At 71.8% G+C, this 56,423-nt stretch carries 50 protein-coding genes and 1 pseudogene (2 of these 51 cut by a window edge); 24 read left to right on the top strand and 27 right to left on the bottom strand.

Going from position 1 to position 56,423, the window contains the following annotated elements:
- A protein-coding gene (locus tag CGL27_RS03780) for a S1 family peptidase (protein ID WP_240450935.1) crosses the window boundary here: on the top strand, positions 1-691 show its 3' portion. It extends 632 nt beyond the left edge of the window; only the last 691 of its 1,323 coding nucleotides appear in the window; the start codon falls outside the window, past its left edge; it ends in the stop codon at positions 689-691.
- A gap of 72 nt (positions 692-763) precedes the next feature.
- Here CGL27_RS03780 and CGL27_RS03775 read toward each other — a convergent pair whose 3' ends face one another.
- The 4 genes from CGL27_RS03775 to CGL27_RS03760 form a co-directional block, all read right to left on the bottom strand.
- The gene (locus CGL27_RS03775; RefSeq protein WP_119984511.1) at positions 764-3,874 is read right to left on the bottom strand and encodes a glycoside hydrolase family 2 TIM barrel-domain containing protein; all 3,111 of its coding nucleotides are present in this window, start codon (positions 3,872-3,874) and stop codon (positions 764-766) included.
- A 213-nt stretch (positions 3,875-4,087) separates the two neighbouring features.
- On the bottom strand, positions 4,088-4,324 hold the full coding sequence (locus CGL27_RS03770; RefSeq protein WP_078638455.1) for a hypothetical protein: 237 nt from the start codon (positions 4,322-4,324) through the stop codon (positions 4,088-4,090).
- A 75-nt stretch (positions 4,325-4,399) separates the two neighbouring features.
- Positions 4,400-5,563 (bottom strand): cation diffusion facilitator family transporter, encoded by a 1,164-nt coding sequence (locus tag CGL27_RS03765; RefSeq protein ID WP_119984509.1) that lies wholly within the window; start codon positions 5,561-5,563, stop codon positions 4,400-4,402.
- 193 nt (positions 5,564-5,756) lie between these two features.
- Positions 5,757-6,347, bottom strand: a complete 591-nt coding sequence (locus CGL27_RS03760) for a hypothetical protein (RefSeq protein ID WP_078638453.1) — start codon at positions 6,345-6,347, stop codon at positions 5,757-5,759.
- A gap of 159 nt (positions 6,348-6,506) precedes the next feature.
- On the opposite strand from CGL27_RS03760, the gene CGL27_RS03755 reads away from it, so the two are divergent.
- Positions 6,507-8,477, top strand: coding sequence for an APC family permease (locus tag CGL27_RS03755; RefSeq protein WP_119984507.1), 1,971 nt, complete (start codon positions 6,507-6,509; stop codon positions 8,475-8,477).
- 33 nt (positions 8,478-8,510) lie between these two features.
- Here CGL27_RS03755 and CGL27_RS03750 read toward each other — a convergent pair whose 3' ends face one another.
- Entirely contained in the window at positions 8,511-9,848 is a 1,338-nt protein-coding gene (locus tag CGL27_RS03750) for a radical SAM protein (protein WP_119994229.1), read from the bottom strand.
- A 198-nt stretch (positions 9,849-10,046) separates the two neighbouring features.
- On the opposite strand from CGL27_RS03750, the gene CGL27_RS03745 reads away from it, so the two are divergent.
- Genes CGL27_RS03745 through CGL27_RS03730 form a run of 4 tightly spaced genes read left to right on the top strand, consistent with a single transcriptional unit; the run spans position 10,047 to position 14,852 of the window.
- Complete coding sequence (locus CGL27_RS03745; RefSeq protein ID WP_078638451.1) at positions 10,047-11,123, top strand: NAD(+)/NADH kinase; 1,077 nt, start codon at positions 10,047-10,049, stop codon at positions 11,121-11,123.
- Between the two features lie 8 nt (positions 11,124-11,131).
- Positions 11,132-11,758 (top strand): 2Fe-2S iron-sulfur cluster-binding protein, encoded by a 627-nt coding sequence (locus CGL27_RS03740; RefSeq protein WP_107438931.1) that lies wholly within the window; start codon positions 11,132-11,134, stop codon positions 11,756-11,758.
- Complete coding sequence (locus CGL27_RS03735; RefSeq protein ID WP_119984506.1) at positions 11,755-12,753, top strand: xanthine dehydrogenase family protein subunit M; 999 nt, start codon at positions 11,755-11,757, stop codon at positions 12,751-12,753. The genes CGL27_RS03740 and CGL27_RS03735 overlap by 4 nt, the downstream gene beginning before the upstream one ends.
- Positions 12,750-14,852, top strand: coding sequence for a xanthine dehydrogenase family protein molybdopterin-binding subunit (locus CGL27_RS03730; RefSeq protein WP_119984504.1), 2,103 nt, complete (start codon positions 12,750-12,752; stop codon positions 14,850-14,852). The genes CGL27_RS03735 and CGL27_RS03730 overlap by 4 nt, the downstream gene beginning before the upstream one ends.
- 236 nt (positions 14,853-15,088) lie before the next feature.
- Here the strand turns inward: CGL27_RS03730 and CGL27_RS03725 are convergent, their stop codons facing one another.
- The 9 genes from CGL27_RS03725 to CGL27_RS03685 all read right to left on the bottom strand — a co-directional run bounded on the left by CGL27_RS03725 (position 15,089) and on the right by CGL27_RS03685 (position 24,920).
- Positions 15,089-16,306 carry a S1 family peptidase gene (locus tag CGL27_RS03725; protein ID WP_119984502.1) on the bottom strand — a complete coding sequence of 406 codons (1,218 nt, stop codon included), beginning with the start codon at positions 16,304-16,306 and terminating at the stop codon, positions 15,089-15,091.
- A gap of 110 nt (positions 16,307-16,416) precedes the next feature.
- Positions 16,417-17,547 (bottom strand): LLM class flavin-dependent oxidoreductase, encoded by a 1,131-nt coding sequence (locus tag CGL27_RS03720; RefSeq protein ID WP_119984501.1) that lies wholly within the window; start codon positions 17,545-17,547, stop codon positions 16,417-16,419.
- 42 nt (positions 17,548-17,589) lie between these two features.
- Positions 17,590-18,642, bottom strand: a complete 1,053-nt coding sequence (locus tag CGL27_RS03715; RefSeq protein WP_119984499.1) for an ABC transporter ATP-binding protein — start codon at positions 18,640-18,642, stop codon at positions 17,590-17,592.
- Positions 18,639-19,706 carry an ABC transporter ATP-binding protein gene (locus CGL27_RS03710; protein WP_119984497.1) on the bottom strand — a complete coding sequence of 356 codons (1,068 nt, stop codon included), beginning with the start codon at positions 19,704-19,706 and terminating at the stop codon, positions 18,639-18,641. The genes CGL27_RS03715 and CGL27_RS03710 overlap by 4 nt, the downstream gene beginning before the upstream one ends.
- The gene (locus tag CGL27_RS03705; RefSeq protein ID WP_119984495.1) at positions 19,684-20,607 is read right to left on the bottom strand and encodes an ABC transporter permease; all 924 of its coding nucleotides are present in this window, start codon (positions 20,605-20,607) and stop codon (positions 19,684-19,686) included. Before CGL27_RS03705 ends, CGL27_RS03710 begins: the two co-directional genes overlap by 23 nt.
- The gene (locus CGL27_RS03700) at positions 20,604-21,623 is read right to left on the bottom strand and encodes an ABC transporter permease (RefSeq protein ID WP_119984493.1); all 1,020 of its coding nucleotides are present in this window, start codon (positions 21,621-21,623) and stop codon (positions 20,604-20,606) included. The genes CGL27_RS03705 and CGL27_RS03700 overlap by 4 nt, the downstream gene beginning before the upstream one ends.
- A complete protein-coding gene (locus CGL27_RS03695; protein ID WP_119984491.1) occupies positions 21,620-23,197 on the bottom strand; it encodes an ABC transporter substrate-binding protein in 1,578 nt (525 codons plus the stop codon). The genes CGL27_RS03700 and CGL27_RS03695 overlap by 4 nt, the downstream gene beginning before the upstream one ends.
- A 362-nt stretch (positions 23,198-23,559) precedes the next feature.
- A complete protein-coding gene (locus CGL27_RS03690; RefSeq protein WP_119984488.1) occupies positions 23,560-24,513 on the bottom strand; it encodes a DsbA family protein in 954 nt (317 codons plus the stop codon).
- On the bottom strand, positions 24,510-24,920 hold the full coding sequence (locus tag CGL27_RS03685) for an Rrf2 family transcriptional regulator (RefSeq protein ID WP_119984486.1): 411 nt from the start codon (positions 24,918-24,920) through the stop codon (positions 24,510-24,512). The genes CGL27_RS03690 and CGL27_RS03685 overlap by 4 nt, the downstream gene beginning before the upstream one ends.
- 96 nt (positions 24,921-25,016) lie before the next feature.
- On the opposite strand from CGL27_RS03685, the gene CGL27_RS03680 reads away from it, so the two are divergent.
- Complete coding sequence (locus tag CGL27_RS03680; protein ID WP_078638439.1) at positions 25,017-25,532, top strand: cupin domain-containing protein; 516 nt, start codon at positions 25,017-25,019, stop codon at positions 25,530-25,532.
- Positions 25,533-25,663: 131 nt separating this feature from the next.
- On the top strand, positions 25,664-25,909 hold the full coding sequence (locus tag CGL27_RS03675) for a hypothetical protein (RefSeq protein ID WP_119984484.1): 246 nt from the start codon (positions 25,664-25,666) through the stop codon (positions 25,907-25,909).
- A gap of 26 nt (positions 25,910-25,935) precedes the next feature.
- Here the strand turns inward: CGL27_RS03675 and CGL27_RS03670 are convergent, their stop codons facing one another.
- Positions 25,936-26,532: an XRE family transcriptional regulator gene (locus CGL27_RS03670; protein WP_119984483.1), complete on the bottom strand. Its 597-nt coding sequence runs from the start codon at positions 26,530-26,532 to the stop codon at positions 25,936-25,938.
- Between the two features lie 90 nt (positions 26,533-26,622).
- Here CGL27_RS03670 and CGL27_RS03665 point away from each other — a divergent pair, with 90 nt between their 5' ends.
- Positions 26,623-27,270 (top strand): class I SAM-dependent methyltransferase, encoded by a 648-nt coding sequence (locus tag CGL27_RS03665; RefSeq protein ID WP_205587615.1) that lies wholly within the window; start codon positions 26,623-26,625, stop codon positions 27,268-27,270.
- An 88-nt stretch (positions 27,271-27,358) separates the two neighbouring features.
- On the opposite strand, the gene CGL27_RS03660 is transcribed toward CGL27_RS03665, so the two are convergent.
- The 3 genes from CGL27_RS03660 to CGL27_RS03650 form a co-directional block, all read right to left on the bottom strand.
- The gene (locus CGL27_RS03660; protein ID WP_162952862.1) at positions 27,359-28,420 is read right to left on the bottom strand and encodes an acyltransferase family protein; all 1,062 of its coding nucleotides are present in this window, start codon (positions 28,418-28,420) and stop codon (positions 27,359-27,361) included.
- 194 nt (positions 28,421-28,614) lie between these two features.
- Positions 28,615-29,316, bottom strand: coding sequence for a DAK2 domain-containing protein (locus tag CGL27_RS03655; RefSeq protein WP_119984479.1), 702 nt, complete (start codon positions 29,314-29,316; stop codon positions 28,615-28,617).
- Between the two features lie 62 nt (positions 29,317-29,378).
- The gene (locus tag CGL27_RS03650; protein ID WP_119984477.1) at positions 29,379-30,377 is read right to left on the bottom strand and encodes a dihydroxyacetone kinase subunit DhaK; all 999 of its coding nucleotides are present in this window, start codon (positions 30,375-30,377) and stop codon (positions 29,379-29,381) included.
- 295 nt (positions 30,378-30,672) lie between these two features.
- Here CGL27_RS03650 and CGL27_RS51455 point away from each other — a divergent pair.
- The 3 genes and pseudogenes from CGL27_RS51455 to CGL27_RS03635 form a co-directional block, all read left to right on the top strand.
- A pseudogene (locus CGL27_RS51455) lies at positions 30,673-30,905 on the top strand (aminocyclopropane-1-carboxylate deaminase/D-cysteine desulfhydrase family protein); the annotation flags it as partial.
- Positions 30,906-31,087: 182 nt separating this feature from the next.
- Positions 31,088-31,885, top strand: coding sequence for an SDR family NAD(P)-dependent oxidoreductase (locus CGL27_RS03640; RefSeq protein WP_119994227.1), 798 nt, complete (start codon positions 31,088-31,090; stop codon positions 31,883-31,885).
- Between the two features lie 219 nt (positions 31,886-32,104).
- Entirely contained in the window at positions 32,105-33,277 is a 1,173-nt protein-coding gene (locus CGL27_RS03635) for a sialidase family protein (RefSeq protein WP_119984475.1), read from the top strand.
- Between the two features lie 58 nt (positions 33,278-33,335).
- Here CGL27_RS03635 and CGL27_RS03630 read toward each other — a convergent pair whose 3' ends face one another.
- The gene (locus tag CGL27_RS03630; protein ID WP_162952861.1) at positions 33,336-33,938 is read right to left on the bottom strand and encodes a TetR/AcrR family transcriptional regulator; all 603 of its coding nucleotides are present in this window, start codon (positions 33,936-33,938) and stop codon (positions 33,336-33,338) included.
- A gap of 80 nt (positions 33,939-34,018) precedes the next feature.
- Here CGL27_RS03630 and CGL27_RS03625 point away from each other — a divergent pair, with 80 nt between their 5' ends.
- Both CGL27_RS03625 and CGL27_RS03620 read left to right on the top strand, forming a co-directional pair.
- A complete protein-coding gene (locus CGL27_RS03625; RefSeq protein ID WP_119984471.1) occupies positions 34,019-34,708 on the top strand; it encodes a hypothetical protein in 690 nt (229 codons plus the stop codon).
- Between the two features lie 178 nt (positions 34,709-34,886).
- Positions 34,887-36,905 (top strand): spermidine synthase, encoded by a 2,019-nt coding sequence (locus CGL27_RS03620; protein ID WP_240450337.1) that lies wholly within the window; start codon positions 34,887-34,889, stop codon positions 36,903-36,905.
- A gap of 73 nt (positions 36,906-36,978) precedes the next feature.
- Here the strand turns inward: CGL27_RS03620 and CGL27_RS03615 are convergent, their stop codons facing one another.
- Both CGL27_RS03615 and CGL27_RS03610 read right to left on the bottom strand, forming a co-directional pair.
- Positions 36,979-38,046, bottom strand: coding sequence for a hypothetical protein (locus CGL27_RS03615; protein WP_119984469.1), 1,068 nt, complete (start codon positions 38,044-38,046; stop codon positions 36,979-36,981).
- 302 nt (positions 38,047-38,348) lie between these two features.
- Positions 38,349-39,317 (bottom strand): D-2-hydroxyacid dehydrogenase family protein, encoded by a 969-nt coding sequence (locus tag CGL27_RS03610; RefSeq protein WP_119984467.1) that lies wholly within the window; start codon positions 39,315-39,317, stop codon positions 38,349-38,351.
- 297 nt (positions 39,318-39,614) lie between these two features.
- Here CGL27_RS03610 and CGL27_RS03605 point away from each other — a divergent pair, with 297 nt between their 5' ends.
- On the top strand, positions 39,615-40,439 hold the full coding sequence (locus CGL27_RS03605) for a prephenate dehydrogenase (RefSeq protein WP_119984465.1): 825 nt from the start codon (positions 39,615-39,617) through the stop codon (positions 40,437-40,439).
- A gap of 8 nt (positions 40,440-40,447) precedes the next feature.
- Here CGL27_RS03605 and CGL27_RS03600 read toward each other — a convergent pair whose 3' ends face one another.
- Positions 40,448-41,140 carry a response regulator gene (locus CGL27_RS03600; protein WP_119984463.1) on the bottom strand — a complete coding sequence of 231 codons (693 nt, stop codon included), beginning with the start codon at positions 41,138-41,140 and terminating at the stop codon, positions 40,448-40,450.
- The gene (locus tag CGL27_RS03595; RefSeq protein ID WP_119994225.1) at positions 41,137-42,825 is read right to left on the bottom strand and encodes a sensor histidine kinase; all 1,689 of its coding nucleotides are present in this window, start codon (positions 42,823-42,825) and stop codon (positions 41,137-41,139) included. Before CGL27_RS03595 ends, CGL27_RS03600 begins: the two co-directional genes overlap by 4 nt.
- Positions 42,826-43,066: 241 nt before the next feature.
- Here CGL27_RS03595 and CGL27_RS03590 point away from each other — a divergent pair, with 241 nt between their 5' ends.
- Genes CGL27_RS03590 through CGL27_RS03580 form a run of 3 tightly spaced genes read left to right on the top strand, consistent with a single transcriptional unit; the run spans position 43,067 to position 45,826 of the window.
- Entirely contained in the window at positions 43,067-43,879 is an 813-nt protein-coding gene (locus tag CGL27_RS03590; RefSeq protein ID WP_119984461.1) for an ABC transporter ATP-binding protein, read from the top strand.
- Positions 43,872-44,744, top strand: a complete 873-nt coding sequence (locus tag CGL27_RS03585; protein WP_119984459.1) for an ABC transporter permease — start codon at positions 43,872-43,874, stop codon at positions 44,742-44,744. The genes CGL27_RS03590 and CGL27_RS03585 overlap by 8 nt, the downstream gene beginning before the upstream one ends.
- Before the next feature lie 50 nt (positions 44,745-44,794).
- Complete coding sequence (locus tag CGL27_RS03580) at positions 44,795-45,826, top strand: ABC transporter substrate-binding protein (RefSeq protein ID WP_119984457.1); 1,032 nt, start codon at positions 44,795-44,797, stop codon at positions 45,824-45,826.
- A 107-nt stretch (positions 45,827-45,933) separates the two neighbouring features.
- On the opposite strand, the gene CGL27_RS03575 is transcribed toward CGL27_RS03580, so the two are convergent.
- On the bottom strand, positions 45,934-47,046 hold the full coding sequence (locus CGL27_RS03575) for a galactosyldiacylglycerol synthase (protein WP_119984455.1): 1,113 nt from the start codon (positions 47,044-47,046) through the stop codon (positions 45,934-45,936).
- 135 nt (positions 47,047-47,181) lie between these two features.
- Between CGL27_RS03575 and CGL27_RS03570 the strand changes: the two genes are divergently transcribed.
- The 3 genes from CGL27_RS03570 to CGL27_RS03560 are packed head-to-tail and all read left to right on the top strand — an operon-like array spanning position 47,182 to position 49,694.
- The gene (locus tag CGL27_RS03570; protein WP_119984453.1) at positions 47,182-48,000 is read left to right on the top strand and encodes an SDR family NAD(P)-dependent oxidoreductase; all 819 of its coding nucleotides are present in this window, start codon (positions 47,182-47,184) and stop codon (positions 47,998-48,000) included.
- A gap of 6 nt (positions 48,001-48,006) precedes the next feature.
- Positions 48,007-48,966, top strand: coding sequence for a DMT family transporter (locus CGL27_RS03565; RefSeq protein WP_205587614.1), 960 nt, complete (start codon positions 48,007-48,009; stop codon positions 48,964-48,966).
- Entirely contained in the window at positions 48,963-49,694 is a 732-nt protein-coding gene (locus CGL27_RS03560) for a polysaccharide deacetylase family protein (protein WP_119984451.1), read from the top strand. Before CGL27_RS03565 ends, CGL27_RS03560 begins: the two co-directional genes overlap by 4 nt.
- A 2-nt stretch (positions 49,695-49,696) precedes the next feature.
- Here the strand turns inward: CGL27_RS03560 and CGL27_RS03555 are convergent, their stop codons facing one another.
- Both CGL27_RS03555 and CGL27_RS03550 read right to left on the bottom strand, forming a co-directional pair.
- Entirely contained in the window at positions 49,697-51,166 is a 1,470-nt protein-coding gene (locus CGL27_RS03555; protein ID WP_119984449.1) for a class II fumarate hydratase, read from the bottom strand.
- A gap of 247 nt (positions 51,167-51,413) precedes the next feature.
- Positions 51,414-52,364, bottom strand: a complete 951-nt coding sequence (locus CGL27_RS03550; protein WP_119984447.1) for a sensor histidine kinase — start codon at positions 52,362-52,364, stop codon at positions 51,414-51,416.
- A gap of 154 nt (positions 52,365-52,518) precedes the next feature.
- Here CGL27_RS03550 and CGL27_RS03545 point away from each other — a divergent pair, with 154 nt between their 5' ends.
- From CGL27_RS03545 to CGL27_RS03535, 3 genes are all read left to right on the top strand, one after another.
- Entirely contained in the window at positions 52,519-53,400 is an 882-nt protein-coding gene (locus CGL27_RS03545) for an alpha/beta hydrolase (RefSeq protein ID WP_078638416.1), read from the top strand.
- Between the two features lie 221 nt (positions 53,401-53,621).
- Complete coding sequence (locus CGL27_RS03540; protein ID WP_078638415.1) at positions 53,622-53,945, top strand: hypothetical protein; 324 nt, start codon at positions 53,622-53,624, stop codon at positions 53,943-53,945.
- Between the two features lie 52 nt (positions 53,946-53,997).
- Positions 53,998-54,834 (top strand): SAM-dependent methyltransferase, encoded by an 837-nt coding sequence (locus CGL27_RS03535; protein ID WP_119984445.1) that lies wholly within the window; start codon positions 53,998-54,000, stop codon positions 54,832-54,834.
- Positions 54,835-54,947: 113 nt separating this feature from the next.
- Here the strand turns inward: CGL27_RS03535 and CGL27_RS03530 are convergent, their stop codons facing one another.
- A protein-coding gene (locus CGL27_RS03530; protein ID WP_119984444.1) for an AfsR/SARP family transcriptional regulator crosses the window boundary here: on the bottom strand, positions 54,948-56,423 show its 3' portion. It continues 1,296 nt past the right edge of the window; the window shows 1,476 of its 2,772 coding nt (coding positions 1,297-2,772); its start codon lies off the right edge, out of view; it ends in the stop codon at positions 54,948-54,950.

The raw sequence follows: 56,423 nt of genomic DNA, 5'->3' as shown, positions 1-56,423 counted from the left end.
CACCCCCTGGTTCACCGACGCCACCGGCCGCACCAAAATCGGCACTACGGTCCAGACCAGCTTCCCCGGCAATGACTTCTCGCTGGTGCGGTACGACAACACCTCGCTGGACCAGAGCAGCGTGCTCAATGTCGGTGGCGGCCAGGTGGTGCGGGTCACCGGAGTGGCCGACCCCGTCGTGGGCCAGGAGGTGTTCCGCAGCGGCAGCACCACCGGACTGCGCTCGGGCAAGGTGACCGGCCTCAACGCGACGGTCAACTACCCCGAAGGCACGGTCACCGGGCTGGTCCAGGCCACCGTGTGCGCCGAGCCCGGCGACAGCGGCGGACCGCTCTTCGCCCAGGGCGTGGCGCTCGGCGTCACCTCCGGCGGCAGCGGCGACTGCACCAAGGGCGGAGTGACCTTCTTCCAGCCCGTGACCAAGGCGCTGACCGCGCTCGGGGTGAGCATCCCGGGCGCCAAGGCCCAGAGCGCCAACCCGTCCATCGCGTCCGGCGGTCAGACGGGCGCCGCGCCCGGCACCTCCGGGGTCGACGACGGCGTCTCGACGCTCGACGACGTCGTGGCGTACGCCCAGAGCTTCGGCCCCGGCCTGGTGGTCATCGTGGTGGGGTTCGCCGGCCTGCTGTCCACGCTGGCCATCCGGCCCCGGAGCCGCCGCTACCGCCGCTACCCCGCCGGCTGGGGATGAGCCGGCGAGGTGGCGGCCCCGCTCGTGGCCCCTTCGGCGTGGCGCCGTCGGATTCAGCCGCTCACCCGGCCGTCACCGGGCCTCGAAGGCGACGATGCGCTGGGCGCCGTCGGCCGCGCCCGGATGACGGCTGGTGAGGTCCAGCCGGAGCCGGGAGGTGCGGACCGGGTCGAAGGTGATGACCGTCGGGGTGCCGGAGGCGGTGGCCCAGTCGACGGACGCCCCGCGCACCGGGACGTAGGCGTGGCCGTCCCATGCGGAGACCTCGATCGAGGCGGGCAGGGTGTGCGTGGCGTCGACGGTGAAGGACACCTCGACGCGGCGCAGCCGCCGCCTCCCGCTCCAGGTCACCGAGACCCAGTCGGTCTTCCGGGCGCCGTCGAAGACGGGAAGCAGCGCCGTGGCCGGCTTGTGGAAGGCGTTGGACCAGCCGGTGGCCGGATCGCCGTCCAGCATGGCCGCGGGCAGGGTCGTCGGCGCACCCGAATAGCTCGCGTCGGCGCGTGGCTCGTCCGGGGCGCCGGGGCCGGGGTCTGGTGCGAAGGACACCGGTCGGGTGACCGGTTCCGATGTCCCGCCGGTGGCGCGGACGGTGGCGGTCGCGGTGCGCAGCCCCGCCGAGCGGGCGGTGATGGTCAGCGGCCCGGCCTTGGTGCCGGAGCGGACGATGGCCAGGGCCTTGCCGTGGAAGGCGGTGCGGGTGCTCGACTGGTAGCGCTCGGCGCTCTCCTGGCGGCCGTTGTCGACCCCGGCCAGGGAACCTCCGGTGACCTTGAAGGCGATCGGATGGCCGGCGTCGGGCACCACCACACCGTGGGCGTCGACGACTTCGGCGGTCACGAAGCACAGTGAGCGGCCGTCTGCGTCGACGGTCTCGCGGTCGGGGGTGAGCCGTATGGCGTGCGGGCGTCCCGCCGTGCGCAGCACATCGGTGGCCACGACCCGGCCGCCGCGCCGGGCCACGGCCTTCAGCTCACCCGGTGCGAACGGCACCTTCCAGGTGAGGTGGAGCTTTCCGGCGCTGCCGCCCGGACTGGTGTAGCTGCCGGGGTAGGGGCCGGAGGTGACGGTCTTGTCGTCGCCGGTGGGCTCGGTGGTCTCCAGGTAGGCGCGGCCGTCAATGGTCTTCTTGGCGTCGAACTCGCGGACCCCCAGCGACCGGCCGTCCAGGAACAGCTCCACCGTGCCGACGTTGGAGTAGGCCCACACCTCCACGGTCTCGCCCGGCCGGTGGCCGGTCCAGTCCATGGGGACCAGATGGACCATCGGTTCGCTGGTCCACTGGCTCTTGAACAGGTAGTACATGTCCTTGGGGAAGCCCGCGGTGTCCACCGCGCCGAAGAACGACGCCTTCACCGGGAACACGTCGTACGGCGTGGGCTCGCCGATGTAGTCGATGCCCGACCACAGGAACTGCCCGGCGAAGAACCTCCGGTCCCGGTCCTTCTTCAGCCCGTACTCGCCGCTCATCGTCCAGGAGGCGAGGTTGTTGTCGTAGCTGGAGGTCTCGCGCCTGCCGGGGGTGTGGTTCTCGCCCGTGTTGAGGTGCTCGGGCTCCTGGTAGGCCCCGCGGGTGGAGGTCTCCGAGGAGGACTCGGACTCGAAGAGGAACAGCCGCGGGTAGCGGGCGTGCACGGCGTCCACCGAGGCGGCCGTGTTGTAGTTGAGGCCGAGCCCGTCCAGCTTGGCGAGCATCAGGTCGGCCGGGGAGCCCTCGGCGGGCAGACCGCGGTACTTGTCCGAGCCGATCACGACGGGTCTGGTGTCATCGGCCGCGCGGACGGCGTCGATGAGCCGCTGGGCCATGCCCAGCCCCGCGGCGCTGGTGGAGTCGGGGATCTCGTTGCCGATGGACCACATGACGACGGCGGGGGAGTTGCGGGCGGCGCGCACCATCTCGGTGATGTCCGCCTCGCAGTGCTCGTCGAAGAAGCGCCCGTAGTCGTACGTGTTCTTGCCGGTGCGCCAGCAGTCGAACGCCTCCACCAGCATCACGATGCCGAGCCGCTCGCAGACCTCGATCAGCTCCGGTGAGGGCGGATTGTGCGAGGTGCGCAGGGCGTTGACGCCCATGCTCTTCATGATGGTCATCTGGCGCAGCACGGCGTCGGTGTTGACGGCGGCGCCGAGCGCGCCCAGGTCATGGTGGAGATCGACGCCCTGGAGCTTGGCGTACTCGCCGTTCAGCGAGAATCCGCGGTCGGGGTCGAGAGTGACATGGCGGAGCCCGAAGGGGGTGCGGTACCGGTCGGTGGTGTCCTGGCCGACCCGCAGTTCGGTCTCCAGGACATAGCGCTCCGGGGTCTCGAACGACCATAGCCGCGGCCGGTCGATTCTGAGCTCCTGGGTGGCGGTACGGGTGTCACCCGCCCCGACGGTGACGGTGGAGTGCGCCTGGACCACCATGCGCCCGTCGGGGTCCTTGACGGTGGAGACCACGGTCACCGGCTTCCGGACGTCCGACTCATTGACGACGAGGGTCCGCGCCCGCACCGTGGCATGTCCGGCGCGCAGGTCGGTGGCCAGGCCGGGGGTGGTGAGGTACGTGCCCCACCGGGCCACATGGACCGGATCGGTGACGACGAGCTGGGCGTGGCGGTAGATGCCGCTGCCCGAGTACCAGCGGCTGCTGGGAAGGCGGTTGCGCACCTTGACGGCGAGGACGTTGGGGGTGGCGCCGTCGGTGTGGGCCACCTCGGTGAGGTCGAGGGCGAAGCCGGTGTATCCGTAGGGGTGTTCACCGATGAGCCGTCCGTTGCAGTACACGGACGAGTCCATGTAGACGCCGTCGAATTCGACGGAGATCCGCTTGCCTTCGAGGGTGCGCGGCAGGGTGAAGGCGGTGCGGTACCAGCCGAGGCCGCCGGGCAGGAATCCGGTGCCGCCGCTGGTGCCGTGGTCGGTGGTGGGGGAGAGCTCGATGCTCCAGTCGTGCGGGACGGCGACTTCGCGCCAGGCCGAGTCGTCGTAGGCCGGGTCATGGGCGGTCTCGTACGCACCGGTCGGGTCCGTGATCCCACCGGGGTTGACGAGGGCGAAGCGCCAGCCGTTCGTGAGCGGGATCGTCCGTCCTCCCATGGCGCGGGACGCGGTGGCTGCCTGCGCGGGACTGGCCGTGACAAGTGCCCCGGCCATCGGGGCGGCGGTGCCTGCGATCAATATCGATCTGCGCGTGACCGCCATCGCGATCCCCTTATCTTCGATTGTGTGGTGGTGAAGGGCACGTGACCGACCACAACGGCCCTTCGCGCAACAGATTCTGACAGTTTTAAACAGGGAACTGTCAAGGGTCCCGCAGCGGGCTCAACGCCCAACCGCGCCCGGGGAGTCGTACGACGACGAGGTGACCACCGCCCACGGCGGTGGTCACCTCGTCGGAAAGGGGCTGACCGGTACTCAGTAGTGGTGGTGCCGGTGGTGGTCGGACTCCTCGACCACGGGAGGCGCCACTGCGGTCGGTTCGACGACGCGCCGGCGCTTGTACACACTCACATACGCCGACGTGCCGATGATGCCGACGGCCATCAGGATCAGGCCGACCAAGTGGACGTTGAAGCCGCTGGCGTTCCAGTCGGTGGCGAAGGTGAGAATCCCTCCCACCGCGATCATCAATATGCAACCGCCGAGGCCCATCAGTTCTGCCTCCGTACATGAGTCGCTGTTGTGGGCTGGTCTTCGCCCGGGTACCCAGGCCCGCCGGGGCCAATCTCACGCCCCGCGGTCCTCCCGCTCCACGGCCGCCACCGTCTCATCGAGCGCCTGGCGGTCCTCGTTCGCCTTCGCCCGGTCCCTGGCCGAGGCGTCGGTGACATCGAGAAAGATCTGGTCGGCGTGCGGCCAGATCTCCGCCATCGCCGTCTTGACGCGTACCAGGACCTCCTCGACCTCCTCGCTGTCGAGACCGGGGAAGAGATCGACGCGGGCCGCCACCAGTGTCGAATCGTTGCCCAGACGCATCGTCAGCAGACTGGTCACGGTGTCGATCTCCGGCTGTCCCTCGAGGAACCGGCGGAGCTCCCGGCGCTGGACCGGGTCGATCGCCTCACCGATGAGCTGTGCGCGCGACTCCCTGGCCAGCCGGTAGGCCACATAGACCAGCAGCGCCCCGATCAGGATGGAGGCCGTGGCCTCGTAGGCCACCTCGCCGGTGACCATGTGCAGCCACATGCCGAGCAGGGCGAACACCACACCGAGACAGGCGGTGGAATCCTCGGCCAGGACGGTGCGCAGCGTGGGGTCGTCGCCCCTGCGCAGTTCGGCCGCCATGCCACGGCCCGCTTCCCGGGCGTGCCCGCGGGCCTGGAACAGCGCCCGGACCAGCGAGGAGCCCTCGGCGATGAGCGCCAGGCCCAGGACCGCGAGGCCCACCAGATAGCCGCTGTGGTCCTCGGAACTGCCCGCGCTCAGCGCCTCGGCGCCCTGGAAGAAGGAGAAGCAGCCGCCCATGACGAAGATGCCGACGGCGGCCAGCAGCGCCCAGAAGTAGCGCTCCTTGCCGTAGCCGAAGGGGTGCTGGTCGTCGGGCGCCCGCTTGCTGCGTTTGAGGGAGGCGAGCAGAAACACCTCGTTGAGGCTGTCCGCGACGGAGTGGGCGGCCTCGGACAGCAGCGCGGGGGAACCGGCGAAGACCCCGCCGATGGCTTTGGCCAGCGCGATGACCAGATTGGCGCCGAGCGCGACGAAGACGGTGACTGCGGTCCGGGCGTCCTTGTCCCCCTGTGCGTTGGGCCCGTCCGGCTGTGCCTTGGGCCCGTCCGGCTCGGGTCGGCTGTCCGGTGCCTCCGGTGCGCGCGAGGGCTCCGGTGGGTTCGGCGTATGCGGTGTGCGCGGTGTCCCGTGCCGGTCGGAGGGGGACGTTGAGGAACGGCTCATCGGCGGGAAACTCCGTAGGCGGAAGTCCGTGCCGTCCTGGTGGCGCTCTCCGCCGGGGGCGGCCGGACGGCCTGTCCCCCTCGCGGGTGTCCCGATGCCGGGACCTCAATCGTGACATGCACATCGTGTCACGCCCCGCCGACGGAGCGCGCCCGCGTGAGCCATCCGGACCACGGGGCGCGCTCGGATCGGGTCAGCCGGCCGGAGCGTTCGGGGAGGCGGGCACCTTCGGCAGCTCGCTGAAGATGTCCAGCCCCATGGCGGCGGCGATCAGCAGACCGATCACGCCGAGCGCCACCGCTCCCCAGGCCACCGCGGTCACCCAGGGTGCCCCGGTCGTGACGGGCCGCCGCTGCCGCAGCAGCACCACACCGGCGATCACCACGGCGGCCAGGGCGAAGAACCCGTTGACGAAGGCCGTGGTGTGCCACGGAGTGCCGTACACCGTGGCGATCTGATCGGCGGCCGACCCGGACTGGGCCTTGATCTGGCCGGTCAGCTGCTTGCGCTCCTGCAGCATGGTGCCGAGCCAGGTGCCGGAGAGCGAGGCGAGCCCGAGGCCGGCGGCGACGACCGAGGCGGCGCCGGGGACGACGCTCGGCGTGGTGGCCGGGGAGGGGGTTCCGATGTCGTCGGAATCTTCCTCGAGGTCCGCTTCGTGCGGGTCCGAAGTTTCCTGCGGGTCCGGAACAGCGTTCGGGGCACCCTCCGCCGTGGCTTCTTCCTCGCCTTCTGCGGGCTGCACAGCGGTGTCGGTCGGTTGGTCGGTCTTGGTGGTGTCCATGTGCCGCAACCGTACGGACCGAAGATGAAAACCCACTGAGAAAGCGATGTCCTTCGGCCGGCGGCACCGGCCGGGTGGTGGCCGGCCGGCCCGCATACGCTGACCGAAGGGTCTCACCGATGGCCGGGGACCTCTTCGCTGTACGACGGGAGTACCCCCGTGGTCTCGTCCACCTCTGGCGACGGCGCCTCCGACGGCGGGGCACGGCACCGGTTGCGCGGATGGCTGCTGGCGGGCCTGACCGACATCGCCAAGCGCCAGCCCGGCCCGTACGCCGAGCCGGAAAGCGCACACCACGGCCGGCCGTGGTGGCGGGTCATGTGCCTGACCGGTCTGGACTACTTCTCCACCCTCGGTTACCAGCCCGGTATCGCCGCCCTGGCGGCCGGGCTGCTCTCCCCGGTGGCCACCGTCGTGCTGGTGGTGGTGACCCTGGTGGGCGCGCTGCCGGTGTACCGCAGGGTGGCCGAGGAGAGCCCGCACGGCCAGGGCTCGATCGCGATGCTGGAGCGGCTGCTGACCTTCTGGAAGGGCAAGCTGTTCGTCCTCACCCTGCTGGGCTTCGCGGCCACCGACTTCCTCATCACCATCACCCTCTCCGCCGCCGACGCCACCGCCCACCTGGTGGAGAATCCGCATCTCACCTCGACCCTGCACGGTCATGAGGTGGCCGTCACCCTGATCCTGGTGGGGCTGCTCGGCGCGGTGTTCCTCAGGGGGTTCACCGAGGCCATCGGGATCGCCATGGTGCTGGTCGCGGTCTATCTGCTGCTCAACGCCGTCGTGGTGGCGGTCGGACTGTGGCATATCCGCACCGCGCCGCATGTGATCCCCGACTGGTCCCAGGCGCTGGTCGCCGAGCGCGGCAGTCCCCTGGTGATGATCGGCGTGGCGCTGGTGATCTTCCCGAAGCTGGCCCTCGGCCTGTCCGGGTTCGAGACGGGCGTGGCCGTCATACCGCTTATCGAGGGCAAGCCGGGCGACACCCCAGAGCGCCCCGCCGGACGCATCCAGGGCGCCAGGAAGCTGCTGACCACCGCCGCGGTGATCATGAGCATCTTCCTCATCACCTCCAGCTTCATCACGACCCTGCTGATCCCGCAGCGGGAGTTCGAACCGGGCGGCGAGGCCAATGGGCGCGCCCTGGCCTATCTCGCGCATGAGTACCTGGGCTCGGCGTTCGGCAGCGTCTATGACGCCTCCACCATCGCCATCCTCTGGTTCGCCGGCGCCTCGGCCATGGCCGGACTGCTCAACCTGATGCCCCGCTATCTGCCGCGCTACGGCATGGCACCCCACTGGGCGCGCGCGGTCCGCCCGATGGTGCTGGTGTTCATCGCCGTCGCGTTCCTGGTGACCTGGCTCTTCAAGGCGGATGTGGACGCCCAGGGCGGCGCCTACGCCACCGGTGTGCTCGTGCTCATCACCTCCGCCGCCATCGCCGTGACCATCGCCGCCCGGCGCGCCCGGCAGCGCGGCTGGACCATCGGCTTCGGCGTCATCGCGGTGATCTTCCTGTACACCACCGCGGTCAACGTCGTCGAACGACCCGACGGCGTCAAGATCGGCGCCTGCTTCATCGCGGGCATCCTGGCCGTATCGCTGCTGTCCCGGGTCGCCAGGGCGTTCGAGCTACGGGTCACCAGCGTGACGTTCGACCCCCTGGCCGAGCGGTTCCTCCGCGACACCGCCCACCGCAGGATCCGCTTCATCGCCAATAAGCCGGAACGCCGCGACCTGGCCGAATACCGGGAGAAGCAGCACCAGATCCGCGCGGACAATGACATCCCGCCCGAGGACGACATCATCTTCGTCGAGGTCACCGTCGCCGACCCGTCCGAGTTCGAAAGCGAGCTGCAGGTGTGCGGAGAGGTGGTGCACGGCCGCTACCGGGTGCTGACCCTGCAGAGCGCCACCATCCCCAACGCGCTGGCGGCGCTGTTGCTGTGGGTGCGGGACGCCACCGGGCAGCGCCCGCACATCTACTTCGAGTGGACGGAGGGTCATCCGCTGGCCCACTTCCTGCGCTTCTTCCTCTTCGGCCAGGGAGAGGTCGCCCCCGTCACCCGTGAGGTGCTCCGCGAGGCCGAACCCGACCGTGGCCGCCGCCCCCACGTCCACGTCGGCTGACGAGGTTCCCCGAACCGGGGGCGGACGTCGGCGTCAGGGCGCCACCGGCTCCTGCTCCGGCTCCGCGGCGGGCAGGCTGTCCATGAACGAACTCACCGAGAACACCGCCCGCCCCGGCCCCGGCGGGCCGTACCCGGGCGGCGAGGCCAGCCCGAAGTCCTCGAGCGTCGCCCGGTAGGTCTCCAGCAGCCGGATGTGGTACTCCAGCGGGGCGCCCTGCGGATTGGCCTTGCCCAGCGGTGTCGTCGGCTCGGGACACCACGTGGTGAACCGGGGCACGACACCGTGCGACATGAAGAACCGCAGCCCCTCGGCGGTGGAGTCGATCGCCTCGGCCACGGAGGAGAAGCCGAACGGCTCGGCCATCTCCACGCCCGCGACGAAGTTGGGAATCACATTCCGCGCGCCGAACACCTCGGTCGAGTCCAGGGTCCGGCGGTGCCACTCGTCGCGGCCGACGTAGCGTTCCTTTCCCGGGCAGTACAGCTCGAACAGCCGCCGGTCCCACACCTCGAAGTTGGGGTGGTAGATCCGCACCCCGTAGTCGTGGAACCGCTGGACGTCGTCCTTGGGCAGCGCCTGCGCCACCACCTTGCCGATCCACCGGCCCGGGAAGCGCTCCTCGATGGCCTTGGCGTACTGGCCGTAGAAGTCGGCCTCGTCCCGGCCGCCGATATGCGAGGTGATCGCGCCGCCGGTGAGGGTGTACGCCTGGGAGGTGCGGGCGGTGTCATGGCGGTCGATGATCTCCAGCGCCTCCAGCACCTCCTCGACCGGCTTCACTCCCGTGTACGGGCGGCCCGCCGCCTTGTGCTGACGCCAGTTGTGGTTGATGTCGCAGTACTGGCACTCCTCCTTGGCGCCGAAGTACTGGCACACCCGGAAGACCGTCAGATAGACCAGATAGCCCCACTGGATGGTCGGCGCGACCTCCATCACCGACTTGCCGTTCGACAGGGTGTGGCGGTAGTAGTCCGGCATCGGGGGCAGCCCCACATCGGCGATGCGCGCACCGTCCAGATACAGGCCCAGCGCACCGTCCTCCCCGGCCCGGACCACATACGGCGACGCGGGGTTGACGCGGACGGACACCACGGTGCGGCGCAGGTCGTACGGCCCGCCGGTGAGCACGATCTCCTCGGGCGGCCGGTTGAGGGCCGCGGCGCCCAGCTCCGGCAGGGTCCGGTGGTCGAACGAGAAGATGAAATACGACTTCGGCTTGACGTCGCCGTCGCCGTTGCCGCTGAGCGCGGACTCGTCGAAGGCCATGCCGCCGCGCAGCAGGTCCTCCTTGATCACGGCTTCCCGGGGTACCTGGGGGAAGCTCGCCATCAGGCCCTCGACCAGCTCGGTTCGTCTCTGGCTCGCCATCTGCTGCACCATCCCTGGCTCCCTATGGATGCGGTGTGGTTCCACCGCAGGCCATCTGCCGATCAACACCATAGATCAGCGTGGATGTTCAGCTCCAGGGTGCCCGGCCTCGCCACGTCCGGCCGGTCGCCATGACCGCCTGCCGGCCTGGCGGCCTGGCGGGCGCCTCGAGGCCGGCCGATCTACGGTGGAAGGGCCATGGCTGTCAACCGGCTCGGCATGGTCGTCCACCAGGCCCGCCCCACCGCTGTCGCGGCGGCGCACACCGCCCGCGCATGGGCCGCTGCCCACGGCATCTCCTGCTTCGAACTGGACGTCTGGCGTGGCGACCAGCCCCGGCGCAGCGCCAAGCAGGAGGCCGCGGCCGCGGGCCACCCCGACCTGATCGTCACCTTCGGCGGCGACGGCACCTTTCTGCGCGGCGCCCGGCTCGCCGCCGTGAACGGGGCCGCGGCGCTGGGAGTGAACGTGGGGCGGGTCGGCTTCCTCACCGAGATCACCGTCGATCAGGTGGAGGACGCGCTGGACGCCGTCCACGACGGCCGTGCCACGATCGAGGAGCGGATGCTGCTCACCCTGCGGGCGTCCCGGCCACTGGAGATGCCCGAGGGCATGGAGGCGCTGCTGCGGTACGGGCGGGGCCCCGTGCCGCCGCCGCCCACGGTCCGCCCCGGCCGCGGGCCCAAGGAGGTCGGCTGGGGCATTCCGCTGGATGTCATCGCCGTCAACGACGTGGTCTTCGAAAAGCTCGCCCGCGACCGCCAGGCCGGGCTGGGGGTGTATGTGTCCGGGCAGTTGCTCGCCTCGTACTCGGCCGACGCGATCATCGTGGCCACCCCGACCGGCTCCACCGCCTACAGCTTCGCCGCCGGCGGCCCGGTGGTCTCCCCGCATATGGACGCGGTGGTCTTCACCCCGGTCGCCCCGCACATCGCCTTCGACCGCACCGTGGTGGCCGCGGTGGACGAGGCCGTCGCCGTGCGGGTCCTGCCGACCTCGGGGCAGGTGGCGGTCAGCCTCGACGGGCAGTTGCGCGGGGTACTGGATCCGGGCGACTGGGTGGCCGCCTACCGAGCACCGAACCGGCTGCGGCTGGTACGGCTCGCGCCGACGCGCTTCTACCACCGGCTGCGGGACCGGTTCCGGCTGGCCGACTCGCCCGCCGCCGACGCGGCCCCGCCGTTCTACCACCCCAGCTCCCCGGTCCCCCCGGACCTGGCGCATCTGCGGCTGGCCTTCGATCCTCTGCCTCCGGAGCCCGAGCACGGGGAGTGACGCCGAAGATGCGGGGCGCCCACCCCGATGCCAGGCTGAGTGATGTGACAGCTCACGCGTTTCACAGCGATCTCACGCTGCGTATCAACGGTGCTGACCGCCCCCTCACCCTCGACCACCGGGTGACCCTGCTGGACGCCCTGCGCGAACACCTGGCACTGACCGGGGTCAAGAAGGGGTGCGACCACGGGCAGTGCGGGGCCTGCACCGTCCTGATCGACGGGGAGCGGGTCAACAGCTGCCTGGTGTTCGCCGTGGCCGCCCAGGGCCGCGACATCACCACCATCGAGGGCGTCGCGGGGCTCGCCGCCCCGGAGGAACTCCACCCGCTGCAGCGGGCGTTCCTGGAACACGACGGTTTCCAGTGCGGCTACTGCACACCGGGCCAGATCTGTTCCGCGATCGGCGCGCTCACCGAGGCCGCGCGCGGCTGGCCCAGCCATGTCACCGAGGACGTGGCGGCCGGGGTCGGCGCGCCGGGCGACCTGGACGCCGACGAGATCCGGGAGCGGATGAGCGGCAACCTGTGCCGCTGCGGGGCCTACCCCGGCATCGTGGCCGCCATCCGCGAGGTCGCCGGGGCCGACGGCGACGGGTCCCCGGCCCGCGCCGGCGCGGCGGGAGGCACGCGATGAAGCCGTTCGCCTACGAGCGCGCCACCGACCCCCAGGCCGCCGCCACGCTCGTGGCCGACTCCACCGAGACGGTGTATCTGGCCGGGGGCACCAACCTGGTGGACCTGATGAAACTGGGGGTGACCGAGCCCGCCATGCTCGTCGACATCACCCAGCTCCCGTACGACACCATCGAGCACCGCCCCGACGGCGGCGTGCTCATCGGCGCGCTGGTATCGGGCAGCCGGCTCGCCGGAGACCCCGGCGTCCGCGAGCGCTTCCCGGCACTGGCCGAATCGCTGCTGTCCGGGGCCTCCGGGCAACTGCGGACCGTGGCCACCACCGGGGGCAATCTGTTGCAGCGCACCCGCTGTGTGTACTTCCAGGACGTCACCAAACCCTGCAACAAGCGGCAGCCGGAAACCGGCTGTTCGGCCATCCAGGGCCTCCACCGCGACCTGGCCGTGCTCGGCACCTCCGACTTCTGCGTGGCGAGCCACCCCTCGGACATGGCGGTGGCGATGGCCGCGCTCGACGCGGTCGTCCATCTGCGGCGGGTGAACGGCAGCCCCCGTGCGGTGCCGCTGAACGACTTCTATCTGCTGCCCGGTGACACACCGGACCGCGAGACGGTGCTGCAACCGGGTGATCTGATCACCGGTGTCGAGCTGCCACCGCCCCCCGAGGGCGCCGCCATGTCCTACCGCAAGGTCCGCGACCGCTGGTCCTACGCGTTCGCGGTGGTGTCGGTGGCCGCCGTGGCCGCCACGGACCCCGACGGCACACTGCGGGAGATCCGGCTGGGGCTCGGCGGCGTGGGCACCCGCCCCTGGCGGGCCCGCGAGACCGAGCGGCTGCTCCTCGGCCGGCAGCCGACCGAGGAGACCCTGCGGGAGGCGGCACGGGCCGAGTTCGCCTCGGCGCGCCCGCTGCCACAGAACGCGTTCAAGATCGACCTCGCCGTGGATGTCATCACCTCGGCCGTGCGCGACCTCGTGGGAGGGCAGCGTCGATGACCACGCTCCAGCGGACCGTGGGCGCGGAGGTGACCCGTGTCGAAGGACGCGAGAAGGTCACCGGCACCGCGCTCTACGCCTATGAGTACCCGGTGCCGGACGCCCTGTACGCGTGGGCGGTGCAGTCCACCATCCCGCGCGGCAGGGTGCGCGCCGTCGACGCCGGAGCGGCCCGGACCCTGCCCGGGGTGATCGCCGTGCTCGACAGCCGCAACGCGCCCCGGCTGCACCCGACCGACGATCCCGAACTCGCGGTTCTGCAATCCGCCGACGTCGCCTACCGGGGGCAGATCGTGGCGGCCGTGGTGGCGGACACCTTCGAGACGGCCTGTCAGGCCGCGGCGGCGGTGCGGATCGAGTACGACGTGGACGACCACGACTCCGAGCTGATGGACGGCGATCCGCGCATCGTCGTCCCCGACACGGTCAACGGCGGCTACCCGGGGCACACCGAGACCGGCGATGTGGAGGCCGCCCTCGCCGCGGCGCCGGTCGTCCTCGACGCCACGTACACCACGCCCCCGGAGCACACCTGCGCGATGGAACCGCACGCCACCATCGCGGTCTGGGACGGGGACTCGCTCACTCTCTACAACGGCGATCAGGGCCCCTGGATGACGGCGGGCAGGCTGGCCGAGCTGTTCGGCCTGCCCGAGGGCGCCGTCCGGATCGTCGCCGACCACACCGGCGGAGGCTTCGGCTCCAAGGCGATCCCCCGCCCGCCCACGGTGCTCGCCGCGCTGGCCGCCCGCGCGGTGGGCAGGCCGGTCAAGGTGGCGGCCACCCGGCAGCAGATGTTCACCATGGTCTCGTACCGCACACCCACCCTGCAGCGCGTCCGGCTCGGCGCCGAACGGGACGGCCGGCTCACCGCCGTCTGGCACGACGCGCTGCAGCAGAGCTCCACCCTCGCCCCGTACTGCGAGCAGACGGCCACCCCCGCCCGCACGATGTACGCCGCGCCCCACCGCCGCACCACCCATCGCCTGGCGCGGCTGGACGTGCCCACGCCGTCGTGGATGCGGGCCCCCGGCGAGGCACCCGGGATGTTCGGGCTGGAGAGCGCGATGGACGAACTGGCCGTGCGGCTGGGCATGGACCCCATCGAGCTGAGGGTGGTCAACGAGCCGTCCGTGGACCCCGAGACCGGCCATCCGTTCAGCAGCCGCAACCTGGTGGCATGTCTGCGGGAGGGCGCGGCGCGCTTCGGCTGGGCGGGCCGCGACCCGGCCCCGGGGCGCCGCCGGGAGGGGCGCTGGCTGGTCGGCACCGGAGTGGCGGCGTCCCTCTTCCCCGCCATCACCTGGCCCGCCACCGCGACCGCCCGTGTCGAGCCCGACGGCGCGTTCACGGTACGGATCGCCGCGGCCGACATCGGCACCGGGGCCCGTACCGCGCTGACCCAGGTGGCGGCGGACGAACTCGGTGTGGAGATCGACCGGGTCACCCTCGACATCGGCCGCAGCGTCTACGGCCAGGCGCCGTTCGCGGGTGGCTCGATGGGCACGAGCTCCTGGGGATGGGCGGTGTCCAAGGCGTGCCGGGCGCTGGCCAAGCGGCTGGCGGAGTCCGCCGGCGCGATCCCGCCCGGCGGCCTGGAGGAACGGGCGGACACCGCCGAGGACGTCGCGGCGCGCCGGGAGTTCTCGCGCCACGCCTACGGCGCCGAGTTCGCGGAGGTGCGGGTGGACGCCGTCACCGGTCAGGTGCGGGTCGACCGGCTGCTGGGGATGTTCGCCGCCGGACGCATCATCAACCCCCGGACGGCCGGTGCGCAGCTGCGCGGCGCCATGTGCATGGGGCTTTCGACGGCGCTGCACGAAGGGCTCGAAGTGGATCCGCGGTTCGGCGACTTCGCCAACCACGACCTGGCCTCGTACCACATCGCCGCCCACGCCGATGTGCGGGACATCCAGGCGCACTGGATCGATGAGCACGATGACGAACTCAACCCGATGGGCAGCAAGGGCGTCGGAGAGCTGGGCATCGTCGGCACGGCGGCGGCGATCGCCAACGCGGTGTACCACGCCACGGGGGTGCGGGTCCGCGATCTGCCGATCACGCTGGAACGGGTGCGCGCGGGGCTGCCCGCCCACTGAGCGGCCGCGCGGCCGTCAGTGGCTCCCGGGGAGCCGTCCGGGCGGGTGGGGCTTTCGGGGGCGCTCCGGCCTGTCGCCGCTCCGAGGTCCCCGGCCTGTCGCCGCTCCCGGGGGCGCCCCGGCCAAGCGGCTCCGGGGGCTATCCGGCCTGTCGCCGCTCCCGGGGCCGCCCGGCCCCATCGTGGCTCCCGGGGTGTCCCGCGGTGACGGCGCGGGACACCCCGGGTCGCGTGGGGTCAGCCGTTCTCGGCAGCCCCACCGGCGCCGTCCGCGCCCGCGCCGTCCCCGGCGGCCCCGCCGTCATCGGCGCCGCCGTCCGCCGCGCCGCCGCCTCCGGCCGCGCCGCCGTCCCCGATCTGCGCACCGACCGCCTCCAGCGCGGTGGTCACCGGCTGGAAGAAGGTCTCACCGCCGGAGGTGCAGTCACCGCTGCCGCCGGAGGTCAGGCCGATGGCGTTGCCGTCCGCGCTGAACAGCGGGCCGCCGCTGTCGCCGGGCTCCGCGCAGACATCGGTCTGGATGAGCCCGCTGACCGTGCCCTCGGGGTAGTTGACCGTCGCGTCCAGACCGGTGACCGAGCCGTCGTTGAGCCCGGTGGTGCTGCCCATGCGCTGCACCTGCTGGCCCACCGCGGCCTCGGCGGCCCCGACGATGTCCACGTTCTGGTCGCCGGTGTTCACCGTCGACGGGGCCTCGGTATTGGTGTCGTCATAGGTGACCAGCGCGAAGTCACCGTCACCGGGGAAGGTGGCGTCCTGCACGGTGCCGATCGGCGCGCCGTTCTGGGAGTCCGACCACTGCTCGGCGGCGACGCCGCAGTGGCCGGCGGTGAGGAACGCCGGGGCGCCGCTGTCCGTGGTGACGTTGAAGCCCAGCGAGCAGCGCGCGCCGCCGCCGAAGATGGCGTCGCCGCCCGCGACGAAGGGCTTGAACTCGCCCGTGGACTTCTTGAGGGTGGCCATGCCGTCGCCCAGCGATTTCACGGTGGACTCGAGGGTGTCCCACTTCGCCCCGGTGACGGTGGAGTCAGCCGTGACCCGCAGCTCATTGGTCTTGGGATCCACCGACCAGGCGGTGCCCGGGATGGTGGCCTTGGTCTTGAGCGTCTTCGCGGCGGTCTGCAGCGCCTTGGTGCTGTTGTCGACGCTTCTGGCCACCGCGCCGGCGCTCTTGACCTCGACGTTCACATTGTTGTTGTCGCCGACGACATTGACGATGACCTGCTGCTTGTCCTTGTCGTAGTAGGCCCCGCCGAACGCCTCGCCCAGCTGTGACGCGAGCCGCGCCGCGATGTCCGCCGCCGAGGCGGCGTCCACCTTCTTGGGCTGGGCGGCCTCGGTCTTGTCGTCCTGTGAGGCGTTGGCGTTGGGCAGCAGTATCGCGGCCGCCGCGACGGCGGCGGCCCCGGCCCCCGCGAACACGATCTTTCGCTTGGGTACGCGTTTATGGCTCAACTCATGACCTCCTGTTGGGGGGTTACGGGATCCGCTCATCCGCGACGAGCACGACCCGGCAGTGGATACGGGCGGCGCACGAGTTGTGTTCAGAGAGATTGAGGAGATCTTTACGCGGCGCCCGCACCGGCCCGGTGGGCCAGCTCCTGGCGGACCAGCGGCAGCAGCTCACGGCCGTAGCCGACGGCGTCGTCCAGCGGGTCGTAACCGCGGATCAGCAGGGTCGTGACGCCGATGTCCACGTAGTCCAGCAGCGCCTTCGCGACCGTCTCCGGGGTGCCGACCAGCGCCGTGGAGTTCCCGGCGGCCCCGGTGGCGGCCGCGGTCGCCGTCCACAGCGCCCGGTCGTGGAGCTCACCCCGGGCGGCGGCGGCCAGCAGCCGCTGGGAACCGACGTTCTGCGGGTCGGTGCCCCCGGTCGTGGGTGAGCCGAGTGCCTCGCGGCCCCACCGGGAGGAGGTGAAGGAGCCCGCCGGACCATGGGCCCTGATGGTGTCGAGGATCCGGTGCGCCCGCTCCCACGCCTGTTCCTCGGTCGCGCCGAGGATGGGCCGGAAGGACACGCTGATACCCGGCGGCTCGGTCCGGCCCGCGGCCTTGGCGGCCCGGTGCACGGAGGCGATCTGCTCCGCCGTCTCGGCCAGCGGCTCGCCCCACAGCGCGAAGGTGTCCGCGTGCCTGCCGCCCACGGCGTACGCCGCCTCGGAGGAGCCCCCGAAGTACAGCGGGATGCGCGGCCGTTGATGGGGGCGGACCTCGGCGTGGAAGTCCTCGAAGCGGTAGAAGCGGCCGTCGTGTCCGAACGGCTCCTCATCCGTCCACGCCCGCTTCAGGATCTCCAGATACTCATCGGTGCGGGCGTAACGGTCGTCCTTGCCCAGATAGTCGCCGTCCCGCCGCTGCTCGGCGTCGCGCCCGCCGCTGATGATGTGCACGGCCACCCGCCCGCCGGAGAACTGGTCGAGGGTGGCGAACGTACGGGCGGCCAGGGTGGGCGCCACGAAGCCGGGCCGATGGGCCACCAGCAGCCCGAGCCGCTCGGTGCGCGCGGCGACATACGCGGCCACCTGGGCGCCGTCCGGGGTGGCGGAGCCATAGCCGATCAGCACCCGGTCGAAGCCCGCGTCCTCATGGGCGCGGGCGAACCGCAGGGTGTACTCGGCGTCCACGACGGGGCCACGGGCCGGGTGGATCTCGGACACCTCATGGGTGCCGATCATTCCGATGAACTCGACGGACATCGTCAGCCTTTCTCCGAGGGGCGGGAAGTGGCCGGGGGATGGTCACCGCCCGGCTTCCTTGTCTGTTTCTCCGGCGGCCGCCACCAGCTCCGGCGGCCCTTTCGCGGTGACCGGGGGAGCCGCCCCGGCCACCAGCTCACGCCACTGGGGCACCCGGTGGCAGGCGGCGGTGCGCCCCTGGCCCACCGGGGCCGGCGCGGGCGCGGTGCGGCAGGAGCCGATGACGAACGGGCAGCGGTGGCCGAAGACACAGCCCTCCCGCGCCGTCCAGGCGGGCGGTTCCGCCGCCGGGCGCAGCGCCGCCGCGCCCGGCCCGCCCCCGGCGCGTACGCTCGGCGCGGAAGCGATCAGCAGCGCGGTGTACGGATGCAGCGGCCGGCTGAACACCTCCCGTACGGGCCCCTGTTCCACCACCCGGCCGCGGTACAGCACCGCCACCCGGTCGGCGATGCCCGCCAGCGAGCTGAGGTCGTGCGAGATGACGACGACGGCCATCCCGCGCTCGGTGCGCAGCCGCTCCAGCAGCCGCAGCACCCGGTTGCGGTTGGAGGCGTCCAGGGCGCTCACCGGCTCATCGGCGATCAGCAGCCGGGGCCGGGTGACGATCGCCCGCGCGAGCAGCACCCGCTGGCGCTGACCGCCGGAGATCGCGCCCGGCAGCCGATCGCCGAGGCGCGCCGGGTCCAGGCCCACCGTCTCCAGCGCCTCGTCCACCCGTGCGGCGATCTCCGTGTCGCCGAGATCCCCCGCGACGGCGAGTGGCTCGGCCACCGCCCGCCGGACCGTCAGCTCCGGATCCAGGGCCCGCAGCGGATCCTGGAACGCGTAACTCAGCCGCCCCGAACGGCGGAACGCCCGCAGCGCGCGCCCTCGCAGCCCGGAGACCTCGCGCCCGTCGAAGACCACCCGGCCCGAGCGCGGAGGGACCAGGCCCACGGCCGTACGGGCCAGCGTGGTCTTGCCGGAGCCGGTCTCCCCGATGACCCCGACGATCTCCCCCTCGCCCACGGACAGCTCCACACCGTCCAGCACCGGCCGCGCGTCCCGCCGGCCGAAGGCCACGGTCAGGCCGGAGATCTCCAGCAGCCCGCTCATGCCGCCACCTCCCGGGCGCCGCGCGCACCGGCCCGCGACCGTTCGATCTCCTCGCCGCGGACACACCGCACCCGCCGCCCGTCGGCCGTCTCGCGCAGCGGCACCGGACCGCTGAGGCACTCGGGCGCGGCGAACGGGCAGCGGTCGGCGAACCGGCAGCCCGGCAGCCGCGCGCCCACCTCGGGCGGCGCGCCGGGGATCACCTCCAGCTCGCGCCGTTCCCAGTCGCCGACCGTGGCCACGCGCAACAGCGCCTCGGTGTACGGATGCAGGGGGTCGTTCAGCACCCGCTCGGCCGGGCCGTCCTCGACCAGCTCCCCGGCGTACGCCACCAGAATGCGGTCGCACACCTCGGCGATCACCGCCAGATCGTGGCTGACCAGCAGCAGCGCCAGATCCTGCTCGGCGCGCATCCGGGCCAGCAGCTCCAGGACCTCCGCCTGGACCACCACATCCAGCGCGGTGGTCGCCTCGTCGGCCACCAGCAGATCCGGGGCGCAGGCCACCGCGACGGCGATCAGCACACGCTGCAGCATCCCGCCGGACAGCTCGTACGGATGGCGCCGGGCGACGTCGGCGGGGTCGTGCAATCCGACGGCGGCGAACAGCTCGACGGCCCGCTCACCGGCCCGCGCGCGGTCCAGCCCCAGCTTCACCCGCAGCACCTCGGTCAGCTGACGCCCCACGGTCAGCGCGGGGTTGAGATACGAGGCGGGGTCCTGGAAGACGGCGCCCACCCGAGTGCCGCGTACCCGGTCCCACTCCCGGCGCGACAGCCCGGTCAGCGCCTCACCGGACAGGGCGATCTCGCCCTCGGACACCGCGCAGCCCGGCGGCAGCAGTCCGAGCACCGACCGGCAGATGAGGGTCTTGCCGCTGCCGGATTCGCCGACCAGGCCGACGGCCTCACCGCGGCCCACGGTGAACGACACATCGCGTACGGCCGTCAGCCGTCCGGACGCGACGGTGACGCCGAGCCCCTCGACCGCCAGCGCGGCGGGTCGTCGGCCCAGGGCGCCGGGGCCGCCGGGCGTGGCGGGGTCAGGCGGCGGGGAGTGCGGCATCGGCCTGCTCCTTGGTGGTGTCGGGGGATTCGGCAGTGGCGCCCAGGGAGCCGGTGGCCGTCTCCGGCGCACCGCCGGGCAGCAACTCGTCCGCCCCGGCGTCCCGTACGGCATCGGCCAGCAGGTTGAGCGCACCGGCGGTGACGACGATCAGCGCGGCCGGGAACACCGGTGCCCAGATCTGCTGGGTGAGGAAGCCCAGGTCGGTGGCGAGCATGCCGCCCCAGGTGGCGGCGGGAGGCTGCACACCGACCCCGAGGAAGGTCAGCGAGGAGACCACCAGCAGACAGGTGGCCAGCGCGTGGGCGGCGGTGACGATCACCGTCGGCAGGACCTTGCTCCAGATGTGGGTTCGCAGCACCCGCCCGACCGAGGCGCCGAACAGCTCGGCCGACTCCACGTACTGGGCGTGCCGCAGGCTCAGCGCGGCGGCGCGGGTCATCCGGAAGAACAGCGGGGCGTAGAGCACCCCGAGCGCCAGCATGGCCTGGTGCATCCCGTTGCCCAGCGCGCCCACGACCGCGATGGCGAACACGGTGAACGGCAGCGTCATCAGCGCGTCGACCACGCGCTGCGCGATCCACTCGCCCACGCGCCCCATCCACAGCGAGGCCAGTCCGGTCGGCACGCCCACCGCCATCGCGGCGGCCACCGCCTCCACGGCGCCCGCCACCGAGCGGCCACTGCCCTCCAGCAGCCGGCTGAGCACATCGCGGCCCAGATAGTCGGTGCCCAGAAGATGGCCGGGGCCGGGGCCGCGCAGCATGTTCCTGGGGTGCTGGGCCAGCGGATCATGCGGCGCGAGCCGGCCGCCGAACGCCGCAAGCAGCACGATGGCCAGCAGCACCAGCAGCGCCACCTTGGCGGACGGATGTCCCCATGCCCGTCGCAACGTCCTCATCGGCGCGTCACCTCCCGGCGCCGGGCGGCCGGATTCAGCGCGAGCAACGCCGCGTTGACGGCCACGTTGACGACCAGGACCACCGCGATGGTCACCAGCAGCGTCCCCTGGATCACCGGAATGTCGTGCTGTTCCGCCGACTGCAGGGTGAGCTGGGCGAGACCGGGCAGCGCGAAGATCTGCTGGGTGACCACCGCACCGCCGAGCAGCATCGGCACGCTCATCCCGAGCGCCGTCAGCGCCGGTCCCGCGGCGTTGCGCAGGGCATGGCCGAACACCACGCGCCGGGCGGGCAGTCCGCGCATCACCGCACCCGTCACATAGTTCTCCCGCAACGTCCCCACCAGCGAGGTGCGCAGTTGACGGGCGATGGCGGCAGCGGCCTCCAGGCTCAGCGCGAGCGCGGGCATCACGGTGTACCGCAGCCACTGCGCGGGGTCCATGTCCAGCGGCACATAGCCACCGGACGGCAGCCACCCCAGCTTCAGCGAGAACACCGTGACCAGCGCGATGGCCACGACGAAACCGGGCAGGGTGCCGAGCAGCGCGCACAGCGCGGTGACGGCGCGGTCCAGCCGTCCGCCGGCCCGGAGCGCGGCGGCGACACCGGCGGCTCCGCCCAGCACCACGGCCATCAGCAGCGCGAGCCCGGCGATGGACAGATCCACCGGCATCGCCTGCCGGATGCTGTCGGCCACCGGGACCGTGGTGAACCACGAGCGGCCCAGGTCCCCGGTGAAGGCATGCCCCAGCCACGACACGTACTGCTCCCACAGCGGCCGGTCGAGGCCGAACTGATGGTTCATCCGGGCGATATCGGCGGGGGTCGCCGTCTCGCCGAGCACCGCCGCCGCCGGATTGGCCCCGGAGAGCGCGCCGAGACCGAAGGTGAGCGCGGAGGACAACAGGAACACCGTGCCCGCCGTGGCGAGGACGCGGCCGAGCGAGCGCGGGAGACGGGCCGCCCGTACGGGCTTCCGCCGGGTGTCCGCGAGGCGCGGAGCGAGCGCGGTCATCCGGCCGTCACCCCCTCGAACCGCTGCACCACCGGGAGCGAGGGGATGGCGGAGACGGAGGACGTACGGGCGAGGGCGCGCGGCACCGTGTAGAGGAACACATTCGGCATCGTGCGCACCGCCACCGCGGTGGCCGCCCGCAGCACCTCCGGGTAGCGCGGCGACTCCAGCGGGGTGCGGCGCACCGCGGCCACGGCCGCGTCCAGTTCGGGCGTCGTACGGCGGGAGGGGTTCATCAGCCCCTCCGCGCCGAAGAGCACCTGCATCGCCTGCACCGGTGACTCCCGCCCGGCGAACTGGTCGAGGTACAGGGCGCGGGAGTGCTGGACGTACACCACCTGGGACGCCCGCGCCTCGGGGATGACCTCGATCCGGGCCCGGAACCCGGCCCGGTTGAGCTGCGCCTGCAACTGCTCGGGAGCGCCCTGCGGCTGGGCGGTGGTGATGGTCACCTCGACGCCGTCGTGGTATCCGGCCTCCCGCAGCAGCGCGCGTGCCCGCTCCGGGTCGTGCCGGTACACCGCGCCGAGCGCCGGGTCGAAGCCCGTATAGCCGGGCGGGAAGGGCTGGTGGTCCACCTCGCCATGGCCGAACTGCTCGCTGTCCAGCAGGGCTTGGCGGTCCACCGCGTACTTCAGGGCCTTGAGGACGGCGGGGTCGTCGAAGGGCTTCATGGCGGTGTTCACATCCAGGACGCGCACCACCATCGACGGGATGAGCTGCACCGTGAAACCGGCCTCACGCGCCGCCTCGACCTGGCTGAACGGGATCTGGGCCACATTGAGCCGCCCGGACTGGAGCGCGGCGAGCGCCGTGGTCTCATCGGGCTTCGGGTACGCCTCGAAGCGTTCGACGGCGATGTGGTCGGCGTTCCAGTAGCCGGGGTCGCGGCGCAGGCTCGCCATCGAGTTCTGGGTGTAGGACACCAGCCGGAACGGGCCGTGGCCGACCGGCCTGGTGGCCAGCCGCGCCTCGTCCTTCCCGAACGCGGTGGGGCTGACCACCATGCCGGTCTTCCCGGCCAGGAGTGCGGGCAACTGGTAGTCGGCCTCGGTGAGTTCGAGGACCACGGTGTGGGCGTCGGGGGCCCGTACCGTGTCGATGCTGGTCAGTTGGGAGGCGATCAGGGACTTGGGGTGGTGCTTGCCGCGCTCGACGCTCTTCTTGACGGCCTCGGCGTTCACCGGGGTGCCGTCGGCGAACCGCAGGCCCCGGCGGAGGGTGAAGGTGAGGCGCCGGCCGTCGTGGGAGTAGCGCCAGGAGGAGGCGAGCGCGGGCTTGGCGCCGCCCTTGGCGTCGAGTTGGGTCAGCCCGGAGTAGACGAGCGACAGCAGGTGGACATCCCAGCCCTTGGACGAGAACACCGGGTCCCAGCTGGAGGGCAGATCCCAGCCCCAGCGCAGGGTCTCGCCCCCGCCGCCCGCCCCGGTCGTCGCCACCCCGCCGCAGGCGGAAAGCAGCAGGGAGCCACCCGCCACCAGGGCGAGCCCGAGCACGGAGCGCCGGTCCGGAGCGGGGCGCGGTGGTGGATCGGGCGGACGGCGGACGGGAAGTGGCGGGGCGGCGGAGGTCATGACGGGACGTCGCCTTTCGTGGTGTCAACTGCCCCCGGACGGGCGTGAGCACACGGCCGCACACGTCCGCACACGACAGCGAGGACACGCGGACGGGCAGCGGTCATGAAGGCCGGAGGCGGTGGGGCCCGGGGAGGAAAGCGAAGGGAACGAGCGGGGCGAGGCGCTCGGGACGTGGCAGATCGCGTCGGCGAATCGCGTCGGCGAAAGGGGGCGATCAGCGACAGATGGCGCTGGCGGTGCGCCGGAAGTCCACGTATCGGCACACCACACCGGGGTGCGTCGTCAGCATGTGCCCATGGTGCGGGGCGAGGGGCGGCGAAGTCAATGGACACCTTTAGGTGTCTCATGGGGTAAGACGGCTACGACCTGGGGCTTTTCAGCCCTGACGAGGCGGCGAGCGCTGGATGGGCGGCGGCCTCGTCAGGGTGCAGCCACAGCGGCCCGCCCGCCGTCTCCACCCGTACGGCCGTGGGCGGGGGAGTGGTCCGGCCCGTCAGCAGTGACAGGTCGGGCCCGGTCAGGCTGCGGTACTCCGCCAGGGCCTCCTCGGCGCCGATGAGGGCCGCCTGCCAGAGATGACCGGGAGCCACCGTGCGCAGCGCCGCCGTGTACTCGGCCATGCTCCGCCACCCCGGTGCGGCCAAGCGCCCGCCGGGGCCGGAGAACACCAGCGTGGGCAGCGCGTAGCGCACCCCGTCGTCGGTTTCCTTGACGCCCGTGCCATGCGGCCCCGGGGCGTGGAAGGCATACGCCTCCGGGATCGGGTCGCGGGCCTCGGCGTGGTCCTGCCGAATGGCCGCCACCACCGACGGCTCGCCCATCTCCGCGCCCAGCCGCCCCACATCGACACCGTCGAGCCCCGCCAGGGCGTCGAGCACCCGCTCCGCCGTATCGGCCGGAGTGCCCAGGACGAACGTGGTCTCGCGCAGCCGCCGCAGCACCCGCTCCGCGGCGATCGCGCCCTGCCGCTCGGCCGCCTTCGAGGCGAGCGAGGCCGGCCGGCTGGTGGCCGCCACCCATCGCAGCCGATGAGCGTAGGGCGCCCGCGCATGGCGGGCGATATCGGCGATATAGCGGCTGTACCAGGCGGTCTCGGCGGCGGGGTCCGGTGCCGGATCGTCGCCGTCGTCGAAGAGGATGCCGAACACCCGGCGCCAGCGGGCCCGCCCCGCGGTGAGGGCCCGCAGGTGGCGGAACGCGGGCTCGGAACCCCACGCCCACGGGCAGGCCGGATCGGTGTACTCCACGATCTCGACGGCCCCGCCGCCGTCCGCCCCGGTGCTCCGGGCCCGGTCCGGGCTCGCGGACGTCATGCGGCCAGCCGCTCGCGGACCAGATCGCTCAGGGCGGTGGCGGTCAGCACCTGGCGCACATGGTCCTCCATCCCGCGCCACACCCCGGGCAGTCCGGCCGCCGGGCCGTGGTAGCCGAGGCCGTCCAGCCGCTCACCGCGCAGCGTCAGGAACGCCCCGTCCACGGCGAGCACGATGTCCGCGAGGGTTATCTCAGCGGGGTCGCGGGCGAGCCAGTAGCCACCCTCGCAGCCGCGCTGACTGCGCACCAGACCGGCCTGGCGCAGATCGCGGAAGACCGCCTTGAGGAACCGGAAGGGGATGCCCTGGGAGGTCGCTATCGCCTCACAGGTGAGTGGCCTGCCCGCGTCCGCGGCCAGCTCCGCCAGCGCCCGGACCGCGTAGTCCGCCTTCGCCGAGATCTGCATACGGCCATTATGCAGCGTGGATTTCATGGTGTTGTGCCTGGTGGGAGAAAGGACACCTGTTGACATCCATTACCCGGGCTTTCTACGGTCGGTGTCATGACGACGCCCGGCGGCGACCCCGCGCAACAGCACGACGCGTTCCATCCGCATCTGAAGGATCTGACGGCCACCGCCCCCGACAGTCCGTTGCGGATGCGTCTGCACCACATCCGCACCGAGGACGTCGACCCCGGCACCGCCCAGACCGAGGGCATGCGGCGGTTCGCCGCGATCAGCGGTCAGTCGGTGGGCTCCGAGCGGCTCTGGATGGGCCAGACCCATGTGGCGCCGGACACCGCCTCCGCCAACCACCACCACGGCGAGTCCGAGACGGCCATCTTCGTGGTGCGGGGCCACCCCGAGTTCGTCTTCGCCGAGGAGCGGAACGGACATGTCGAGGAGGTCCGGCTGCGCACCCGCCCGGGCGACTACATCTTCGTTCCGCCGTTTGTGCCGCACCGGGAGGAGAACCCGGACCCCGACGACGAGGCGGTGGTGGTCATCGCCCGCAGCACCCAGGAGGCCATCGTGGTCAACCTGCCGGAACTGTATGTGCTGGAGCCGGGGGAGTAGCCGCCCGCGCGGACACGTGGCGTAAACCTGGCCGCATCCCATCGGCGCTGACCATGCATTCCGCCGACGCTCGCGGGTAATCGCCCCTGCTGTGCCCCCTCCATCGACGAATTGACGAAAGGAGCGGCATCGTGAGCGACGACCGGCGACCGGAGGATCGAGAGGAGCGCGTGGACCGGGGCGGGATCCCCAGGGACCTCCCCGATCAGCAGGCGCAGGACGGCCCCGACCACCTGGACGTGGCGGGCGCCGGCCAGGAGCCGGATCTCGGGGACGACGTCCCCGAGACGGACGAGTCCGGCACGGGACGGCAGGGGAAGCCGCGGACCGGAAGCGTGCACCCCGAGCGGCCCGTCCCGGACGAGCCCTCGGGGTGAACGCCCCCGGCGCGATACGGGGCGGGTCAGGTACCGGCAGGGCGGGCGCGGACGTGGATGCGCTCGCCCTGCGCCCCGAACAGGGAGAGGAACTCCACCGGCTGGTCCCCCGCGTTGGCGAAGCCATGGGGCGTACGGGTGTCGAATTCGGCGGCCTCACCGGACGTGAGCACCAGGTCGTGCTCGCCCAGCGCCAGCCGTAGCCGCCCCGAGAGCACATAGAGCCACTCATAGCCCTCGTGCACCCGCTGCTCCAGCGGCTCATCGCGCTCGCCCTGCGGCCGGGGCGGCATGATCTGCTTGTAGGCGTGCAGTCCGCCCAGATAGCGGGTCAGTGGAACGAACGTCTGGCCCTGCCGGGTGAACGGCCGCGGATGGACCCGGGGATCCCCGGTGGCGGGCGCCCCCACCAGCTCGTCCAGCTGCACTCCGTACGCCTTGGCCAGCGGCAGCATCAGCTCCAGGGTCGGCTTGCGCTGCCCCGACTCCAGTCGCGACAGGGTGCTCAGCGAGATCCCGGTCGTCTCGCTGAGCTGGGCCAGTGTGGTGCCACGGGTGCGCCGCAACGCCCGTAGCCGGGGTCCCACGGCGGTCAGTACCTCGGTGAGGTCTTCGTCAGCCATACCTTTCATTTGCTACCCCGGCAAAGAAGTTTGTCAAGTGGCCGCGGCCGTGTGCACTGTCTTGTCCGGAACGAAGGGAGCGCATCTGACATGACCACCGACCCGCACACCATCTCGCCCGACACCTCGCCCGAGGAGTTCTGGGACACCTTCTACAGCGCCGAGGACCGCGTCTGGAGCGGCAAGCCCAACGCCGCTCTGGTGCGCGAGACCGCCGGGCTGACCCCTGGCAGCGCGCTGGACCTCGGCTGCGGTGAGGGCGGCGACGCGATCTGGCTCGCCCGGCAGGGCTGGCGGGTCACCGCCGTCGACGTCTCACAGGTCGCGTTGGACCGCGCCGCCGGACACGCGGCGTCCGAAGGTGTCGGCGACCACATCGAGTGGCAGCGACACGACCTGTCCGAGTCCTTCCCGGCCGGCACCTTCGATCTTGTCTCCGCCTACTTCTTCCACTCCCGGCTGGAACTGCCCCGGGACCAGATCCTGCGCACCGCGGCGGCGGCCGTCGCACCGGGCGGAGTGCTGCTGATCACCGGACACGCCGCATTCCCGTCCTGGGCGCCGGACCCCGGTCCGGAGTTCCACTTCCCCACGCCCGAGGAGGTGCTCACCGGGCTCGACCTCGCGGACGGGGAGTGGGACGTCCTCGTCAGCGATGTCCATGTGGAGAACATGACCGCTCCCGACGGACAGCCGGCCACCCGCACCGACAACACCCTCAAGGTCCGCCGCCGCTGACGGCGGCCCCGCGGCCCACTCGGGAACCGGCCCGCCTCGGGAACCGGCCCGCCTCGGGAACCGGCCCGCCTCGGGAACCGGCCCGCTCTCAGGAACCGGTGCGCCGGAACGCCCAGTCCATGCGCGGCTCCAGCAGCGAGCGCAGGACCCGTCGCACCGGTCCCGTGCACAGCACGGTGATCATGAGCACCGCGGCCGCGGTGACGGCGAGCTCCCCGAGCGGGGTGTGCAGCCACGGATGGTCGTACCAGCCCCAGAATCGGGACGACTTGATGATGAAGCCGTGCAGCAGATAGCCGTACAGCGTGCCCGAACCGAGCGCGGTGAACCAGGTCCGGCGCCCCGGCACCCAGGCCAGGAAGCAGGCCGTCAGCACCAGCGCCAGACCGAAGAGGGCGGGTGTGGTGAGCAGACCGGCCCAGGACGGTACGCCGTCCAGCGCCGCCACGCTCTTGCGGTGGTAGAACCACTCCGCGTCCAGCCAGGGCGCCACCGCGTACGCCGTGCACAGGGCGAAGGCCGCCACCGGAAGGGCGATCAGCCGGGTCCGCCGGGTCCGCAGCCGGGTGAAGTGGTCCGGTCGCAGGGTGAGTCCGACCACGAAGAACGGCAGGAACGCCAGCACCCGCTGCAGGCCGAGATCCCCACCGGCCTCGGGCGAGATGGAGGCCAGCGCGGCCACCGCCAGCGCGACCGGCACCGGGTGGCGCAGCGCGAGCCACAGCGGGGTGGTGATCCGCCAGATGAACAGCGCGGCCAGGAACCACATCACATACCAGGGGTCGAGCAGGCTGATCGGATAGTCCGGATCGTCCTGTGCCCAGCGGTAGAAGAGCGTGTACGCGACCTCGAAGACCACATACGGCACGACGACACCCGTGAGCAGCCGTTTCACCCGGCCCGGCGCCATATCGAAACTCCGCGAGAAGTAGCCCGATATGAGGGCGAACGCGGGCATGTGGAACGCGTACACCAGCAGGTAGATCGCGGTGGCCGCCCGGCTGCCGTAGGTGAGTGGCTCCCATGCGTGGCCACACGCCACCAGCACGATGGTGAGGTACTTCGCGTTGTCGAAGTACGGGTCGCGCGTCCGGCCGCCCGACGCGCCGCCCTCGCGCGGTCGTGGGACGACGGCCGAGGGTGTGGTCACACGGGTGTCGGTCTCCTGCTGCACAGCTACTCCCGGATCCCTTCGATCGAGCCGACAGTCGAATCCTGGTCGTCTGCCCCGCTCTGCCCGTCCCATGCGGGCCCAGGACTCGGATCCCAGTACGTGCGGCCCGGCCGCGGCGTTCACCGGCGGGCGGCGCGTGCGGGGATCCCCTCATGAACCCGGCCTTCCCCTCAGGACACGGGGAGCCGGCTCAGCGAGGTCAGCTCGGCGTCTGCGGAGGCGAACAGCAAAGCGACGGTCAGGGCGCCCGGGTCCGGGACGCCACGGGCGTGGTCGCCGGTATAGCTGGCACGCCCGCGCCGGGCACGCAGATCGGTCGTGGACCGGGCGCCCCGATGGGCCGCCACCGCGGCCACATGGAGCGCGTACGCGGGGTCGCCGGTGGGTTCACAGGAGGCGAGGACCCGTGCGGCGGGGACGAGGGCGTCCACCATCGTCTTGTCGCCCACCTCGGCCTCGCCGACCCGCTGGATCGCGGCCGTCCCCGCGGCGGTGCCCAGGGCCAGCGCGGCGGTTCCGGGCGGGTCGGCGGCCATCCCCAGCGCGTCGGCGAGCTCCTGGAAGAGCAGCCCGAACAGGGGACCGCTGGTGCCGCCGACATCGTCGAGGAAGACCCGCGCGGCGGCGTCGAGCGGCGCGTCCGGGCCTCTCCGGCTTCTCTCGCCGTTCCCCCCGCCCGCCGCCAGGGCGTCCAGCGCACGGCGGACACCGTCCATCCCGGTGACCAGGTTGCCACCGAAGTCCCCGTCGCCCGCCTTCTGGTCGAGCGCGGTGAGCTCGGGTTCCACGGAGCGTACGGTGGCGGCGAACCGCGTCAGCCAGTCCATGACGGCGGCGTGCGTAAGGCCCTTCGGGCCGAGCTGGTCGGACATGAGCGGGGCAACTCCTCGGGGCGGTGGCGGGGTCAGTGGCGGGCCGATGGGGCCGGACGGGGTCACAGGGGCCAGGCGGGGGTGTGGGCGGGGGCGTCCCACAGCCGCAGCGCCTCCGCGTCGGTGGCGAACAGGGTCAGCGAGAAGCCCCGCATGTCCAGGGCGCTTACGAAGGTGCCGGTCAGGGACCGGTCGAGGCCGACACCGCGGTCGTCGAGGGCCTTGGCGACGGCGTGGCGGATGCCGTACAGCTCCAGCGAGGTGATCGAGCCCAGCCCGTTGATCAGGGCGAGCACCCGTGTCCCGGCGGTGTCGGGCAGCGCGGCCAGCAGCTGGTCCGTCATGGTCTCGATCAGCTTGCCGAGCGGTGCGTGCGGGGTGGTCCCCTCGGCCCGCTCGCCGTGGATGCCGACCCCGAACTCCAGGACGTTGTCGGGCAGGCCGAAGGCCGGTGCCCCGGAGGCCGGCGTGTTGTGGGCGGCCGAGGCGACGGCGAGGCTGCGGGCCCGCCGGGTCACATCCGTGCCGAGGGCGATCAGGTCCTCCAGGCCGCGCCCCTCGTCTGCGGCGGCGCCGAGGATCTTCTCGATGATCAGGGTGGCGCCGGTGCCGCGTCGGCCGACCGCGATGTCATCGGAGTCGCTGGCGATGTCGTCGTCGATGAGGACCCGCGCACAGCGGATGCCCTCGTGGGCAAGGCGCTCGGCGGCGATGCTGAAGTTGATGCGGTCACCGGTGTAGTTCTTGACGATGTGCAGCACGCCATCGGGCCGGGCGACGGCCCGGCTGGCCTCGAAGATCTGCCGGTTGTGGGGCGAGGCGAAGATCCGCCCGGGGCAGGAGGCGTCCAGCATCCCCGTACCGAGGAAGCCGGAGTGCAGGGGTTCATGGCCGGAACCGCCTCCCGAGACCAGCCCGACGCGGCGGGTGGGTGCGCAGTGGCGGGTGCGGAAGTATCCGTGGTCGGGGTGGTAGGCGACGAGATCGGCATGGGCGGCGGCGAAGCCCGCGAGCGCGTCGGGAACGAGAGACTCGGGCGAGTCGCGGAAGTACTGGGGCATGAACTCGGCTCCCTGAGCGAGTGGGGCGGACGGGGTGCACTCGGCGGTCGAGCGCCGTCGCGGCGGCAGCGGTATGAGGGCTCAGGAACAGATCGTCTCCGCGACCCGGCGGCAGGGTGCTCAGGCTGGACAGCAGCGGGACTCCAACGGCCTACAGGCATACGCCGGTCGTGTGCAGAAGGGGAGGCATTGGGGAGGTTCTGGCTCGTGTGCCGGCGGGGAGCGGCGGGGTAGGGACCGGCGGACATCCGGCACCACCCATGCGGCATCCGGCACCACCCATAAGGAGTCGCCCATGTCCCTCGATGACTTCGAGCGCCATCTCCTGCTGTTCGGTCCCGCCCGGTCCACCCCCTGGACCGGCTGAGTGAGCGTCTGGGCGGGGCGCGCGTCTGGGCCAAGCGCGAGGCCTGCAACAGCGGACTGGCCTTCGGCGGCAACAAGACCCGCGAGCAGGTCGCCGCGGTGGCGGCGAAGCCGGGGCTGAAGGCCGTACTGGTGCAGGAGAGCTGGGTGGACGGGCCCGACTTCGCCCCTGAGGCGCCCCTGGTCCGTCCCCCCGGCCCCTCCCGCTGGTCAGAAAGGAGGCATGAAAGGGGAGGAACGCGAGGCGATGGGCGGACTCCACCGGGGTACCCGACGTACGGCCCGGGCCACGCGGCCCCGTGGCCTCCCCACCCCCGCGAGACCAGGGAGCCAGGGTGACGGACATGAACACCGGGAACGACCGGCAGACCGGAAACGCCGCGCCCCCCGACGGCCCGCTGTCGGGCTGCGCGGCGCTGGTGACCGGCGCGTCCAGCGGCATCGGCGCGGCCACCGCTCTGGCGCTGGCCCGGCAGGGAGCCGATCTCGCACTGGTGGCCCGGCGCACCGATCGGCTGGAGGACCTGGCCGCCACCCTCCGGGAGGAGGGCCGCTCCTGCGCCGTCCTCACCGCCGATCTGCGGAGCGCGGCCCAGGCCCGTCAGTGCGTCGAGGACGCGGCGGAGCAGTGCGGACGACTCGATGTGCTGGTGAACAACGCCGGCTATGTGGCCACCGGCACGGTCGAGGAGAGCGACCCCGAGACATGGGAGCGGATGATCGACCTCAACGTCGAGGCCGTACTGCAGACCTCCCGGCAGGCGCTGCCGCATCTGCTGCGGACGGCGTCCGACGGCCCGCGCGGGGTGGCGGACCTGGTGAACGTCAGCTCGGTGGGCGGCCGGGTGGCGCGGCCCGGCAACAGCGTCTACTCGGCCACCAAACACGCGGTGGGCGCCTTCAGCGAGGCCATGCGCCAGGAGGTGACCGCCCGCGGAGTCCGGGTGGGGCTGGTCGAGCCGGGCATGACCGTCACCGAGATGACGGCCGGCAACAGGACGGCCTCCGTCGCACGCGGCATGGCGCGCGAGTCCTGGCTGCGCCCCGAGGACATCGCCCGCGCGATCGCCTTCATGGTCGTCCAGCCCGCGCATGCCGCTGTCAACGAGATCATGGTGCGCCCCACCGCCCAGGAGCACTGACCCGCCTGCCCCGGCCACCCCTTCCGCCCCGTTACGCCGCGGCGTAACGGGGCGGAAGCGCGTGCCGACCTCGGCCCGGCTTGGCTCTCGTCAGGCCCCGCTCGGCCCTCGCGGAAGCGTGCGCGAGGGATTTACAACGTTGGAAATTCTCTTTAACGTTGCGCCACGCACGGCCCGGGCCGCTCTTCCCCCTCCACCACTCCTCCCGAGGGAGCGTGCATGACCACGCTGTACCGAAGACACCTCCTGCCCACTCTGCTGGCTCTCCTGACCGTCCTGGGCTCGCTCCTGGCCGTCCAGGCGCCTCCGGCCGCGGCCGCCTCCGGCACCCTGCTGCGCGACGGCACCGGCCTCTACCCCCGCGCCCTGCGGCTCGCGCACAACGGCGCCGCCAACGGCCGCGTCCTCGCTTCGGTGGTCACCTTCCGCGGCTCGGACGGGATCGGCGCCATCTACGAGAGCACCGACGACGGCGCCACCTTCCGCCAGGTGGGCGAGGTGGCCGACCCCGAGGCGTCGGGCGGCCAGGGCGAATGCTGCGCCACCTTGTACGAACTGCCGCAGGCGGTCGGCGACATGCCGGCCGGGACCCTGCTGTGGTCCGCCTCCATCGGCCAGGACGAGCCGGACCGCCGGATGGCCATCCGCGTCTTCCGCAGCAATGACCAGGGCCGTACCTGGTCCTATCTGTCGACCGTGGCCACCGCCCCCAGCACCAGGGGGCTGTGGGAGCCGGAGTTCTCCCTCGATTCCAGTGGGCGCCTGGTGGCCCACTACTCGGACGAGACCGACCCCGCCCACAGCCAGAAGCTGATCGCCGCCCGCAGCGCGGACGGGATCACCTGGGAGGGGCACCACGCCACCGTCGCCAGCAGGCTCGCCTCCGACCGGCCCGGTATGCCCATCGTGCGCAAGCTCCCCGACGGCCAGTACTTCATGGCGTACGAGATCTGCGCCGCCCAGGGGCAGTACTCATGCGTGGTCCACTACCGGACCTCGCAGGACGGCTGGAACTGGGGCGACCCCGCTCACCTCGGCTACCGTCCCGAAACCGCCGACGGCAAGTACTTCACCCATACACCGAACCTCGCCTGGGCCCCCGAGGCCGGCAACCCCCGGGGCAAGCTGTTCCTCATCGGCCAGGTCCTGAACAACGCCGACGGCAGTACCGCCGCCGGCAGCGGTGCCACCGTGTGGACCAACAGCAACGGTGGCACCGGGGCGTGGCGTTCGATCCCCGCACCGGTGCGGGTGGACTCCAAGGTGGTCGACTGGTGTCCCAACTACAGCTCGGCGCTGCTGCCCTCGGCGGACGGCAGCCGTGTGCTGGAGATCGCCACGGACTACGTGGGCACCGTGTGCAAGCCCTTCTTCGCCACCGCGGGGGGCTGACCGGGTGAACGATCGGGTGAACGACCACTGACCGAAGCGGTGTTCACCCGGCCCCGGATTACCCGTCCGGCCGTTCGGGGCCGGTGCCCAGCATGGTGCGCACGACCGTCTCCACCAGGGCACCGGCCTCGGCGCGCGTCCGCGTGCCGAGCCGTTCGTCGAGCAGAAGTGTGCTCAGCCCGTGAACGAGCGACCAGGTGCCGGTCAGCAGCGCCTCGCGCCGCTCCGGTTCCGCGACGGCCGCGATGCGTTCCGCCACGAAGGCGATCGCCGCGTCGGAGGCGGCGATGGCGTCGGGGTGAGTGCTGCAGGGCTGCCCGAACATGAGGCGGTACACCCCCGGGTGGTCGAGCGCGTAGTCGACCGCCGTACACGCCATGGCGATGAGCTCCGCGCCGGGGTCGTCCCCGGGGACGACCGCGGCGAGGCGTTCGCCCAGCTCCGTGAAGCCCCGGGTGGCGAGGGCGGCGAGCAGTGCCTCTTTGTCGCGGTAGTGGCGGTAGGGAGCGTTCGGGGAGACCCCGGCATGCCGGGCGACCGCGCGCAGCGACAGCCCGCCCGGGCCCTCGGTGTCGAGGAGCGCGAGGGCGGAGTCGAGCAGGGCCGCTCGGAGATCCCCGTGGTGGTAGCCCGAGCCGGTCGATGTTGACAGTGTCCACACCTCCATCATTCAATGTGGGCATTGTACACATCGATGCGGGCCGGTCCGTGCGGACACGACCCGCGCCACAGGAGTGCCCGATGTCCGAATCCCCCGGCCCGTTGGTGCCCGCCGCCGCTCGACACCCATGGCTGTGTCTGTGGGGCGGCGCCATGGCGTCCTTCCTGTCCGTCGGCGGCCGGTTCGACGTGCCGTTGGCGGTATGGGCGGCGCCGCTGCTCCTCCTCCGCTTCCTGCGCCACACCCGCCCGCTCGTGGCCCTGCCGGCGGTGTTCGCCGTGACGGTGTCGTCGGCCGCGGTGTGGATGGCCGAACTCGCCGTACCCATCACCTGGCTCACACTCCTGGGGGATGTGGCCTTCGGCGTCGCCTATGGTCTGCCCTACGTCGCCGACCGGCTGCTCGGCCCGAGCGCCGGCACCCTCGGCAGGTATCTGGTACGCCGACGTTCCCACCCATGGCTCGCCCACCCCGTACTCCCCCACGGGCGACCTCATCTCCTGGGGCGTACTCGCCGCCACCGTGGCCGCGGCGACGGTTCTCACCGTGCGCTCGCGGCGCCGCCCCGCTCCGCGGATTCCTTCCGCCTCCTCCGCGCGGGCGTCCGGCGTTGGCCCGGGCAGGTGACGGACACCGCCCGGACCATGACCCGAACGCCGTACGGCGGTGACCCGGGCAGCGGGCCAGGGCCACGTACCGCGGCGTGGCCACCACACACCGCGCGGCCGGTGCACCGCACCCCATGCCACGCGGTTGACCTGCGCGAATGACCTCGATAGGGGAGAGGTGGCGAGGTGGCGCGCGGACGGAAGGCGAGTGGCCGGGGCCGCTTCCGGCTGCTCCGGACGCCCGCCATCCGGCCGACGGCACGGGCCGTGTGGGTGCTCGACCTGTCCCGTCCCGGATGACAGCGTGGCCGGCATGGAGCACAGCCCAGGACCGCAAAACGTGCGCGCGAGGCTGCTGCTGGCCAGCGCCACCATGCTCTTCGTCGAGCTCGCGCTGATCCGGTGGACCGGCGCCAATATCGTCCATCTGAGCTATTTCTCGAACTTCATCCTCTTGGGCTCGTTCCTCGGGATCGGCCTGGGATTCCTCATGCCCGCCGACCGCGGGAAGTGGCTCACCCGCTGGGCGCCCGTCCCGCTCGCCGTTCTCGTCGTCTTGGTGCGCGAGTTCCCCGTGCAGGTGCGGCAGACCAGCGGCGAGGTCATCTACTTCACCGCCGTGAAGACCACCGGTCTGCCCCAGTGGGTGACCCTGCCGGTGCTCTTCGGACTGACCGCGCTGATCATGATGGCGATCGGGAAGATGACGGCCGATCAGTTCCGTCAACTGCCCTCGCTGGAGGCTTACCGCTACGACCTGCTCGGCTCGCTCACCGGCTCGGTGTCCTTCGCGCTGCTGTCCTGGCTGCGCGCACCGTCGGTGGTGTGGGGCGTGCTCGCCGCGGTGGCATTGCTGACCCTCGGCGGCCGCCGCAACACCATCCGGTATACGGTCCCGCTCGCCCTGATGGTGGCCGTCCTGGCGCTGGAGACGGCGGCCAGCGGCATCTCCTGGTCCCCGTACTACAAGATCGAGGTGACCAGGCCGACCTCCGGCAGCCGGGACTACAAGATCTCCGCCAATGGTGTACCGCACCAGTCCATCGCCCCGCTGAAGGTGCTGGGACGCCCGGGCTCCCCGTATGAGCAGCCCTACCGCGAAACCCCGAGGAACTCCCACCGCCGGGTGCTGGTCATCGGCGCCGGCAACGGCAATGACGTGGCAATGGCGCTCGCCCACGGCGCCCAGCGGGTGGACGCGGTGGAGATCGACCCCCGGCTGCAGGAGATCGGTGCGTCACTGCACCCGGCCCGGCCCTACGCCAACCCCCGGGTGCACGTGCACATCAACGACGGCCGGGCCTTCCTCGAACGCACCAAGACCCGCTACGACCTGGTCGTCCTCGCCCTGCCGGACTCCCTGACCCTGGTCTCGGGCGCCAGCAACCTGCGCCTGGAGAGCTATCTGTTCACCCGGCAGGCATTCGAGGCGGCCCACCGCCACCTCGCCCCCGGCGGCGCGTTCGCCATGTACAACTACTACCGGCAGAACTGGCTCATCGACCGGTTCGGCTCCACGCTCACCTCCGTCTTCGGACACGCCCCCTGCATCACCCACTACGGAGGCAAGAAGGCGGCCATCCTGGTGGCCGGTGTCACCTCGAGCAACCAGTCCTGCACCGCCTCCGCCTGGCGCCCCTCGGGCCCGGTGCCCTCGGCCGCCAGTGACGACCATCCGTTCCCGTATCTGCTGCACCGCACCATCCCCACCCTCTACATCGGGGTCCTGGGCGCGATCCTGCTGGTGACCCTGGTGTCGGTACGGCTGACCGGGGTCCGGCTGCGGCGCACCGCCCGCTATGTCGACATGTTCCTGCTCGGCGCGGCGTTCATGCTGCTGGAGACCAAGAACGTGATCGGCTTCGCCCTCTACTTCGGCACCACGTGGCTGGTCAACGCCATGGTCTTCGCGGGGGTGCTGGTCGCCGTGCTGTGCGCGGTGGAGGTCCGGCGCAGGCTGCGCCGGGTCAATCAGCTCGTGCTGCAGCTGATGCTCTTCGCCAGCCTCGCGATCGCCTGGCTGATCCCGTCCCATCTGGTGCTGGGACTGCCCTTCGCCCCTCGGCTGGCCGCCGCGATCGCACTGGCCTTCGCCCCCATCTTCTGCGCCAACCTCATCTTCTCCGACCGGCTGGCGGCGACCTCCGACCCCACGGCGGCCTTCGGCGCCAACCTGCTGGGCTCCCTGTTCGGCGGCACCCTGGAGTATCTGGCCCTGCTCACGGGCTATCAGGCGCTGCTGCTGGTCGTGGCGGCGCTGTACGTGGGTGCCTGTGTCGCCATGCGCTTCACCCGCCGCGGCTCCGGCGACGTCACCAGCCATGAACCACTCACCGTGCAGACGGCGCCACGCCCCTGAGCGCCCCTCTCCCAGCCGCCCCCGACCGCCTTCCGGTCGGGGGCGGCCGTGTCGGTGGCGCACGCCGCCGCTCTCACTCGAACATGACGTAATCCGGGCGTGGCCGCAGGGCCAGCACCTCTTCCGGGGTCATCAGCCGGCTCCCCTCGGTGTCCTCCTCGTAGAAGAGCTTGAAGCCGGTGCGCACGCCCTCGGGCTGGTCCTTGACCAATTGCCGCCAGGTGTCCCGCTTCATCCCCGGCGATCCGATGCCGTCCGCGCTCTTGATGACCACCACACCGGGCTGCGGGCGCAGCGCGGACTGTTCGCTGACGACGGACACGGCCACCTGGTGGAAGACCAGCGGCTTCTGCGGCAGATCGTGTTCGTCGATGATCCCGGAGAGATAGCGGGCCACATCGGTGAGCTCCTTGCCGCTGGTGTGGCCGTAGGTGTCCCCCGGCACCTCGCCCGGACCCATCTCCCACTCCGGGTCCAGGGCTATGCCGACATCGGGGTGGACCAGCCATTCGCGCAACGCCTTGACCTCGCCGAGTACCGACGCCCGGCCCGGCTGGATGTTCAGCAGCAGCAGGGCGCGATGGCGCTTGGCCGCGTCGTGGAAGCGGCGGATCGTGTCGGGGGAGGTGCGCGAGCGGTAGGTGCCGTCGGGGCCCGCGCTGCTGTTGGCCACCGTCGCGAGGAGTTCGAGCACCGGTTGCGGTTCGCGGTCCGCGGCGTAGGCGCGGGCGGTCTTCTCGATCTGGCGTACCTGGTCGTCGAGGTCGCCGATGCCGAGCCGGCCGAGCGCGGCGGCCCCGGGCAGTCCGCAGTAGCCCACCAGGCGGTAGCGGGACAGGTCCCGGCCGCCCCGGGGCAGTTCCGGCCGCGGCTTCGGGGTGGGAGAGGGGGAACTCTTTGATGGAGTGGCGGACGGGGAGCGCTCCGCCTTGCCGGAGCCTTGCGGGCCCGCTCCGGAGGGCGAACCGGCCGACTCCTCGCCGCAGCCGGCGAGCAGGCCGATCCCGGCCGCCGCGGCCACCGAGAGCATGCCGCGCCGGGTCGGTGGCGGTGTCCCCGATCCGCCGCCGCCGCGCCGCAGGGCGCCCTGTTCGGCCGGTGCCCGGTCGGTTGCCGGCATTCCGGGTGTGCTGTGAGCCACGTTCCCTCCGTCCGCGGTGCCGGGTCGGTGGACCGGGCACCGGTCTGTTGTGCGGGCCGATGGGTTGTCCGTGCCAGGCAGCCTGTCCGGTATGACGAAGGCGAAACGGAATAGTGTCCACCGGGCGGAGGGCATGCGTCGCTTTCAGCCCGGGAAGACGACCGGTGGCTGGGTGTGGAATGTTCGAACGAGGGCGGCCGGGCCCCCGATGGGCCCAACGCGCCCTGGAACGGGCCCTCTTGACGCACCTCGCGGCCCTGCCACCCGCGGGTGCCGGAACGGGAGGACGCCTCTCCGGGCGGTCAGGCGGGCGGGGTCAGCCGACGGATCGGCGCCCCCGCCAGGTAGGCGCGGATGTCCTCCACCACATCGCCGTAGAACCGCTCGTAGTTGCCTCGGGTGACATAGCCGAGGTGTGGGGTGGCCAGCAGATTCGGCAGGGTACGGAACGGATCGCCCGGCGGCAGCGGCTCCCGTTCGAACACATCGACCGCCGCGCCCGCGATCCAGCCGTCCCGCAGCGCCTCCGCGAGCGCCGCCTGGTCCACGATCGCCGCGCGGGAGGTGTTCACCAGAAGCGCCGTGGGACGCATCCGCCTCAGTTCCGCCGCGCCCAGCAGCCCCCGGGTGCGGTCGCCGAGCACCAGATGCACCGAGACGATGTCGCTGGTCTCCAACAGCTCCTCCTTGGAACCGGCCGGCCGCACCCCGTCCGCCTCCGCGCGCTCGGCCGTCAGATTCTCGCTCCAGGCGGCCACCTCCATACCGAAGGCCCGGCCGACCCGCGCCACCTGGGCGCCGATCCGCCCCAGCCCCAGCAACCCCAGACGGCGGCCGTACAGATCGGTGCCGACGGTGCTCTGCCATGAGCCGCCGTCCCGCAGCGCCGTGCTCTCCGGCACCACATGGCGGGCGAGCCCCAGGATCAGCGCCCAGGTGAGCTCGGTGGTCGGTTGCGAGCTGCCGCCCGTGCCGCACACGGTGACGCCATGGCGGGCGGCGGCCTCCAGGTCGACCGACGCGTTGCGCATCCCCGTGGTCACCAGCAGCCTCAGCCGTGGCAGCCGGGCGAACAGCGATGCGGGAAAGGGCGTGCGCTCCCGCATGATGACCACGATCTCGCAGTCCCCGATCGCCTCGGCCACCGCGTCCTCATCGGCGATGTACTCATGGACCGGCACCACGTCCACCGCGTCGAGCACACCGGACCAGTCGGCCGCCGACAGCGCCACGTCCTGATAGTCGTCGAGCACGGCGCAGCGCAGCTTCATGGGACTACCTCTGTTTCCGGGGACGGGTACGGTGTTTCTACCACCCGTGTGAAGCCACCCCGAAAACTGGGGCCTGACACGTCGTCACCGCGTTTGCGGCACCACCCTTCCGGATGACATCGGCGGTGCGGTCGCGGTGTGACAGGCGTGTGTTTTCACCGAAAGTTGGCCTCTCAAGGGGTGCTGAGACGCGTGTGGTTGTTTTGCGTAGTGGCACACAGGGCACCGCACCGTCTGAACAGCAGGCATAATCACAGCTGCGATGGGCGCAGACGCCCAGAAAGGGGACGAAGTGAAGTGAACGCGTTGAGCGCGGACAGCAGTGTGGGTTCGACCATTGAGGTACTGGAGGCCGAGCTCCCCCAACTGCAGAAGCAACAGGAGGCACTCAAGGGTGATTTGGAGGCCGTCACCAAGCGGCTGGAGGCGGTCAGCACCGCCCTGAGCAGCCTGCAGACGCTCTCCATCGCCACGGTGTCGGAGCAGGTCGTGGACGGCGCCCCGGTGGCGGTGGCGAAGCCCGTGGCCGAGGCCACCCCGGCCGGGCCGGCCGCGAAGCCGGCCACCGAGGCCACGGCCGAGACCGAGCCGGAGACCGCCGAGGACACGGCCTCCACCGGCCGTACCTCCGCCGCCACGCGCAAGGCGGCCATCGGCCGTCAGCGCAGCAGGGGCAAGGCGGCCAAGGCGCCGGCCACCGGACGGGCCACCAAGGTGGCGGGCAAGAAGACCGCCGCCGCCAAGAAGACCGCCGCGAAGGCCGTGGCGAAGGCTCCCAAGGCCACCAAGGCCACAGTGAAGGCCACTACCAAGGCCACCACCAAGGCCACCGCGAAGCCCGCCAAGGCCACCAAGGTCGCCGCCGCCGAGAAGCCGGCGGAGAAGGCCGCCAAGGAGACGGTCGCCACCTCCGAGCGCTCCACGGGGCTCGCCGACAGCGTGCTGGCCGCGCTGCGCAAGGCCGGTCGTCCCATGCGGGCCTCCGAGGTCAACGATGCCCTGGGCCGCGACGAGACCCGCACCAATGTGAACTCGGTGCGCAACACCCTCGAGCGGCTGCGTTCCTCGGACCGGGCCCAGCGTTCCGGCCGTGGCCTGTACGAGGCCTCGGCCACCAGCTGAGGGTGCCGTCAGTTCACCGCCACCCATGTGTAGCGGTGTTCGGGACGGCCGGTGTCCCCGTACTTGAGGGTGAGGCTGATGCGGCCCGCATGTTCGAGGTACTTCAGATAACGCTGGGCCGTGGAGCGGCTGATACCGGTGCGCTCCGCCACTTCGTGGGCGGAGAGCGGCTGGTCGGCCTGGTCCAGGACCCGCCGTATGAGGTCGACGGTGGGCGCGGAGTGGCCTTTGGGGAGGGCGGGGCCGGAAGTGTCGGCGGCTGCGAAGGCGCCGAAGATCCGGTCCACCTTCTCCTGGCCGGTCTCGCCGCGCCCGCCGACGCCCTCGAGGGTGCGGCGCAGCCCCGCGTAGCCGTCCAGCTTGGCCCGCAGCCCGGCGAAGCTGAACGGCTTGACCAGGTACTGCAGTGCGCCATGGCGCATGGCGGCCTGGACGGTGGCCACATCACAGGCGGCCGTCACCATGATGACGTCGGCGTGGTGGCCGAGCTGGCGCATCCGCCGCACCAGGGTCAGCCCGGTCTCGTCCGGCAGATAGTGGTCGAGCAGGACGAGGTCGACCGGGGTGCGTTCGAGGGTCGCGAGGGCCTGGGCGGCGGTATGGGCGCGGGCGGTGACCCGGTAGCCGGGCACCTGGGCCACATACGCGGCGTTGATCTCGGCGACGTGGAAGTCGTCGTCCACGACAAGAACGTCAATCATCGTGACTCTCCTGCTGCGGTGAACTCATGAGTGGGTGTGTCGTCCCCGGTGAGGGCCTCGGGCAGGACGACGGTGAACACCGCCCCGCCACCCGCCCGGGCGGTGACCCGGGCCATGCCCCCGTACCGCTCGGCCAGCCGCCGTACCAGGGCCAGTCCGATGCCCCGGCCGCGCGGCGACACCGTGGCGAACTCCTCATGGGCATCGGGCCGGGCGTCCCGGGAGCCGGGGCGGGCGGGCCGCTTGGTGGACCAGCCCTCGGTGAAGATCTGTTCGCGCATCCCCGGTGGCACCCCCGGACCGGTGTCGCTCACCCGCAGTACGGCGGTGGTGCCCTCGGCCCGCAACTCGACCTCGATGAACGGAGTGGGGGAGGGGTGTGCGGCCACCGCGTCCAGCGCGTTGTCGACGAGGTTGCCGAGCACGGTCACCAGATCGCGCGGATCGACCACCCGCCCGGGCAGCAGGGTCGCGGGCGAGATACGCAGGGCCACGCCGCGCTCGGCCACGATGGCCGACTTGCCGACCAGCAGCGCCGACAGCAGCGGATCGTGCACCCGTTCGGAGATCTGCTCGGCCGAGGCACGCCGGGCGTTGGTGAGCTCGGCCACGAACTGTGCCGCGCGTTCGTGCAGTCCCAGCTCCAGCAGCCCCAGCAGGGTGTGCAGCCGGTTGGCGTGTTCGTGGTCCTGGGCGCGCAGCGCGTCCAGCAGCCCGCGGGTGCTGTCCAGCTCGCGGCCCAGCAACTCCAGCTCGGTGCGGTCGCGCAGGGTCGCCACCGCCCCGCCGTCCTCGGTCGGCATACGGTTGGCCACCAGCACCCGGGCGCCGCTGACCGTCAGCAGATCCGCCCCGTCCACCCGCCCCGCCAGCACATCGGTGGTACGGCCCGGTGGCAGTGACTCCTCCAGGGTGCGGCCGGTGGCGTCCGGGCGGATCCCGAGCAGCCGCCCGGCCTCGTCGTTGATCAGACGGATCCGGCCGTGCCGGTCGAAGGCCACGACTCCTTCGCGGATGCCGTGCAGCATCGCCTCCCGCTCGTCCAGCAGCGCCGAGATGTCGGCGAACGCGACACCGTGCGTACGGCGGCGCAGTTGGCGCGAGACGGCGATCGCCGCCAGGACACCGACCCCGAGCGCCGCCCCCGCGTACAGCAGCAGCCGGGGCACCGCCGCCAGCAGCTGGTCGCGCACGCTGCCGTAGCCGATGCCCACCGACACCGCCCCGACGATCCGTCCGTCCCCGGAGTGCAGCGGAACCTTGGCGCGGGCCGAGCGGCCGAGCGTCCCCACGTCGATCTGCAGGACCTCCCGGCCCGAGAGCGCCTCGCCCGGATCGGTGGAGACGTGTTCGCCGATCCGGGCGGTGGTGGTGTGCGACCAGCGCACCCCCCGGGAGTCCATCACCACGATGTACAGCGCGCCGGTGGCCCGGCGGATCCGTTCGGCCGCCCGCTGCACCGGACCCGAGGGGGTGGGCTCGGTGGCGGCGAGGTCCCGCGCGATGTCCGGATCGGCCGCGGTGGTCTGGGCGATGGCGAGCGCCTGGTGCATCGCCTGGTTGTCGATCTCGGAGCTGAGCGGGGCCAGGAACAGCGCGGTCGCCAGCACCATCACCCCGGCGGTGATGGAGAGCTGCGCGGCGAGCACCTGGCCGGAGACACGCCGGGGCCATCGGATGCGCATGATGGGCCCCCTGTCTCCCGTCTCGCTCATCCCGTGTGGTTCCATGCGCGAGCGGTAGTACTTCGTCCGTTTATGGTGCTGTGAACGCACCGTAAAGGTGTCCGGGGCGTATGCCCAGTCTCCGTGGCGTTTTCGTTGCCAGGGCGCGAGCAAAACGAGCAGAACGCGGTTTGTGGGCGCAACGGCGGGTTGTGCCCAGAAGACTGCCGCTGTGGCCGAGGTCACTTCTAGCCTCCCGGCCATGAGCAGCCACACCAGCCCCGCCATCGAGCTGCGGGGAACGAGCAAGGCGTTCCGGACACCGTCCGGGGCCCTCCACACCGCGGTCAGGGATCTCGACCTGACGGTTGGGCACGGTGAGTTCGTCGCCGTCGTCGGGCCCACCGGTTGCGGAAAGTCCACGACACTGACGCTGGTCAGCGGGTTGGAGGAGCCCACCGAGGGCGAGGTGCTGGTGGCCGGTGAACCGGTCCGCGGCATCGCCTCCAACGTCGGCTTCGTCTTCCAGCAGGACGCGGTGTTCCCCTGGCGCAGCGTGCTGTCGAATGTGATGGCCGGCCCGCGTTTTCGCGGTGTGCCCAAGCAGGAGGCGAAGGAACGGGCCCGTGAGTGGCTGGCCCGGGTCGGTCTCTCCTCCTTCGAGGACCGCTATCCGCATCAGCTTTCGGGCGGTCAGCGCAAGCGTGTGGCGCTCGCGTCGACCTTCGTCAACGACCCCGAGATCCTGCTCATGGACGAGCCGTTCTCGGCGCTCGATGTGCAGACCCGCGCGCTGATGTCGGACGAACTGCTGGAGCTGTGGGCGGGGACCGGCGCCTGCGTCGTCTTCGTCACCCACGACCTGGAGGAGTCCATCGCCCTGGCCGACAAGGTCGTCGTGATGACGGCCGGACCGGCCACCGTCAAGGAGGTCTTCGAGATCGATCTGCCCCGGCCCCGCAAGGTCGAGTCGGTGCGGCTGGAGCCGCGGTTCGTGGAGATCTACCGGGAGATCTGGTCCTCGCTCGGCGAAGAGGTCCGCATCACCCGTGAGAGGGGTGCCGTCGATGCCTGAGACCGTGTCCGCCACGGCCGCGCCCACCCTCGACAAGACACCCGGCACGCGCACCAGGGCCCGGGCACGCGCCGCCCGCAACCGCGCGATCCTCGTCCAGACCAGCCGCGCCCTGGTGCTCCTCGGTGTCATCGGGCTGTGGGAATGGCTGGCCCGCGCCGCCGTCATCGACCCGTTCAACTTCTCGATGCCCTCCAAGATCTGGGACCAGCTCAAGCAGTGGGCGCTGCACGGCACCGCGCAGGGCTCGCTGTGGGAGCAGATCTGGTACACGCTCTACGAGGCGCTCCTGGGCTGGGGCATCGGCGTCGTGGCCGGTGTGGTCCTGGGGATCGCGTTCGGCCGGGTCGCTTTCCTCGCCGATGTGCTCGGCCCGTACATCAAGGTGCTCAACGCGCTGCCGCGCATCGTCCTCGCGCCCATCTTCCTGATCTGGTTCGGCCTCGGCCCGGCCTCGAAGGTCGCCTCGGCCGTCGTCCTGGTCTTCTTCCCCGTCTTCTTCAACGCCTTCCAGGGCGCCCGGGAGGTCGACCGCAACCTGGTGGCCAACTCCCGGATCCTCGGCGCGAGCAACCGCCAGGTCACCCTCCAGGTGGTGATCCCCTCCGCCACCTCGTGGATCTTCACCAGCCTCCATGTCAGCTTCGGCTTCGCCCTCATCGGCGCCATCGTCGGCGAGTACATCGGCGCCACCAAGGGGCTCGGCCTGCTGGTGTCCTCCTCGCAGGGCACCTTCAACGCCGCCGGTGTGTACGCCGCCATGGTGATCCTCGCCGTGGTGGCCCTGCTCGCCGAGGGGCTGCTGACCTTCCTGGAGAAGCGGCTCTTCCGCTGGAAGCCCGCCCAGCCCGGCGAAGACCGCTGAAGCCCCGCCTTCTTCTTCCCAGCTCATCACCGCTCACAAGGACGTAACCCATGCGCAACAGTGCCAAGTTCTCCGCGGCCGCGGTCGCCGCGGCGCTCGCTCTGACCACCCTCACCGCCTGCGGCGGTGACTCCAGCGCCTCCGGCGGCGAGAACGGCAAGGTCAAGATCATGGTGGGTGGCCTGGACAAGGTCATCTACATGCCCGCGATGCTCACCCAGCGGCTCGGCTACTTCAAGGCGGAGGGCCTCGAGGTCCAGTTGCTCACCGAGCCCGCCGGGGTGCAGGCCACCACCTCGCTGATCGCGGGCGATGTCCAGGGTGTCGTCGGCTTCTACGACCACACCCTCGATCTGCAGGTCAAGGGCAAGCAGGTGGAGTCCGTCGTCCAGCTCGCCCAGGCCCCCGGTGAGGTCGAGGTGGTGTCCAACAAGGCGGCGGACGAGATGACGTCCCCCAAGGACTTCAAGGGCAAGAAGCTCGGTGTCACCGGTCTGGGCTCCTCCACGGACTTCCTGACCAAGTACCTCGCGGTCGACAGCGGCGTGAAGACCAGCGAGTTCACCCCGGTGGCGGTCGGCGCGGGCCAGACCTTCATCTCGGCCCTCAAGCAGGGCTCCATCCAGGGCGGTATGACGACCGATCCCACGGTCGCCCAGATCGTGGACCAGAAGATCGGCAAGGTCCTGATCGACATGCGCACACCCGAGGGATCCAAGCAGGCACTGGGCGGTCTGTACCCCTCCTCCTCGCTCTACATGAACACCGACTGGGTGAACGGCCACAAGGACACGGTGCAGAAGATGGCCAACGCCTTCGTGAAGACCCTGAAGTGGATGTCCACCCACTCGGCCGAGGACATCGCCGCCAAGATGCCGAGCGACTACGCGCAGGGCGGTGCGAAGCTCTACGTGGAGGCCATCAAGAGCACCCTGCCGATGTTCACCAAGGACGGGGTGATGCCGGCGGACGGCCCGGCGACAGTCGAGCGCGTCCTCAAGGCGTTCAACCCCAACCTGAAGAACGCCACGGTGGATCTGAAGAAGACCTACACCACCGAGTTCGTCAAGAAGGCGGGCTAGGGGAGAAGGCGGACTAGGGGCCCCGAGGGCCGAAACCCGAAGGGCGCGGCCTCCCCGCACCCTTCGCACAGCACAGCCGCTTCGAAGAAGCCCAGCCTTCGACGGACTCAGCCCGACGCCGCCGTCCGCGCGACCGCCCAGGTCAGCCGGACGGCGGCGTCGTCGGCGAACAGCCGGCGGCCCGCCGCGATACGGCGCTCCCGCCACGCGGAGGGCTCGGTGAGCGCGTCGAGCAGCCGCAGCAGCTCCCACGAGTCCCGCGCATGGTCCGAGAGCCCCAGCGCGGCCATCCGCCGGACGCCCTCGCGGCCATGGCCCGGGATGGGGCGGTAGCCGATCACGGGCACCCCGGTGGCCAGCGCCTCCAGTGCGGTCTGACCGGCCGCGTTGTCCACCACGGCTCGTACGGCGGCCAGCAGACCGGGCATGTCCCGCTCCCAGCCGAAGGCCGCCACATCCGGTCGGCGCGACAGCTCGGCGCGCAGCCGCTCGTCCCGGCCGCACAGCACCACCGGCAGATACCCCGCCCCGGCCACCAGCCGCGCCGTGTCCACCACCCGTGTCCCGGCGCCCCACGCCCCCACGGACAGCAGCACCGGCGGCCTCCCGGGCGCGAGCGCACACAAATGCCGACGCCACCGCGCCGCCCCCGGCGCCGGGGCGAAGAAGCACGGCGCCACCACGGGTCCGGTGGCCACCGACGGACGGCCCAGCGCCCGGCGCACCGTGTCCGCGGCCTCCGGGGTGACACACAGATGCAGATCGTTGCCCGGGTGCAGCCACTGGCGGTGCACCGCGAAATCGGTCACCACGACCGCGCTGGGCACCCGCAGGGCCCCGCGCGCCCGGAGCCTGCCGGTCAGCTGCGCCGCCAGATGGAACACCGGCACGACGACGTCCGGCCGCTCCCGCTCCACCAGCGCCAGCAGCCGGTCCTCGGCGAGCGCGGCCAGCGGGGCGCTGCCCGGCCGGGGGCCTTTGCCGGGCCGGAAGAACGCCCGGTAGATGCCCTCGTACACCATCGGGGCCCGGCGGATGGTCGTCCGATAGAACGAACGCAGCCCCGTCCCGATCCGGTGTGGCAGCAACTCCAGCACATCCACCCGGCCGGCCCCCTGGCCCAGGTCCTCCAGCCTGCGCACCAGCTCGGCGGCGACCGCGTCGTGTCCGGCCCCCATTCCGGCGCTCACAACGAGAAAACGTGCCGACGGCTGGTGCATGGCCACCTCCGATGGTGCGAGGCGCGGCTCCTCATGGCTCACTGGAGGTATCCGCTCCGCACGCCGTCAAACCGCGCGCTCGACGGCCGGTGACCCAGGGCCAGCGGCCGGTCGGCGGCGAGACAGGGAGATGCCATGATCCGCCCCCTCCCGGACGCACCGCTCGATCGCGGCCACGTGCGGGACACCCGGTACGACGCCACCACCGGGACCAGGGTCGCGCTGGTGACCGGTGCCTCCTCGGGCATCGGCGCCGCCATCGCCCACCGGATCGCGGCCGAGGGCGGCTGGCGGCTGCTGGTCAGCGGCCGCCACCGGGAACGGCTCGAACGTGTGGCCGCCAGGACATCGGCGCTCGCCTTCCCCGTCGACCTGGCCGCGCCGGAGGGCCCGGAGGCGCTCGTCCAGGACGCCCTCCGTGCCGCCGGACGGGTGGATCTGCTGGTCGCGGGGGCGGGCGTGGGCTGGGCCGGCCCCTTCGCCACCATGCCGCCCGCCGCCATCGACCAGGTGGTCCGCGTCGATCTGCTCGCCGCGATGCGCCTGGTGCGCATGGTCGTCCCCCGGATGGAGGCCGAGCGGCGGGGACACATCGTGCTGATCGGCTCGGTGGCCGGAACCGTCGGGGTGCGCGGCGAGGCGGTGTACTCCGCGGCCAAGGCGGCGCTCGGAGTCTTCGCCGACGCCCTGCGCTACGAGCTGAGCCGGGCCGGGGTGCGGGTCACCCATGTGGTCCCCGGTGTGGTGGACACCCCGTTCTTCGCCCGGCGCGGCGCCCCCTACGCCCGCCGGCTGCCGCGTCCGCTGCCGCCCGAGCGGGTCGCCGACGCGGTCTGGGACGCCGTCGAGCGTGGGCGGGACGAGGTGTACGTACCGGCCTGGATGCGGCTGCCCGCGGTGGCCCGCGCCGTGGCCCCCGGCCTGTATCACCGGTTGGCCTCACGCTTTGGGTGACCCCCGGTGAGCGTCGTGGTGGTGTTGCTGGCCCTGCTGTCCGCCCTGGGCAACGGCATGGCCTCGGTACTGCAGCGGCGGGCCGCGATGGACCAGGTCCGGGAGGAGCGGGGCGCCGCCCCGGGTCCGAAGCGGAACCTGCTGCGGCTGGCGCGTCTGCTGCGCCGCCCGTACTGGCTGGCCGGGCTGGCCGCGATGATGGTGTCGGCGGCGGCGCAGGTGGGCGCGCTGGCGGTCGGCCGGCTCTCCGTGGTCCAGCCGCTGCTGGTCAGCGAGCTGCTGTTCACCCTGGTGGTCGGCAGCCTGGTCTTCCGCCACCGTCCGGACGGCCGGACCTGGCTGTCGTTCGTGATGCTCGCCGCCGGGCTCGCGCTCTTCCTGGTGGCGGCCGATCCCTCACATGGCGAGACCACGGCGCAGAACGGCGAGTGGCTGCCCGTGGGCGCGGTGGTGGCCATCGCCGTGGGCGTCCTGATCGCGGTGGCCCGTGCGCTGCGCGGGCCCGCGCGCGCCGTCGCCCTCGGCAGCGCCACCGCCGCCTGTTTCGCCTGCACGGCGGCGCTGATCAAGGAGTTGACCGGGCGGTTCACCGGTGGGGTGGTGGCGGTGCTCACCGACTGGCCGCTGTATGCGGTGTGTGTCGTAGGGCTGCTGAGCTTCCTGCTGCTGCAGAGCACCCTGCGCGCGGGCACCCTGGCCGCCTCGCAGCCCGCGCTCACCCTCGGCGACGCCCTGGTCAGCATCGCGCTGGGCTGGGTGCTGTTCGGCGAGCGCGTCGACCTGGGGCTGCGCATCGTGCCCGAGGTGGCCGGCATCCTGCTGATGGCGGCCGGCATCGTGGGGCTGACCCGCTCGCCCGCCATGTGCGGCGGCTGGGACCAGGCCGTCCCCGAGCAGCCGCGGCAGGCCGGGACAGCGCTCCCCGGACGGCGGCGGAGCCCGGACGGCGGTGCGGGAACACCATGAGCGCGCGCCACCGCTCCGGTGTCCTGGTGCGCAACGCGGCGCTGCTGGCGGCGGCCGCGCATATCGCACCGGCCGGCACCTGGCTGCCCGGGCCCCGGCGCGCCCTCTTCCCCGCCCTGGCGGGCCGCGGACGCTGCGACCATGTGGCCCTCACCTTCGACGACGGACCCGATCCGCGCACCACACCGCGCTTCCTCCGGGTGCTGGACGAGCTGGGCGTCCGGGCCACCTTCTTCCTCCTGGGGGACGGGGTGACGCGCTTCCCGCACACCACGCTGGAAATCGTCCGCCGGGGCCATGAGCTCGCTGTCCACGGCTGGACCCACAGCCGCCCCTGGCTGCCCACGGTGTCCCGGGACGTCACGGAGGTCGCCCGTGCCGCCCGCGCGATACGGCTGGCCACCGGCGTGGCACCGCTGTGGTACCGGCCGCCGTACGGCATCCTCACCGGCGGCCGCTGGCTGGCGGCGGCACGGGCCGGGCTCACCCCCGTCCTCTGGTCGGCCTGGGGGCGCGACTGGTCCGCGAACGCCACCGCGCGGTCGGTGTCCGCCACCGTACGGCGCGATCTGTGCGGCGGTGCCACCGTTCTGCTGCATGACACCGACCGCGCCGCGGCCACGGGCTGCTGGCGCGCCACGCTGGGCGCGCTGCCCGCGGTGGTGGAGGAATGCCGGGCCGCGGGTCTGGAGGTGGGGCCGCTGGCCGAGCACGGGATATGGCGATGAGGTCAGCCGTCGCGAAGGCGGGCCATCTTCCGGGGGTCCACGATGCGGTCGAAGTCCTCGGCGCTGATGTGGCCGCTGGCGATGGCCGCCTCGCGCAGGGTCGTCCCCTCGGCTGCGGCCTTGTGGGCGATCTCGCCGGCCTTGTCATGGCCGATCTCCGGGGACAGCGCGGTGACCAGCGTCAGCGAGCGGGCGAGATGCTCGTCGATCCGCTCGCGGTTCAGCTCGATGCCCTCGACGCAGTACTCGCGCAGCTTCTCGCAGGCGTCGGCGAGGATGCGGGCGGAGTGCAGGAAGTCGCTGATGACCAGCGGCCGTGCCGCGTTGAGCTGGAAGTTGCCCCGGGTGCCCGCGTGTGCGACTGCGCTGTCGTCGGAGAGCACCTGGGTGCACACCATCATCATGGCCTCGCACTGGGTCGGGTTGACCTTGCCGGGCATGCTGGAGCTGCCGGGCTCGTTGGCGGGCAGTGTGAGCTCCCCGAGCCCGGAGCGAGGGCCGGAGGCGAGCCAGCGGAGATCGTCGGCGATCTTCATCAGGGGGACGGCGAGGCCCCGCAGCCCGGCGGAGGCGGCCACCATGGTGTCCACACCGCTCTGGGCCGCGAAGGAGTTGGACGCCACCTTGAACGGATGCCCGGTGGCCCCGGCGATCTCCCGGGCCACCGCCGGTCCGAACCCCTCGGGGGCGCCCAGCCCGGTGCCGACCGCGGTGCCGCCGATGGCGAGCTGGTACAGATCCGGCAGGGTGGCGCGCAGCCGCTCCAGCGCGTCGGAGAGCTGGGCGGCGTAGCCGGACCACTCCTGTCCCACCGAGAGAGGGACCGCGTCCTGAAGATGAGTGCGGCCGGTCTTGACGATGTCGTACCAGGCGCGGGACTTGGCGGCGATGGCCTCCTGGAGCAGGCTGACCTGGGGCAGCAGGGGGTCGTGCAGGATGCGCACCGCGGCGATGTGCATGGCCGTGGGGAAGGTGTCGTTGGCGGACTGGCCCAGATTGACGTGGTCGTCGGGGTGTACCGGATCCTTGCTGCCGAGGACGCCGCCGACCAGCTGGATCGCGCGATTGCTGATGACCTCGTTGACGTTCACATTGGTCTGGGTGCCGGAACCGGCCTGCCACACATACAGCGGGAAGTGGTCGTCCAGCGCACCGGAGATCACCTCGTCGGCCACATGCGCGATCAGATCGGCCTGCCACCCCGCCAGCCGCCCCTCCCGGCCGTTGACCAGCGCGGCAGCCTTCTTGACATAGCCATAGGCGTGGTAGACCGCCTTGGGCATACGGTCGTCACCGATCGCGAAGTGGACCAGGGCCCGCTCGGTCTGGGCGCCCCAGTAGCGGTCGGCGGGGACCTCGACGGTCCCCAGCGCGTCCGTCTCCCGCCGGGTGCCGGTGGCGTCGATGCGGGTCGGAAGGTCCCGCACCCTCGGGGTGCCCTGGGCGCCCCGGCGCCTGTGGGGCGTGTTCATCGCGTGCTCTCCCAGACGGACGGCAGCCCATCCATACGCACACTCCGCATCACGGCTGTTGCACTCCCCGCCAGTGTCGCCCCGCACCGCCCCGGCCGCATCCGGCACCGGTACGGCCACCGGCGCCCGCCAGGTCAGGCGCCGCCCGTGGCGCGGGGAGCGGGGGCGCTGGCGGGTGGGGGGCCGGGAGGGCGGGCTTCCCATCCGCCCCGCGGCCCGGCCGCGCGCGTCCGCGGGCGACGCGACGTCAGATGCGGGTGCGCAGCCGGATGAGGGTGCCGTCCGCGTCGGCCTGCATCTGTACGACGTCGCACAGCATGCGCACGCCCCACAGCCCGAATCCGGGCTCGGCGTCGGCCGGCGGGGTGAAGCCCCACAGCGCGTCCGGGTACCAGTGGCCGGGCCCGGAGATCTCGCAGACCAGATCGCCGTCATGGACCCAGGTGCTCAGTCGCGCCGGGGCCTCGCCGTGCCGGATCGCGGTGGTGGACACCTCGCTCACGGCCGCGACCATGTTGCGCAGCGCGTCATGGCCCATGCCGTGCCGGCTCGCCCGCTCGGCGATGAAGGTGCGCACGGCGTCCAGATCGGTCGAGACGATCGACACCGACTCGGCCATGCGCGGGGCGGGCGGCAGGCGACGCCGGTCGCAGGTGGCGCTGAACGGGCCGGGGTCGGTGTAGGCGTCGCTCCGCTCCGGCCCATGGCCGTCGATGATCTCGGGGTGGGTCTGGCGCGCGTAGGCGAGGATCTCGGGGTGCAGCAGGCGCCGGTCGTAACAGCAGATCGCACGGGCGCCGGAGTGGGCGAAGGCCGCGTTGACGATCGACTCGTAGCGCGCCCACTCCACCACCTCGAGCGGGGTGCGGCCCTGCCACACCGGTTCGGCGATCACCCGGACCCGGCGCGGCTTCTCGGCCTTCACGAAGGAGTCATAGGCGGCGATGGTCTTGACCGGGTGCTGGTACCAGCTGAGCGCCTCCTCGAACTGCACCGCCTTGGCGTCCTGCCCGAGCGCGTCCCGCAGCGCCCCGATGTTGGCGGAGGCGGCGACGACGGCCACGGCGTCGTCCGCCTCCAGGCCCTCGCGGAGGAAGGGGACGCAGACGTCGACGACTTCGTCCTCGTCGCGATAGAGGAATCCGCGATGCATCATGGCGTCGCGGTGGTCCGCGACGGTGCTGCTCGGGCTGGTCATCGGGCCTCCCTGGGGCTCGGCCGGCGAAAACACTTCAGGTGCGTCATCGAATTTCCGGACGGTATAGCGCAGTCTGCCACTTCCCCGGCCCGGCGCGCAGCCCGTTCCGGCCATACATGGACGGCATCCTGACGGTGCATTAGCATCGTCGGGCGTGACAGAGCTGAAGAACATCAACGCAAATGGACTTGATTTCGGGTATTTCGAAGCGGGCCCGGCCGACGCCCCATTGGCGCTCTGCTTGCACGGCTTCCCGGACACCGCGCACTCCTGGCGTCATCTGCTTCCCGCGCTCGCGGACGCGGGCTACCACGCCGTCGCCCCCTTTCTGAGGGGCTACGCGCCCTCCGGCATACCGGCCGACGGCGCCTACCAGGCGGGTGCGATCGCCGCCGACGCCAACGCGCTCCACGAGGCGTTCGGCGGCGACGGTGACGCCGTGCTCATCGGCCATGACTGGGGCGCCATCGCCACGTACGGTGCCACCGGCAGCGCCCCCGAGCGCTGGCGGCGCGCGGTCACGATGTCGGTGCCCCCGCTGGGCGGGGTGCTGGCCGACTTCTTCAACTATGACTACGGGCAGTTCAAGCGCTCCTTCTACATCTTCCTGTTCCAGACGCCGCTGGCCGAGGCCGGTGCGGCGGCGCACGACATGGCCCTGATCGACGGCCTGTGGCGCGACTGGTCGCCCGGCTACCAGGACGCCGGTAAGGACATCGCGCACGTCAAGGAGAGCCTGCGGGATCCGGCCCATCTCGCCGCCGCGATCGGCTACTACCGGGCCCTGTTCGACCCGTCGCGCCATGTGGCGGCGTACGCGGCCGAACAGGAGGCCATCACGGCCACCGGGGAGACCCCCATCCTCTATCTGCACGGCACCGACGACGGCTGCATCGGCGCCGATGTCGTCCAGGGGGCCAAGGACCACCTCCCGGCGGGCTCGCGCATGGAACTGGTCGAGGGCACCGGGCACTTCCTCCACCTGGAGGCGCCCGAGCGGATCAACCGGGAGGTCCTGGCCTGGCTCGCCGGGTGACCAGGCGGCCCTGGGCGCACGCCTTGCTGCCACATCGCGTGTGACCAGGGCCTTTCCCATGCGGAACGCGATGCGGCTGTGGCGGGGATCTCGACCGGGGCGGACCCGGTCGAGCCGCCGCGGCCGTCGCTTTACCGCCGGTATACCGCCGCTGGTCCGCCCTCTTCCATGCTGGGCGCATCGCTACAGCCGCCCGGCAGGGACGCGTCTGGAGAGGGCCTGTGAACGTCGACCAGCAGCATCAGCCTCGCACCGAGGACGAACCCCTCTACGCCTGGAGCACCTTCCAGCTCTGTGGCGGGGTGGAGGGGTCCGGCCCGAGCGGCACCTGCCGGGCCGAACACACCGCTCGCACCTGTCTGGAAGCGGCACTCCAGGCCACCGCGACCCACTCCGGCGCGTACTCCTGGGGGCAGCTCAGCCGGGTGTCCGCCGATGTCGGACTGCCCTTCCACCTATGGGCGCGGGATCCGGTCGCCTGGGCCGAACCGGGGCCCAGTAAGACGGTCACCTGGCGTCCGGGCGCGGCTCCGCATCCGCAGTGATCCGGAACCGTCCGCGGTGAGGCGAGGCAGTGCTACTGGTAAGGGAATCACGATGAAGAGCAGCGGACCCGGGATAGGGCTCCTCAGGACAAGGGCGTGGCGGCCGGCCGACCACGGCCGTCTCGCGGTCAGCGAGGCGAATCCGGCCAGGGTCTACAACTTTCTGGTCGGCGGTAAGGACAATTACCTCGCCGATTACGAGCAGGCCCAGCGATTTCTCGGAGTCGCACCGGAAGTCCGCGACACCGCGCTCTCCAATCGGAGATTCCTGCACCGTGCCGTCCGTCATCTCGCGGCCAGTGGAATCAGCCAATTCCTGGATATCGGCGCGGGATTGCCGGCGAACCCGAATGTGCACGAGATCGCCCAGGCCGTGAATCCCCGGGCCCGTGTGGTCTACGCCGACAACGACCCCATCGTGGTCAGCCACGGCCAGGCCCGTCTCTCCGTCTCCGGCACCACCATGGTCAGGGCCGATGTCCGCTCGCCCGACGACCTCCTCGGCCATGAGGAGCTGCGGCGGCTGCTCGACCCCGCGCAGCCGGTGGCGATCCTGCTGACGCTCGTCCTCGACTACATCGAGGACCTGGAGAACCCCGTCGGCATCGTCCGCCGGTTCATGGACTGGGCCGCACCGGGCAGCTGTCTGGTCCTCTCCCATGCCACCGGTGACTTCACCCTCGACACCGACCGGGAGTGGGAGGTCATCAGCTTCGGGGACCCCGTCAGCCTGGTCGCCCGCGACCGTGCCGGGATCATGGAGTTCTTCACCGGCCTCGACCTGCTCGACCCGGGCCTGGTGCAACTGCCCTCCTGGCGCCCGGGCATCGGCGCCGAGTCCGACCCGAGCCGGGTGTGGGCCTACGGCGGGGTGGCCCGCAAGCCGTAACCCCGCCCCCCCCGTGTACGACGTCGTACCCCCGGTGTCCGACGTCCGCCCCCCGTCCGCCCCGGATCCCGCCTCAGCGCGGGCCGGGGCCGATTTGCTCAGCGCCGATTTGCTCAGCGCGGGCCGGGGCCGATCTGCAGGGTCATACAGGCGGGGAAGAGCCCGCTCCAGGTGTGCCCGCGCCAGCTCTCGTAGGTACCGGGGCGCTGCCACACGGGCAGGGCCTGGTCCATATGGGTCCGGCCCTCGACGAACCTGCCCTGTTCCATATAGGTGATCCCGATCTCGTAGAGGGCGAAGCCCTCATGGTGGATATTGCCCGTGCGGCGGGCGTACTCCAGGCTCTCCTTGAAACAGGTCAGGGCGTCCTCGGGACGGCCCATGCCCCGGTGGGCCCGGCCGAGATTGCCCAGACCGACCACCTCGGCCGGCAGATCCCCGGCCTCACGGGCGAGGGCCAGCTGCCGCTCCTGCGCCGTGATGGCCTCCTCGAACAGGCCCAGTTCGCACAGCGCGTCCGCGAGATTACAGGCGGAGCGCGACTCGCCCTCCCGGTGGCCCAGTTCGCGCCAGATCTCCAGCGCCGATTCCAGAGCGGTCCGCACCTCGTCATAGCTGTGCTGCAGCCAGTACGCGGCGGAGAGGCCGTCCAGCGCCCATGCCTCGCTCACCGGGTCGCCCAGGCGGCGGGCGGTCTCGACGGCCAGCTCGTTGACCGTCTGCAGATCCTGGGCGTGGGCCCGGGGAAAGAGGAACCACTGGAGCGCCCGCGCCAGCCGCAGCCCGAGACGGGCGATCGCCTCGGGCTGGGCGGGCTCGGCCGCGTGGACGACGGCGGCCAGCAGATTGGGGAGCTCGGCCTTCAGCCAGCTCTCGGCCTCGTCCTGGCCGGTCAGCGGGACCGCCGGGCCCTCGCCGGGATGCCGGGGCCAGGGGCGGAGCGGGTCGAGCAGGATGACCGCCTGCTGGGCGGTGGCCGCATAGCAGGACAGCGCCCGCTCCAGCGCCGCCGAGCGCTCCGCCTCGGACTCCTCCTGCTCCGCCTGCTCCGACGCGAACAGCCGCAGCAGATCGTGCATGTGGTACCGGACGGAGTCCCGGCTCTCCAGGAGCTGGGCATCGACCAGCCGCTCCAGCGCGTTCTCGGTGCGGTCGGCGGACAGGTCCAGCAGCGCGGCGGCCACCGGCAGGCTCACATCATGTCCGTGCACCACGCTGAGCAGCCGGAAGGCGCGGACCGCGTCCAGGTCGTCGGAGCGCCGGCCGAGCCGGAACGCCTCGTAGCTCACCTGGAAGCTGATACGGACGGCCAGATCGCCGAACCGCAGCTCGTCCAGCCGGCCGCGGGCGTCGGTCAGCTTCGCCACGAGGGTGCGCAGCGGCCATGCTGGGCGGGCGGCCAGCCGGGCGCCGGCGATCCGCAGCGCCAGTGGCAGCCCGCCGCACAGCCGGGTGATCTCCTCCGCCTCCGCGGACTCGGCCCGCACCCGCTCCGCGCCGACGACCCGCTCCAGCAGCGCCACCGCCTGGTCCTGGGGGAGCACATCCAGATGCAGATGGGTGGCGCCCTCCAGGGTGGTCAGCATCTC

Origin of the sequence: Streptomyces sp. 11-1-2 (assembly GCF_003595545.1) — a bacterium.
GTDB lineage: Bacteria > Actinomycetota > Actinomycetes > Streptomycetales > Streptomycetaceae > Streptomyces > Streptomyces hygroscopicus_B.
Note: the sequence above shows the minus strand (reverse complement) of the source record. Positions and strands in the feature narration are given on the sequence as shown.

Coding starts and splice junctions, on each gene's coding strand:
- CGL27_RS03775 (WP_119984511.1), bottom strand. CDS start 3,874: ATGGCGGTCACGCGCAGATCGATATTGATCGCAGGCACCGCCGCCCCG.
- CGL27_RS03770 (WP_078638455.1), bottom strand. CDS start 4,324: ATGGGCCTCGGCGGTTGCATATTGATGATCGCGGTGGGAGGGATTCTC.
- CGL27_RS03765 (WP_119984509.1), bottom strand. CDS start 5,563: ATGAGCCGTTCCTCAACGTCCCCCTCCGACCGGCACGGGACACCGCGC.
- CGL27_RS03760 (WP_078638453.1), bottom strand. CDS start 6,347: ATGGACACCACCAAGACCGACCAACCGACCGACACCGCTGTGCAGCCC.
- CGL27_RS03750 (WP_119994229.1), bottom strand. CDS start 9,848: ATGGCGAGCCAGAGACGAACCGAGCTGGTCGAGGGCCTGATGGCGAGC.
- CGL27_RS03745 (WP_078638451.1), top strand. CDS start 10,047: ATGGCTGTCAACCGGCTCGGCATGGTCGTCCACCAGGCCCGCCCCACC.
- CGL27_RS03740 (WP_107438931.1), top strand. CDS start 11,132: ATGCGGGGCGCCCACCCCGATGCCAGGCTGAGTGATGTGACAGCTCAC.
- CGL27_RS03735 (WP_119984506.1), top strand. CDS start 11,755: ATGAAGCCGTTCGCCTACGAGCGCGCCACCGACCCCCAGGCCGCCGCC.
- CGL27_RS03730 (WP_119984504.1), top strand. CDS start 12,750: ATGACCACGCTCCAGCGGACCGTGGGCGCGGAGGTGACCCGTGTCGAA.
- CGL27_RS03720 (WP_119984501.1), bottom strand. CDS start 17,547: ATGTCCGTCGAGTTCATCGGAATGATCGGCACCCATGAGGTGTCCGAG.
- CGL27_RS03715 (WP_119984499.1), bottom strand. CDS start 18,642: ATGAGCGGGCTGCTGGAGATCTCCGGCCTGACCGTGGCCTTCGGCCGG.
- CGL27_RS03710 (WP_119984497.1), bottom strand. CDS start 19,706: ATGCCGCACTCCCCGCCGCCTGACCCCGCCACGCCCGGCGGCCCCGGC.
- CGL27_RS03705 (WP_119984495.1), bottom strand. CDS start 20,607: ATGAGGACGTTGCGACGGGCATGGGGACATCCGTCCGCCAAGGTGGCG.
- CGL27_RS03700 (WP_119984493.1), bottom strand. CDS start 21,623: ATGACCGCGCTCGCTCCGCGCCTCGCGGACACCCGGCGGAAGCCCGTA.
- CGL27_RS03695 (WP_119984491.1), bottom strand. CDS start 23,197: ATGACCTCCGCCGCCCCGCCACTTCCCGTCCGCCGTCCGCCCGATCCA.
- CGL27_RS03690 (WP_119984488.1), bottom strand. CDS start 24,513: ATGACGTCCGCGAGCCCGGACCGGGCCCGGAGCACCGGGGCGGACGGC.
- CGL27_RS03685 (WP_119984486.1), bottom strand. CDS start 24,920: ATGCAGATCTCGGCGAAGGCGGACTACGCGGTCCGGGCGCTGGCGGAG.
- CGL27_RS03680 (WP_078638439.1), top strand. CDS start 25,017: ATGACGACGCCCGGCGGCGACCCCGCGCAACAGCACGACGCGTTCCAT.
- CGL27_RS03670 (WP_119984483.1), bottom strand. CDS start 26,532: ATGGCTGACGAAGACCTCACCGAGGTACTGACCGCCGTGGGACCCCGG.
- CGL27_RS03665 (WP_205587615.1), top strand. CDS start 26,623: ATGACCACCGACCCGCACACCATCTCGCCCGACACCTCGCCCGAGGAG.
- CGL27_RS03655 (WP_119984479.1), bottom strand. CDS start 29,316: ATGTCCGACCAGCTCGGCCCGAAGGGCCTTACGCACGCCGCCGTCATG.
- CGL27_RS03650 (WP_119984477.1), bottom strand. CDS start 30,377: ATGCCCCAGTACTTCCGCGACTCGCCCGAGTCTCTCGTTCCCGACGCG.
- CGL27_RS03640 (WP_119994227.1), top strand. CDS start 31,088: ATGAACACCGGGAACGACCGGCAGACCGGAAACGCCGCGCCCCCCGAC.
- CGL27_RS03635 (WP_119984475.1), top strand. CDS start 32,105: ATGACCACGCTGTACCGAAGACACCTCCTGCCCACTCTGCTGGCTCTC.
- CGL27_RS03625 (WP_119984471.1), top strand. CDS start 34,019: ATGTCCGAATCCCCCGGCCCGTTGGTGCCCGCCGCCGCTCGACACCCA.
- CGL27_RS03610 (WP_119984467.1), bottom strand. CDS start 39,317: ATGAAGCTGCGCTGCGCCGTGCTCGACGACTATCAGGACGTGGCGCTG.
- CGL27_RS03600 (WP_119984463.1), bottom strand. CDS start 41,140: ATGATTGACGTTCTTGTCGTGGACGACGACTTCCACGTCGCCGAGATC.
- CGL27_RS03595 (WP_119994225.1), bottom strand. CDS start 42,825: ATGCGCATCCGATGGCCCCGGCGTGTCTCCGGCCAGGTGCTCGCCGCG.
- CGL27_RS03590 (WP_119984461.1), top strand. CDS start 43,067: ATGAGCAGCCACACCAGCCCCGCCATCGAGCTGCGGGGAACGAGCAAG.
- CGL27_RS03585 (WP_119984459.1), top strand. CDS start 43,872: ATGCCTGAGACCGTGTCCGCCACGGCCGCGCCCACCCTCGACAAGACA.
- CGL27_RS03580 (WP_119984457.1), top strand. CDS start 44,795: ATGCGCAACAGTGCCAAGTTCTCCGCGGCCGCGGTCGCCGCGGCGCTC.
- CGL27_RS03575 (WP_119984455.1), bottom strand. CDS start 47,046: ATGCACCAGCCGTCGGCACGTTTTCTCGTTGTGAGCGCCGGAATGGGG.
- CGL27_RS03570 (WP_119984453.1), top strand. CDS start 47,182: ATGATCCGCCCCCTCCCGGACGCACCGCTCGATCGCGGCCACGTGCGG.
- CGL27_RS03560 (WP_119984451.1), top strand. CDS start 48,963: ATGAGCGCGCGCCACCGCTCCGGTGTCCTGGTGCGCAACGCGGCGCTG.
- CGL27_RS03555 (WP_119984449.1), bottom strand. CDS start 51,166: ATGAACACGCCCCACAGGCGCCGGGGCGCCCAGGGCACCCCGAGGGTG.
- CGL27_RS03550 (WP_119984447.1), bottom strand. CDS start 52,364: ATGACCAGCCCGAGCAGCACCGTCGCGGACCACCGCGACGCCATGATG.
- CGL27_RS03535 (WP_119984445.1), top strand. CDS start 53,998: ATGAAGAGCAGCGGACCCGGGATAGGGCTCCTCAGGACAAGGGCGTGG.